General features: G+C 72.3%; 56 protein-coding genes (1 of these 56 cut by a window edge). 13 read left to right on the forward strand and 43 right to left on the reverse strand.

Annotated elements, in window-relative coordinates; all coding sequences use genetic code 11:
• The 4 genes in view from ACIRVH_RS14520 to pdhA are tightly spaced (at most 46 nt apart) and all read right to left on the reverse strand, a layout consistent with a single transcriptional unit that may run on beyond the window.
• Window positions 1-414 carry the start of an NTP transferase domain-containing protein gene (locus tag ACIRVH_RS14520; protein WP_403952385.1) on the reverse strand. It extends 477 nt beyond the left edge of the window, so 414 of the gene's 891 nt are visible here — the first part of the coding sequence; it begins with the start codon at window positions 412-414; its stop codon lies beyond the left edge, outside the window.
• Between the two features lie 46 nt (window positions 415-460).
• The gene (locus ACIRVH_RS14525; RefSeq protein ID WP_403952388.1) at window positions 461-1,780 is read right to left on the reverse strand and encodes a dihydrolipoamide acetyltransferase family protein; all 1,320 of its coding nucleotides are present in this window, start codon (window positions 1,778-1,780) and stop codon (window positions 461-463) included.
• The gene (locus ACIRVH_RS14530) at window positions 1,780-2,784 is read right to left on the reverse strand and encodes an alpha-ketoacid dehydrogenase subunit beta (protein WP_403952391.1); all 1,005 of its coding nucleotides are present in this window, start codon (window positions 2,782-2,784) and stop codon (window positions 1,780-1,782) included. The genes ACIRVH_RS14525 and ACIRVH_RS14530 overlap by 1 nt, the downstream gene beginning before the upstream one ends.
• Complete coding sequence (gene pdhA, locus ACIRVH_RS14535) at window positions 2,781-3,926, reverse strand: pyruvate dehydrogenase (acetyl-transferring) E1 component subunit alpha (protein WP_403952394.1); 1,146 nt, start codon at window positions 3,924-3,926, stop codon at window positions 2,781-2,783. The genes ACIRVH_RS14530 and pdhA overlap by 4 nt, the downstream gene beginning before the upstream one ends.
• Before the next feature lie 175 nt (window positions 3,927-4,101).
• Here pdhA and ACIRVH_RS14540 point away from each other — a divergent pair, with 175 nt between their 5' ends.
• A complete protein-coding gene (locus ACIRVH_RS14540) occupies window positions 4,102-4,596 on the forward strand; it encodes an Lrp/AsnC family transcriptional regulator (RefSeq protein WP_403952396.1) in 495 nt (164 codons plus the stop codon).
• 2 nt (window positions 4,597-4,598) lie between these two features.
• On the opposite strand, the gene ACIRVH_RS14545 is transcribed toward ACIRVH_RS14540, so the two are convergent.
• Together ACIRVH_RS14545 and ACIRVH_RS14550 are read right to left on the reverse strand one after the other, a co-directional pair.
• Entirely contained in the window at window positions 4,599-5,186 is a 588-nt protein-coding gene (locus ACIRVH_RS14545; RefSeq protein ID WP_403952399.1) for a TetR/AcrR family transcriptional regulator, read from the reverse strand.
• A complete protein-coding gene (locus ACIRVH_RS14550) occupies window positions 5,183-6,697 on the reverse strand; it encodes a 3-hydroxyacyl-CoA dehydrogenase (RefSeq protein WP_403952402.1) in 1,515 nt (504 codons plus the stop codon). The genes ACIRVH_RS14545 and ACIRVH_RS14550 overlap by 4 nt, the downstream gene beginning before the upstream one ends.
• 160 nt (window positions 6,698-6,857) lie before the next feature.
• Here ACIRVH_RS14550 and paaN point away from each other — a divergent pair, with 160 nt between their 5' ends.
• Window positions 6,858-8,549: a phenylacetic acid degradation protein PaaN gene (gene paaN / locus ACIRVH_RS14555; RefSeq protein ID WP_403952405.1), complete on the forward strand. Its 1,692-nt coding sequence runs from the start codon at window positions 6,858-6,860 to the stop codon at window positions 8,547-8,549.
• Here paaN and ACIRVH_RS14560 read toward each other — a convergent pair.
• The 3 genes from ACIRVH_RS14560 to ACIRVH_RS14570 are packed head-to-tail and all read right to left on the reverse strand — an operon-like array spanning window position 8,546 to window position 11,321.
• Window positions 8,546-9,301 carry a TrmH family RNA methyltransferase gene (locus ACIRVH_RS14560; RefSeq protein ID WP_403952408.1) on the reverse strand — a complete coding sequence of 252 codons (756 nt, stop codon included), beginning with the start codon at window positions 9,299-9,301 and terminating at the stop codon, window positions 8,546-8,548. The genes paaN and ACIRVH_RS14560 overlap by 4 nt on opposite strands.
• Window positions 9,298-10,518: an HTTM domain-containing protein gene (locus ACIRVH_RS14565; protein ID WP_403952410.1), complete on the reverse strand. Its 1,221-nt coding sequence runs from the start codon at window positions 10,516-10,518 to the stop codon at window positions 9,298-9,300. Before ACIRVH_RS14565 ends, ACIRVH_RS14560 begins: the two co-directional genes overlap by 4 nt.
• Window positions 10,515-11,321 (reverse strand): DUF5819 family protein, encoded by an 807-nt coding sequence (locus ACIRVH_RS14570; protein ID WP_403952413.1) that lies wholly within the window; start codon window positions 11,319-11,321, stop codon window positions 10,515-10,517. The genes ACIRVH_RS14565 and ACIRVH_RS14570 overlap by 4 nt, the downstream gene beginning before the upstream one ends.
• A 308-nt stretch (window positions 11,322-11,629) precedes the next feature.
• Between ACIRVH_RS14570 and paaA the strand changes: the two genes are divergently transcribed.
• The 6 genes from paaA to ACIRVH_RS14600 all read left to right on the forward strand — a co-directional run bounded on the left by paaA (window position 11,630) and on the right by ACIRVH_RS14600 (window position 16,474).
• Complete coding sequence (gene paaA, locus ACIRVH_RS14575) at window positions 11,630-12,631, forward strand: 1,2-phenylacetyl-CoA epoxidase subunit PaaA (protein ID WP_403952415.1); 1,002 nt, start codon at window positions 11,630-11,632, stop codon at window positions 12,629-12,631.
• Window positions 12,628-12,915 carry a 1,2-phenylacetyl-CoA epoxidase subunit PaaB gene (gene paaB / locus ACIRVH_RS14580; protein ID WP_094218582.1) on the forward strand — a complete coding sequence of 96 codons (288 nt, stop codon included), beginning with the start codon at window positions 12,628-12,630 and terminating at the stop codon, window positions 12,913-12,915. The genes paaA and paaB overlap by 4 nt, the downstream gene beginning before the upstream one ends.
• Entirely contained in the window at window positions 12,912-13,631 is a 720-nt protein-coding gene (paaC, locus tag ACIRVH_RS14585) for a 1,2-phenylacetyl-CoA epoxidase subunit PaaC (RefSeq protein WP_403952418.1), read from the forward strand. Before paaB ends, paaC begins: the two co-directional genes overlap by 4 nt.
• The gene (gene paaD / locus ACIRVH_RS14590; protein ID WP_403952420.1) at window positions 13,625-14,152 is read left to right on the forward strand and encodes a 1,2-phenylacetyl-CoA epoxidase subunit PaaD; all 528 of its coding nucleotides are present in this window, start codon (window positions 13,625-13,627) and stop codon (window positions 14,150-14,152) included. The genes paaC and paaD overlap by 7 nt, the downstream gene beginning before the upstream one ends.
• Window positions 14,152-15,216: a 2Fe-2S iron-sulfur cluster-binding protein gene (locus tag ACIRVH_RS14595; protein WP_403952422.1), complete on the forward strand. Its 1,065-nt coding sequence runs from the start codon at window positions 14,152-14,154 to the stop codon at window positions 15,214-15,216. The genes paaD and ACIRVH_RS14595 overlap by 1 nt, the downstream gene beginning before the upstream one ends.
• Before the next feature lie 124 nt (window positions 15,217-15,340).
• Entirely contained in the window at window positions 15,341-16,474 is a 1,134-nt protein-coding gene (locus tag ACIRVH_RS14600; protein ID WP_403952424.1) for an acyl-CoA dehydrogenase family protein, read from the forward strand.
• Window positions 16,475-16,492: 18 nt separating this feature from the next.
• Here ACIRVH_RS14600 and ACIRVH_RS14605 read toward each other — a convergent pair whose 3' ends face one another.
• From ACIRVH_RS14605 to ACIRVH_RS14630, 6 genes are all read right to left on the reverse strand, one after another.
• Window positions 16,493-16,822: a rhodanese-like domain-containing protein gene (locus tag ACIRVH_RS14605; protein ID WP_403953026.1), complete on the reverse strand. Its 330-nt coding sequence runs from the start codon at window positions 16,820-16,822 to the stop codon at window positions 16,493-16,495.
• A gap of 49 nt (window positions 16,823-16,871) precedes the next feature.
• Window positions 16,872-17,684 carry a hypothetical protein gene (locus ACIRVH_RS14610; protein WP_403952426.1) on the reverse strand — a complete coding sequence of 271 codons (813 nt, stop codon included), beginning with the start codon at window positions 17,682-17,684 and terminating at the stop codon, window positions 16,872-16,874.
• 49 nt (window positions 17,685-17,733) lie between these two features.
• A complete protein-coding gene (locus ACIRVH_RS14615) occupies window positions 17,734-18,210 on the reverse strand; it encodes a hypothetical protein (RefSeq protein ID WP_403952429.1) in 477 nt (158 codons plus the stop codon).
• Window positions 18,211-18,250: 40 nt separating this feature from the next.
• Complete coding sequence (locus tag ACIRVH_RS14620; RefSeq protein ID WP_403952431.1) at window positions 18,251-19,684, reverse strand: DUF2252 domain-containing protein; 1,434 nt, start codon at window positions 19,682-19,684, stop codon at window positions 18,251-18,253.
• Between the two features lie 253 nt (window positions 19,685-19,937).
• Complete coding sequence (locus ACIRVH_RS14625; protein ID WP_403952433.1) at window positions 19,938-21,173, reverse strand: MAB_1171c family putative transporter; 1,236 nt, start codon at window positions 21,171-21,173, stop codon at window positions 19,938-19,940.
• On the reverse strand, window positions 21,163-21,675 hold the full coding sequence (locus tag ACIRVH_RS14630) for a hypothetical protein (RefSeq protein ID WP_403952435.1): 513 nt from the start codon (window positions 21,673-21,675) through the stop codon (window positions 21,163-21,165). Before ACIRVH_RS14630 ends, ACIRVH_RS14625 begins: the two co-directional genes overlap by 11 nt.
• A 410-nt stretch (window positions 21,676-22,085) precedes the next feature.
• Between ACIRVH_RS14630 and ACIRVH_RS14635 the strand changes: the two genes are divergently transcribed.
• The 4 genes from ACIRVH_RS14635 to ACIRVH_RS14650 all read left to right on the forward strand — a co-directional run bounded on the left by ACIRVH_RS14635 (window position 22,086) and on the right by ACIRVH_RS14650 (window position 25,688).
• Window positions 22,086-22,553: a helix-turn-helix domain-containing protein gene (locus ACIRVH_RS14635; protein WP_403952438.1), complete on the forward strand. Its 468-nt coding sequence runs from the start codon at window positions 22,086-22,088 to the stop codon at window positions 22,551-22,553.
• Window positions 22,554-22,783: 230 nt separating this feature from the next.
• A complete protein-coding gene (locus ACIRVH_RS14640; RefSeq protein WP_403952440.1) occupies window positions 22,784-23,299 on the forward strand; it encodes a hypothetical protein in 516 nt (171 codons plus the stop codon).
• Window positions 23,296-24,477, forward strand: a complete 1,182-nt coding sequence (locus ACIRVH_RS14645) for an MAB_1171c family putative transporter (protein ID WP_403952442.1) — start codon at window positions 23,296-23,298, stop codon at window positions 24,475-24,477. Before ACIRVH_RS14640 ends, ACIRVH_RS14645 begins: the two co-directional genes overlap by 4 nt.
• On the forward strand, window positions 24,474-25,688 hold the full coding sequence (locus ACIRVH_RS14650; RefSeq protein WP_403952445.1) for an amidohydrolase family protein: 1,215 nt from the start codon (window positions 24,474-24,476) through the stop codon (window positions 25,686-25,688). Before ACIRVH_RS14645 ends, ACIRVH_RS14650 begins: the two co-directional genes overlap by 4 nt.
• A 161-nt stretch (window positions 25,689-25,849) precedes the next feature.
• Here ACIRVH_RS14650 and ACIRVH_RS14655 read toward each other — a convergent pair whose 3' ends face one another.
• The 13 genes from ACIRVH_RS14655 to ACIRVH_RS14715 form a co-directional block, all read right to left on the reverse strand.
• Complete coding sequence (locus ACIRVH_RS14655; protein ID WP_403952447.1) at window positions 25,850-26,896, reverse strand: ketoacyl-ACP synthase III family protein; 1,047 nt, start codon at window positions 26,894-26,896, stop codon at window positions 25,850-25,852.
• A gap of 64 nt (window positions 26,897-26,960) precedes the next feature.
• On the reverse strand, window positions 26,961-27,698 hold the full coding sequence (locus ACIRVH_RS14660; protein ID WP_403952449.1) for a 4'-phosphopantetheinyl transferase family protein: 738 nt from the start codon (window positions 27,696-27,698) through the stop codon (window positions 26,961-26,963).
• Window positions 27,699-28,844 carry an acyl-CoA dehydrogenase family protein gene (locus tag ACIRVH_RS14665; protein ID WP_403952451.1) on the reverse strand — a complete coding sequence of 382 codons (1,146 nt, stop codon included), beginning with the start codon at window positions 28,842-28,844 and terminating at the stop codon, window positions 27,699-27,701. It lies immediately after the preceding gene.
• A complete protein-coding gene (locus tag ACIRVH_RS14670) occupies window positions 28,841-29,425 on the reverse strand; it encodes an NADPH-dependent FMN reductase (protein ID WP_403952453.1) in 585 nt (194 codons plus the stop codon). The genes ACIRVH_RS14665 and ACIRVH_RS14670 overlap by 4 nt, the downstream gene beginning before the upstream one ends.
• Window positions 29,426-29,455: 30 nt before the next feature.
• The gene (locus ACIRVH_RS14675) at window positions 29,456-30,709 is read right to left on the reverse strand and encodes an activator-dependent family glycosyltransferase (RefSeq protein WP_403952455.1); all 1,254 of its coding nucleotides are present in this window, start codon (window positions 30,707-30,709) and stop codon (window positions 29,456-29,458) included.
• A 36-nt stretch (window positions 30,710-30,745) separates the two neighbouring features.
• A complete protein-coding gene (locus ACIRVH_RS14680; protein ID WP_403952458.1) occupies window positions 30,746-31,501 on the reverse strand; it encodes an NAD-dependent epimerase/dehydratase family protein in 756 nt (251 codons plus the stop codon).
• Window positions 31,502-31,533: 32 nt separating this feature from the next.
• The gene (rfbH, locus tag ACIRVH_RS14685) at window positions 31,534-32,841 is read right to left on the reverse strand and encodes a lipopolysaccharide biosynthesis protein RfbH (RefSeq protein ID WP_403952460.1); all 1,308 of its coding nucleotides are present in this window, start codon (window positions 32,839-32,841) and stop codon (window positions 31,534-31,536) included.
• A 28-nt stretch (window positions 32,842-32,869) separates the two neighbouring features.
• The gene (locus tag ACIRVH_RS14690) at window positions 32,870-33,838 is read right to left on the reverse strand and encodes an NAD-dependent epimerase/dehydratase family protein (RefSeq protein ID WP_403952463.1); all 969 of its coding nucleotides are present in this window, start codon (window positions 33,836-33,838) and stop codon (window positions 32,870-32,872) included.
• Window positions 33,835-34,815 carry a dTDP-glucose 4,6-dehydratase gene (rfbB, locus tag ACIRVH_RS14695; RefSeq protein ID WP_403952465.1) on the reverse strand — a complete coding sequence of 327 codons (981 nt, stop codon included), beginning with the start codon at window positions 34,813-34,815 and terminating at the stop codon, window positions 33,835-33,837. Before rfbB ends, ACIRVH_RS14690 begins: the two co-directional genes overlap by 4 nt.
• Entirely contained in the window at window positions 34,812-35,879 is a 1,068-nt protein-coding gene (locus tag ACIRVH_RS14700; RefSeq protein ID WP_403952468.1) for a glucose-1-phosphate thymidylyltransferase, read from the reverse strand. Before ACIRVH_RS14700 ends, rfbB begins: the two co-directional genes overlap by 4 nt.
• Before the next feature lie 64 nt (window positions 35,880-35,943).
• Entirely contained in the window at window positions 35,944-37,125 is a 1,182-nt protein-coding gene (locus tag ACIRVH_RS14705) for a nucleotide disphospho-sugar-binding domain-containing protein (protein WP_403952469.1), read from the reverse strand.
• Between the two features lie 400 nt (window positions 37,126-37,525).
• On the reverse strand, window positions 37,526-38,104 hold the full coding sequence (locus ACIRVH_RS14710) for a dTDP-4-dehydrorhamnose 3,5-epimerase family protein (RefSeq protein WP_403952471.1): 579 nt from the start codon (window positions 38,102-38,104) through the stop codon (window positions 37,526-37,528).
• A gap of 49 nt (window positions 38,105-38,153) precedes the next feature.
• Window positions 38,154-39,656: a DHA2 family efflux MFS transporter permease subunit gene (locus tag ACIRVH_RS14715; protein WP_403953028.1), complete on the reverse strand. Its 1,503-nt coding sequence runs from the start codon at window positions 39,654-39,656 to the stop codon at window positions 38,154-38,156.
• A 203-nt stretch (window positions 39,657-39,859) separates the two neighbouring features.
• Between ACIRVH_RS14715 and ACIRVH_RS14720 the strand changes: the two genes are divergently transcribed.
• The gene (locus ACIRVH_RS14720) at window positions 39,860-40,453 is read left to right on the forward strand and encodes a TetR/AcrR family transcriptional regulator (RefSeq protein ID WP_403952472.1); all 594 of its coding nucleotides are present in this window, start codon (window positions 39,860-39,862) and stop codon (window positions 40,451-40,453) included.
• A 13-nt stretch (window positions 40,454-40,466) separates the two neighbouring features.
• Here the strand turns inward: ACIRVH_RS14720 and ACIRVH_RS14725 are convergent, their stop codons facing one another.
• The 15 genes from ACIRVH_RS14725 to ACIRVH_RS14795 all read right to left on the reverse strand — a co-directional run bounded on the left by ACIRVH_RS14725 (window position 40,467) and on the right by ACIRVH_RS14795 (window position 54,817).
• Complete coding sequence (locus ACIRVH_RS14725; protein WP_403953031.1) at window positions 40,467-41,429, reverse strand: Gfo/Idh/MocA family protein; 963 nt, start codon at window positions 41,427-41,429, stop codon at window positions 40,467-40,469.
• The gene (locus ACIRVH_RS14730; RefSeq protein ID WP_403952475.1) at window positions 41,426-42,823 is read right to left on the reverse strand and encodes an NDP-hexose 2,3-dehydratase family protein; all 1,398 of its coding nucleotides are present in this window, start codon (window positions 42,821-42,823) and stop codon (window positions 41,426-41,428) included. The genes ACIRVH_RS14725 and ACIRVH_RS14730 overlap by 4 nt, the downstream gene beginning before the upstream one ends.
• 26 nt (window positions 42,824-42,849) lie before the next feature.
• The gene (locus ACIRVH_RS14735) at window positions 42,850-44,019 is read right to left on the reverse strand and encodes a nucleotide disphospho-sugar-binding domain-containing protein (protein WP_403952478.1); all 1,170 of its coding nucleotides are present in this window, start codon (window positions 44,017-44,019) and stop codon (window positions 42,850-42,852) included.
• Window positions 44,020-44,095: 76 nt separating this feature from the next.
• A complete protein-coding gene (locus tag ACIRVH_RS14740) occupies window positions 44,096-44,503 on the reverse strand; it encodes a cobalamin B12-binding domain-containing protein (protein WP_403952480.1) in 408 nt (135 codons plus the stop codon).
• 45 nt (window positions 44,504-44,548) lie between these two features.
• Window positions 44,549-45,685, reverse strand: a complete 1,137-nt coding sequence (locus tag ACIRVH_RS14745) for a glycosyltransferase (RefSeq protein ID WP_403952482.1) — start codon at window positions 45,683-45,685, stop codon at window positions 44,549-44,551.
• Between the two features lie 32 nt (window positions 45,686-45,717).
• Window positions 45,718-46,038: a VOC family protein gene (locus ACIRVH_RS14750; protein ID WP_403952485.1), complete on the reverse strand. Its 321-nt coding sequence runs from the start codon at window positions 46,036-46,038 to the stop codon at window positions 45,718-45,720.
• A gap of 35 nt (window positions 46,039-46,073) precedes the next feature.
• Window positions 46,074-46,835 (reverse strand): SDR family oxidoreductase, encoded by a 762-nt coding sequence (locus ACIRVH_RS14755; protein WP_403952487.1) that lies wholly within the window; start codon window positions 46,833-46,835, stop codon window positions 46,074-46,076.
• A gap of 33 nt (window positions 46,836-46,868) precedes the next feature.
• Window positions 46,869-48,335 carry an FAD-dependent monooxygenase gene (locus ACIRVH_RS14760; RefSeq protein ID WP_403952489.1) on the reverse strand — a complete coding sequence of 489 codons (1,467 nt, stop codon included), beginning with the start codon at window positions 48,333-48,335 and terminating at the stop codon, window positions 46,869-46,871.
• 2 nt (window positions 48,336-48,337) lie between these two features.
• A complete protein-coding gene (locus ACIRVH_RS14765; protein ID WP_403952492.1) occupies window positions 48,338-49,282 on the reverse strand; it encodes an aromatase/cyclase in 945 nt (314 codons plus the stop codon).
• A gap of 37 nt (window positions 49,283-49,319) precedes the next feature.
• A complete protein-coding gene (gene fabG / locus ACIRVH_RS14770) occupies window positions 49,320-50,105 on the reverse strand; it encodes a 3-oxoacyl-ACP reductase FabG (RefSeq protein WP_403952495.1) in 786 nt (261 codons plus the stop codon).
• Between the two features lie 93 nt (window positions 50,106-50,198).
• A complete protein-coding gene (locus ACIRVH_RS14775; RefSeq protein WP_403952497.1) occupies window positions 50,199-50,462 on the reverse strand; it encodes an acyl carrier protein in 264 nt (87 codons plus the stop codon).
• Window positions 50,463-50,508: 46 nt separating this feature from the next.
• Complete coding sequence (locus ACIRVH_RS14780; protein WP_403952500.1) at window positions 50,509-51,726, reverse strand: ketosynthase chain-length factor; 1,218 nt, start codon at window positions 51,724-51,726, stop codon at window positions 50,509-50,511.
• A complete protein-coding gene (locus tag ACIRVH_RS14785) occupies window positions 51,723-52,994 on the reverse strand; it encodes a beta-ketoacyl-[acyl-carrier-protein] synthase family protein (protein ID WP_403952503.1) in 1,272 nt (423 codons plus the stop codon). Before ACIRVH_RS14785 ends, ACIRVH_RS14780 begins: the two co-directional genes overlap by 4 nt.
• Window positions 52,991-53,320 (reverse strand): TcmI family type II polyketide cyclase, encoded by a 330-nt coding sequence (locus ACIRVH_RS14790; protein WP_403952505.1) that lies wholly within the window; start codon window positions 53,318-53,320, stop codon window positions 52,991-52,993. The genes ACIRVH_RS14785 and ACIRVH_RS14790 overlap by 4 nt, the downstream gene beginning before the upstream one ends.
• A gap of 30 nt (window positions 53,321-53,350) precedes the next feature.
• Complete coding sequence (locus ACIRVH_RS14795; protein WP_403952507.1) at window positions 53,351-54,817, reverse strand: FAD-dependent monooxygenase; 1,467 nt, start codon at window positions 54,815-54,817, stop codon at window positions 53,351-53,353.
• Window positions 54,818-54,921 lie beyond the last annotated feature (104 nt).

The following is a 54,921-nucleotide window of genomic DNA, read 5'->3' on the forward strand; positions in this document are numbered from 1 at the left end:
CTGGTCGCGGCCGTCGGCGTCGGTGAGCAGCGCGCCGTCGGCGCCCGTGTCCCGCAGGGCGGTCAACAGCCGCTCCAGCGTGCCCGCTTCGAGGAAGGGCAGGTCGGCGGAGAGGACGACGGCGTGCTCGGCGGTGCTGAGCCGCAGGCCGGCCTCCAGGGCGGCGACCGGTCCGGCGCCGGGCGGTTCCTCGCGTGCCCAGCGCACCGGGCGGGCGGTGGGCCGGGGGGCGGCGACGACGACGGTCGTGGCCGCCCCGGTGCAGGCCGCGAGCACCCGGTCGAGCAAGGCGCGCCCGCCGACCCGCAGCCCGGGCTTGTCGGCCCCGCCGAGCCGCCGGGCGGCGCCGCCGGCCAGTACGACGGCGTCGTACGGCGGGGCGGTCCCGGGGGCGGCGGGGGCGTTGTCGGTCACCCCCCGAGTATGTCCTGCCTCCTGCTCCTTCAGGCCTTCGCGTGCGTCACAGCGTGCGCAGCAGCACCGCCGGGTGCTCCACGCAGTCCGCCACGTAGCGCAGGAACCCGCCTGCCGTGCCGCCGTCGCACACCCGGTGGTCGAAGGTGAACGAGAGCTGGACGACCTGGCGCACGGCCAGCTCGCCCTCGTGCACCCAGGGCTTGGGGACGATGCGGCCGACGCCGAGCATGGCGGCCTCGGGGTGGTTGATGATCGGGGTGGAGCCGTCGACGCCGAAGACCCCGTAGTTGTTCAACGTGAAGGTCCCGCCGGTGAGTTCCCCGGGGGTCAGGGTCCCGGACCGGGCGGACTCGGTGAGCCGGGCGAACTCCGCGGTCAGCGACTCGGCGTCGCGTGCGTGGGCGTCCCGGACGACCGGCACGACCAGCCCGCGCTCGGTCTGCGCGGCGAACCCGAGGTGCACGTGGTCGAGCTGGACGACCTCGCGGGCGCCGGTGTCGACGTAGGAGTTCAGCTCGGGGAAGCGGGCGAGGGCGGCGGTGGTGATGCGGGCGAACAGTGCGAGGAGGGAGATCTTCGGCCCTCCGGCCGCGTTCATCGCAGCCCGCGCGCGCATGAGTTCCGTCGCGTCGGCGTCGACCCAGCAGGTCGCCTCGGGAATCTCCCGGCGGCTGCGGGACAGCTTGTCGGCGACGGCACCGCGGACGCCCTTGAGGGGGATGCGGATGCCGTTGCGGACGGGGGACACGGGGGCGGCCGGTTCCGCCGCCACGGGGGCGGGGGCGGGGCCGGCCTTGGCGCGCAGGGCGCCCTCGACGTCGGCCCGCAGGATCAGCCCGTCGGGACCCGAGCCGGACAGCTGCCGCAGGTCGATGTCGTTGTCCCGGGCGAGCCGGCGCACCAGCGGGGAGATCACGGGGACGGGGCCCTCGACGAGCAGCACGGGTGCCGCCGCGAGTGCGGGGGCGGGCGGTGCCGGAGCGGGCTCCTTCGCCGTCCCGTTGGCAGGGGACGCCGACCGCACCCTCCGGCGCCGCGCCGGCGCCTCGGAGGTGCCGTAGCCGACCAGCACGTTGCCCGATCCCTCGGTGTCCCCGCCGGTGACCTGGGAAGCCTCGGGGCCGACCGCCACCGTCAGCAGGGGGGCGCCGACGGGCAGTTCCGTGCCCTCCTCGCCGAAGCGGGCGGTGACCACGCCACCGTAGGGGCAGGGGACCTCGACCATCGCCTTGGCCGTCTCGACCTCCACGACCGGCTGGTCGACGGCGACGACGTCACCGACCTGCACCAGCCAGCGGACGATCTCCGCCTCGGTGAGGCCCTCGCCGAGGTCGGGGAGCTTGAACTCCAGCACCTGTGCCATCAGCCCTCGGCCTCCCACTGCAGGCGCGCCACGGCGTCCAGGATGCGGTCGACGCCGGGCAGGTGGTGCCGCTCCAGCATCGGCGGCGGGTAGGGGATGTCGAAGCCGGCCACGCGCAGCACCGGCGCCTCCAGGTGGTGGAAGCAGCGCTCGGTGATGCGGGCCGCGATCTCACCGCCCGGACCGCCGAACCCGGTCGACTCGTGCACGACCACCGCACGCCCGGTGCGGCGGACGGCGGCGCAGACCGTCTCGTCGTCGAACGGCACCAGAGAGCGCAGGTCGACCACCTCCAGGTCCCAGCCCTCCGCCTGGGCGGCCTCGGCGGCCTCCAGGCAGACCGGCACGGACGGGCCGTAGGTGATGAGCGTGGCGCTGCTGCCCGGGCGGCGCACCACCGCGCGCCCGATGGGCTCGACGTCCGTGGGGTGCTCGGGGTTCCAGGAGTCCTTCGACCAGTACAGCCGCTTGGGCTCCAGGAAGACGACCGGGTCGTCGGAGGCGATGGCCTGGCGCAGCAGCCCATAGGCGTCGGCGACGGTCGCGGGCGTGACGACGTGCAGGCCCGGGGTGGCCATGTAGTAGGCCTCGGAGGAGTCGCTGTGGTGCTCGACGCCGCCGATGCCGCCGCCGTAGGGGACGCGGACGGTGATCGGCAGGGGCATCCTGCCGCGGGTGCGGTTGCGCATCCGGGAGACATGGCTGATCAGCTGCTCGAACGCCGGGTAGGCGAAGGCGTCGAACTGCATCTCCACGACCGGGCGCAGCCCGTACATGGCCATGCCGACCGCGGTGCCGAGGATGCCCGCCTCGGCGAGCGGGGTGTCGGTGCAGCGGTCCTCGCCGAACTCCTTGGCGAGCCCGTCGGTGACCCGGAAGACACCGCCGAGGGTGCCGACGTCCTCGCCCATGACGTGCACGGTGGGGTCGGCGGCCATCGCGTCGCGCATCGCGCGCGTGAGGGCCTGCGCCATGGTGGCGGGCTTGAGGGCGACGGTGGTCATCGGTGGTCGCCTTCCTGGTCGTCCTGCTCCGCCTCCAGCTCGGCACGCAACAGGGCGCGCTGCTCGCGCAGTTGCGCGGTGGTCTCGGCGTAGACGTGGTCGAAGAGGTCCATGGGGTTGAGTTCGGGGTCCTGGTTCATGCGTTCGCGCAGGTCCGCGGCCATCTCCTCGGCGTCCTGCCGGGCGGCCTCACGGCCGGCGTCGTCGAGCAGGCCGCGCGCCGTCAGCTCGTGGTCCAGCAGCTGGATCGGGTCGTGCGCGCGCCAGGCCTCGACCTCGGAGTCGCCGCGGTAGCGGGTGGCGTCGTCGGCGTTGGTGTGGGCCTCGATGCGGTACGTCACCGCCTCGACCAGGGTCGGGCCGCCGCCCGCGCGGGCGCGCCGTACGGCGTCGCTGAGGACCTCGTGCACGGCGGCCGCGTCGTTGCCGTCGACCAGCCGGCCCGGCATGCCGTAGCCGACGGCCTTGTGGGCCAGGGAGGGCGCGGCGGTCTGCTTGGCGAGCGGGACGGAGATGGCGAAGCCGTTGTTCTGCACCAGGAAGACCACCGGTGCCTGCCAGACGGCGGCGAAGTTCAGGGCCTCGTGGAAGTCGCCCTCGCTGGTGCCGCCGTCGCCGACCATGGCGAGCGCGACCACGTCGTCGCCCTTGAGGCGGGCGGCGTGGGCGAGGCCGACGGCGTGCGGCAGCTGGGTGGCCAGCGGGGTGCTGAGCGGCGCCACACGGTGCGCGTACGGGTCGTAGCCGGTGTGCCAGTCGCCACGCAGCAGGGTGAGTGCCTCCACGGGGTCCACGCCGCGCGCGATGGCGGCGAGGGTGTCGCGGTAGCTGGGGAACAGCCAGTCGCGCTCCTCGAGGGCCAGGGCGGCGGCGACCTCGCAGGCCTCCTGGCCGGTACTGGACGGATAGACGGCGAGTCGGCCCTGCTTGGTGAGCGCGGTGGCCTGCACGTTGTACCGGCGGCCGCGCACCAGCTGTGCGTACAGCCGGCGCAGCAGGTCCGGATCGGCCTTGGCGGCCGCCTCGGTGCCGAGGACGCGGTAGGGCTCGGCGTCGGGCAGCAGCGGCGCGGGGTCCATACGGGGCTGCCAGGCGGGCGGCGGCGAAGGCCGGTACGCGCCCCGCTGCTCCATGACCGTCATGACGGCACCTCCTCGTGGGAGCGGCTACGGGAGGCGTGTCGGCTGTGACCCGCCTCACCTACCGATTGTTCGGTCGTCGGCACATTTTGGCTACAGGCCCCGTCAGGCTGTGGACAAACGGTTCTCCACAACCTGCAATGAATGCAGGACGTCCACGGCGATGAAGCGGGGGGACATGGCAGCTGAACAAATGGCCGATGGGCAGCAGGACGGCATGCTGCCGCACCCGCGTCCGCTGGACGCCATAGACCAGGACATCCTGAAGATCCTGCAGTCGGACGGCCGCGCCTCGATACGGTCCGTCGCCGAGCGTGTACACGTCTCGCGCGCCAACGCCTACGCACGCATCAACCGTCTCGTCGAGGACGGCGTGATCAGGGGGTTCAGCGCCCGCGTCGACCACGAGCGGGCCGGGCACGGCACCTCGGCCTACGTCACGCTGAAGATCGTCCAGAACACCTGGCGCACGGTTCGCGAGCAGCTCAGGCAGCTGCCCGGCGCCTCCCACATCGCTCTGGTGGGCGGTGACTTCGACGTCCTGCTCATGGTGCACACGCCCGACAACAGGGCGCTGCGCGAGCTGGTGCTCACCCGGCTCCAGGCGATCCCCGAGGTGCTCAGCACCCGCACCCTGCTGGTGTTCGAGGAGGAGGACCTGGAGCCGACCTGAGATCAGCTCTGCCGTAGGCCCGAGAAGACCAGCAGGACCACGGCGTCGGCCACCTCGCGGCCGCTGGCGCCGCGGGTGTCGGGCCGGTACCACTCCACGACGGAGTTGATCATCCCGAAGACCAGCCGGGTGGCCAGCCGCACCTCCACGTCGCCGCGTACGTCACCGTCGTCGGCTGCGGCCTTCAGCAGCTCGGCGACCCGGTGGTCGAAGTCGCGGCGCCGCTCCAGCGCCCAGCGCTCGGTCTCGGTGTTGCCGCGCACGCGCAGCAGCAGCGTGACGTGGGGCAGCTCGGATATCAGCACCTCGACCATGCGCCGCACGACGTGCTCCAGACGCTCCACGGGGCGCCCCACGCGCGCGTGCTCCTCCTCGAGGATCCCGAACAGGCCGTCCAGCGCCCGGCTGACGGCCCGCCGCAGCAGCTCCTCCTTGCCGCTGACGTGGTGGTAGATGGACGACTTGGAGATGCCGGCCGCCTTGGACAGATGCTCCATGGAGGTGCCGTCGTAGCCGCGCTCGTTGAAGACCTGGACGGCGACGGAGAGCAGCGTCTCGGGGGTGTACGTGTCGCGCTTGGCGGTCGTCATGAGGTGCCCTCCCGCTTGTCGGTGGCGTACGCGTGTCGGTAGAGCGCGAGGGACGGCGCGTACCGGCCGGAGGGGTCGCGCAGGTGCAGGTCGTCCAGCAGGTCGTAGGCCCAGCCGCGACCGAGCCTGCGGCTCCACTCGAAGGGGCCGAGCGGGTAGTTGACGCCGAGGCGCATCGCGGTGTCGATGTCCTCCTCGGTGGCCACGCCCTTGGCGACGGCGTCGTGCGCGAGGTCCACGATCCGGGCGACCGTGCGGGCGACGATCATGCCGGGGATGTCGCCGATGACGCTCACCTCCTTGCCGAGCGCCTGGAAGAGGCCGATCGCCTCGGCGAGGGTCTGCGGCGCGGTGTCCTGGGAGGAGGACAGGGCGATGCGGGTGGCCTTGCGGTAGTCGAGGGCGAGGTCGAAGTAGACGACGTCGCGGAACTCCACGGAGGTCTGGCCGTCGGCGAGGGCCAGCTGGCCGCCGCTCGGCAGGACCAGGCGGGTGCCGCTGTCCTCGTCCTCCTCGCGGACCTCGATGCCCGCCTCACGGACCAGCGTGAGCAGTTCGGCCGCCGGGCCCAGGCCGCCCTCGGCGACCACGTACGCCGGCGGCCGTTCCTTCTCGGCCGTGTGCGGCTCGGGACGCTCGGCGTCCTCGGCGTAGTCGTACCAGCCGTGCCCGCTCTTGCGGCCGAGCCGCCCGGACTCGACCAGCCGGCGCTGGGCCAGCGAGGGCGTGAAGCGGACGTCCTGGAAGAAGGCCTGCCACACCGAGTGGGTGACGGACTCGTTGACGTCCTGCCCGATCAGGTCGGTCAGCTCGAACGCGCCCATCCGGAAGCCGCCCGACTCGCGCAGGACCGCGTCGATGGTGGCCGGGTCGGCGGCCTGGGCCTCGTACACGGCGAAGGCCTCGGCGTAGAAGGGCCGGGCGATCCGGTTGACGATGAAGCCGGGGGTGTCCGCGCAGGCCACCGGGGTCTTGCCCCAGGCGCGCGCGGTCTCGTACGCGCGCGTGGCCGACGTGACGTCGGTGGCGAACCCGGAGACGACCTCGACCAGCGGCAGCAGCGGGGCCGGGTTGAAGAAGTGCAGGCCCACGAAGCGGCCGGGGTTGACGAGCGCGCCGCCGATGGCCGTCACCGACAGGGACGAGGTGTTGGTGGCGATCAGGCAGTCGTCGGCGACGACGTCCTCCAGCTCGCGCAGGAGCTTCTGCTTGACGTCCAGCCGTTCCAGGACGGCCTCGACGACCAGCGTGCAGTCGGACAGCTCGGCGAGACTGTCCGCGGGCGTGAGCCGGGCCCTGGCCGCGTCCCGGTCGGCGGCGGTGAGCCGGTCCTTCGCCACGAGCCGGTCGAGCCGGGCGCCGATCGCTTCGGCCGCCTCCCGGGCCCGCCCGGGCACGGCGTCGTAGAGCCGCACCGGGTGGCCGGCGGCCAGCGCGACCTGGGCGATGCCCTGGCCCATGGTGCCGGTGCCGACGACGGCCACGGGCCTGCTGAGGTCGAGTGCTGTCATGTGCGCGATCCTCCCGCACGACGTTGTCCACAGATGCGGCAGGCCCCCTTGTCCCGACCGATCGTTCGGTTACTCTAGCTCTGACCGCCTTTTCCCGCCTCTGTTTCCACCCAGGTCATGAACTCGACGATGAGTTCTCCAGACGAGGAGTTGGTCCCGCATGGCCGCCGAACTGACCGCGCACGAGCTGATCGCGAAGCACCGGCCCACTCTCGACCAGGCCCTGGAAGCGATCCGCACGCGCGCGTACTGGTCCCCGCATCCCGAGCATCCGAAGGCTTACGGCGAGCACGGCAGCCTGGACGCGGCCGCGGGCAAGGCCGCCTTCGACGCCCTCCTCGGCACCCGCATGGACCTCGGCCAGCCCGGCACCGACGACTGGGTCGGCGGCGAGGTCTCGCCGTACGGCATCGAGCTGGGCGTGACCTACCCGCACGCGGACATCGACGTGCTGCTGCCCGCGATGAAGGCCGGCCGGCGCGCCTGGCGGAACGCGGGCGCGGAGACCCGCGCGGTGGTCTGTCTGGAGATCCTGAAGCGAATCAGCGACCGGACGCACGAGTTCGCGCACGCGGTCATGCACACCAGCGGACAGGCCTTCATGATGGCGTTCCAGGCGGGCGGCCCGCACGCCCAGGACCGCGGTCTGGAAGCGGTGGCGTACGCGTACGTGGAGCAGGTCCGCACGCCCGAGACGGCCGAGTGGACCAAGCCGCAGGGCAAGCGCGACCCGCTGGCGCTGACCAAGCAGTTCACACCGGTCCCGCGCGGCATCGGCCTGGTCATCGGCTGCAACACCTTCCCGACCTGGAACGGCTACCCGGGCCTGTTCGCCTCCCTGGCGACCGGCAACGCGGTCCTGGTCAAGCCCCACCCGCGCGCGGTGCTGCCGCTCGCGCTGACCGTGCAGGTCGCCCGGCAGGTCCTCACCGAGGCGGGCTTCGACCCGAACCTGGTCACGCTCGCCGCCGAGCGCCCCGGCGAGGGCATCGCCAAGACGCTCGCCACCCGCCCCGAGATCCGGATCATCGACTACACCGGCTCGACGTCCTTCGGTGACTGGCTGGAGGCCAACGCCCGCCAGGCGCAGGTCTACACGGAGAAGGCCGGCGTCAACACGGTCATCGTGGAGTCGACCGACAACTACAAGGGCATGCTGTCCAACCTGGCCTTCTCGCTGTCCCTGTACAGCGGCCAGATGTGCACCACCCCGCAGAACCTGCTCGTCCCGCGCGACGGCATCCGCACCGACGAGGGCCCCAAGACCTTCGACGAGGTGACCGCCGACATGGCCCGCGCGGTCGACGGCCTGCTCGGCGACGACGCCCGTGCCAACGCCCTGCTGGGCGCGATCGTCAACCCGGACGTCAAGGCCCGCCTGGAGGCGGCGGCCGGCCTCGGTGAGGTCGCTCTGGCCTCGCGCGAGATCAGCAACCCGGAGTTCCCGGGCGCGGTCGTCCGCACCCCGGTGATCGTCAAGCTGGACGGCGCCAAGCCGGACGACGAGGCCGCCTACATGAACGAGTGCTTCGGCCCCGTCTCCTTCGCCGTCGCGGTCGACTCGGCGGCCGACGCGGTCGAGCTGCTGCGCCGCACGGTCCGCGACAAGGGCGCCATGACGGTCGGCGCGTACACCACCGACCAGGACGTCGCGCAGGCCATCGAGGAGGTCTGCCTGGAGGAGGCCGCCCAGCTGTCCCTCAACCTGATCGGCGGGGTGTACGTGAACCAGACGGCCGCCTTCTCCGACTTCCACGGCTCGGGCGGCAACCCGGCGGCGAACGCGGCCCTCACCGACGGCGCGTTCGTGGCCAACCGCTTCCGGGTGGTGGAGGTCCGCCGGGAGGCCTAGGAAGCCGTGGGTGCGCCCCCGGTTGCACTCCAGTGGTACAGCGTCATGGCCACACTGGTGGCCAGGTTGTAGCTGGAGACCTGGGGGCGCATCGGCAGCGCCAGCAGGTGGTCGGCACGCGCGCGCAGCTCGGCCGACAGACCGCTGCGCTCCGACCCGAAGGCGAGCACGGCGTCGTCCGGCAGCTTGGTGCCCCGGATGTCGTCGCCCTCGGGGTCGAGGGCGAACAGCGGCCCGGCCGGCAGCTCCTCGACCTCCAGCCGCTCCACGGCGGTCGCGAAGTGCAGCCCCGCCCCGCCGCGCACCACGGTGGGGTGCCAGGGGTCGAGGGTGCCCGTGGTGACCACTCCGGTCGCCCCGAAACCGGCGGCCAGCCGGATCACGGCCCCGGCGTTGCCGAGGTTGCGCGGATTGTCGAGGACCACGATCGGCGCCGTGCGGGGCGTGTGGGCGAGCGCCCGCAGATTGGCCTCGCGGGCCGGCCGTACGGCCAGGGCGGCCACGCCCGTCGGATGGGGGCGCGGCACGAGCGAGGCGTACGTCTCCTGCGGCACCTCCGTCAGGAGCGCCTCCAGCGTGTCCCTGACGTCCCCGGCCAGTTCCTCGGCGAGGGCGAGCGCCGCCCGCCGGTCGGTGGTGACCGCGACCGGCACCTCCGCGCCGAAGCGCAGCGCGTGCTTGAGGGCGTGGAAGCCGTCGAGCAGCACGGCACCGCCGGCGTGCTCGCGCCACCGGGTCACGGCGTCGGTCATGCCGTGAACCCTACGCGTCCCGGCGTGCTGTCCTCCGGGGTGCGCTGCGCCGGCAGCGTACGGTCGCCGCCGTCGCCGCGTCGTCCCAGCCGTCCCCACACGCGAGCCGCCCAGCCGCCGAGAAGCAGCAGGAAGGACGTCGGCAGGAAGACCGCGTCCGCGGTGATCATCGCCAGCGAGAAGAACGGCAGGCCGAGGACGACCGCGATCACGGCGTGCTCGGTCATCATCAGCACCAGCAGGACGTTCTTGACCCGCCGGTTGAACAGCGTGAACGGGAAGGCGACCTGCACCATGACCGTCCCGTAGGCCACGATCATCATCATCGTGCCGCTGGAGGACATCAGGTCGGCGAGACCCGGCCAGGGCGAGAAGTAGTCCAGGTGGAGCGGGTAGTAGACGGCGGTGCCGTCCTGCCAGCGCGAGCCCTGGATCTTGTACCAGCCGGCGGTGGCGTAGATCAGGCAGGCCTCCGCCATGATCACGACCAGGGCACCGTTGTGCAGAATGTTGGCGATCACGTCCAGCAGGATCCGCGGCTCCTGCGACCTCGCCCAGCGCTGTATCGCCCACCACAGGCCGAGCCCCACCCATGCCGTCCACAGCAGCGCGGGCACCAGCCGGCCGCTGTCGAACCGGCCGGCCAGCGTCACACCGCCGAGCGCGAGCCCGAGGACCGCCCACAGCACGGGTCCCACGCGGTCGGGGCGTACCTGCTCCCCCCGCGCACGTGCCGCCTCGTTGCGGGCCGCCCGGCGCGCGTCCAGCGACCACACCTGGGCGCAGCGCGTGAACACCAAGTAGATGCACATCAGGTGCAGGACGTTGTCGCCGCCGTCACCGACGAAGACACTGCGGTTCTGCAGCGACAGCACACCGACCATGAACAGCACGGAGGCGGTCCGGGTGCGCCAGCCCAGCAGCAGGGCCGCACTGGCGAGGATCGCCAGCAGGTAGAAGGTCTCGAACCAGGCCTGTCCGTCGGACCACATCAGGGCCGTGAAGGCGTGGTTGTCGGAGATCAGCTGCTGGGCGAGGTCCCAGCCCCAGGGGCCGTCGGGACCGTACAGCTCCTGGCGGTGGGGGAACTCGCGCAGCAGGAACAGCAGCCAGGTCGCGGCGAAGCCGATGCGGATGACGGCGCTCTGGTACGGGCCGAGCGCCGACTCGGTGACGCGGGCGATGCCGCGCGAGAGCGTCAGGGAGAGCCGGTTCACCGCACACCTCCGGCGGACTCGTCGGAGGACACCGTCCACCACGGCAGCAGCCGGTACACGGGCTTGTCGGAGATCTTCTCGCGGCTCCACTTCGGCGGCTGCACATTGGTGGTGCTGGAGCGGACCTGCACGCGCTGGATGACGCCCTCCCTGCTGATCGGGTCGGTCCGGTACATACGCATCACCACGATGCGGCGTACGTACTGCTCGGAGAGCGCGCCGCGCATGCCCACGGGCCGGTTGTCGGTGCCGTGCGTGGCGACGAAGAAGTCCCAGCCGCGGCGCAGCTCGTTCTGCTCGGTGTGGCTGGGCACCAGGCTGCCGTCGATGGCCGCGCCGTCCTGGGCGGAGAGGTCGGTCCAGCCGGTGGTGCGCAGGCTGCCGTCCTTCATCCGCACCTCGGCACGCACCTGGACGGCGATGTTCTGCTGCAGCGGGTTCGGGGCGAACAGTTTCCAGTTCTGCTCGAACTCCGGGTACACCCACTCCTCTATCGCCTTGCCGTGCTGCTTGGTCACCGTGTTCGCCGGCGCGAGGCTCAGGAACACCATGCCCAGATGCACACAGGCGGCGACGGCCACGATCGCGAGCGCCACGGCGGCGCCGACCTGGTAGCCGGGGGAGAGGGCGGCGACGCCGGTGCGGGGTGCCGGGGGCAGAGAGTCGGGATCCGGGGAGCCGTCAAGGTCGCCGGAAGCCTCCGGCGCGGGGTCCCCGTGGTGTTCGGGGTCCGGTGGGCGACGCGCCCCGGTCGACCCGTCGGGCCCGCGCAGGGCCTGCGAGTCCTCGTCGTACGCGTCCATTCCGCCCCGTCCCCCGCTTCCACTCGGCCGTCGCGGCACCGTCACAGGCGCCGCGTTGTTCCCGAGCGCCACTCCTCGGCACTCGCACGGAACGGTACTCAGCACCGGCCGTCCGGCGCAGCCCCAGGTACGGGCAGACTCAGTGGCTCTCGCCACGCCGTGCCGCCGACCCATGGTTATCCACAGGTGGCGCGCAAGGTTTTCCACAGCGGTTGACACCCGCAGCGGCCCGGCACACCATTGATTGCGCACGGACCGAACGATCGGTCGGGACATGTCCCAGGAAAACCCGAGGTCAGGGGGAACGCATGGCCACAGCAGCCGCGCACCGCGCAGACGCGGACGGCGCACGGACCACCGTCGGCGACACGACGGCGTACGAGCGCGCCTTCGACGCGGCCGTGGCCGCCGACGAACGCATCGAGCCCCGCGACTGGATGCCCGAGGCCTACCGCGCGACCCTGGTCCGGCAGATCGCCCAGCACGCGCACTCCGAGATCATCGGCATGCAGCCGGAGGCCAACTGGATCACCCGCGCGCCCAGCCTGCGCCGCAAGGCGATCCTGATGGCCAAGGTCCAGGACGAGGCCGGCCACGGCCTGTACCTGTACAGCGCGGCCGAGACCCTCGGCACCGGCCGTGACGAGCTGCTCGACAAGCTGCACAGCGGCCGCCAGAAGTACTCCTCGATCTTCAACTACCCCACCCTGACCTGGGCCGACGTCGGCGCGATCGGCTGGCTGGTGGACGGCGCCGCGATCACCAACCAGGTCCCCCTGTGCCGCTGCTCCTACGGCCCGTACGCGCGCGCCATGGTGCGGATCTGCAAGGAGGAGTCCTTCCACCAGCGCCAGGGGTACGAGCTGCTGCTGGCCCTCAGCAGGGGCACCGAGGAGCAGCACGCGATGGCGCAGGACGCGGTGGACCGCTGGTGGTGGCCCTCGCTGATGATGTTCGGCCCGCCCGACGACGAGTCGCAGCACTCCGCGCAGTCCATGGAGTGGAAGATCAAGCGCCACTCGAACGACGAGCTGCGCCAGCGCTTCGTCGACATCTGTGTCCCGCAGGCCGAATCCCTGGGCCTGACCCTCCCCGACCCGGACCTGCGGTGGAACGAGGAGCGGGGGCAGCACGACTTCGGCGCGATCGACTGGACGGAGTTCTGGGAGGTCCTCAAGGGCAACGGCCCCTGCAACGAGCAGCGGATCACCCAGCGCAGAAACGCCCACGACGAGGGCGCATGGGTAAGGGAAGCGGCCGCTGCCTACGCGGCCAAGCACACCGGTGAGACGGGAGCGAAGCAGGCATGACCAACACCGACTGGCCCCTGTGGGAGGTCTTCGTGCGCTCAAGGCGCGGCCTCTCCCACACCCACGCCGGCAGCCTGCACGCACCGGACGCGGAGCTGGCCCTGCGCAACGCCCGCGACCTGTACACCCGGCGCGGCGAGGGCGTCTCGATCTGGGTCGTCCCGGCCGCCGCCATCACCGCGTCCTCGCCCGACGAGAAGGACCCGTTCTTCGAGCCGGCCGCCGACAAGCCCTACCGGCACCCGACCTTCTACGAGATCCCGGAAGGGGTGAAGCACCTGTGACCGCGACCGTCACCACGACCGCCGCCCTCGCCCTCGGCGACGACGCCCTGGTGCTCTCCCACCGCCTGGGGGAGTGGGCCGGGCACGCCCCCGTCCTGGAGGAGGAGGTCGCCCTCGCCAACATCGCCCTCGACCTGCTCGGCCAGGCCCGCGTACTGCTCTCGATGGCCGGCGACGAGGACGAGCTGGCCTATCTGCGCGAGGAGCGTTCCTTCCGCAACCTCCAGCTGGTCGAGCAGCCCAACGGCGACTTCGCGCACACCATCGCCCGCCAGCTGTACTTCTCCACCTACCAGCAGCTGCTCTACACCGAACTGGCCGCCACCGACGGCCCCTTCGCACCGCTGGCCGCGAAGGCCGTCAAAGAGGTCGCCTACCACCGCGACCACGCCGAGCTGTGGACGCTGCGGCTCGGCGACGGCACCGAGACGAGCCGTGAGCGGATGCAGCGGGCCTGCGCGGCACTGTGGCGGTTCACCGGGGAGATGTTCCAGCCGGTGGAGGGCCTGGACGCCGACTGGGCGGGCATGGAGGCCCAGTGGCTCCGGTCCATGACGGACGTCCTCGGCCGGGCCACCCTGACCGTCCCCGAGGGGCCGCGCACCGGCGCGTGGTCGGCGGGCGCCGGCCGACAGGGCCTGCACACCGAGTCGTTCGGGCGGATGCTCGCCGAGATGCAGCACCTGCACCGCAGCCACCCGGGGGCGTCATGGTGATCGCCACCGCCCTGGAGGCGGAGCTGCTGGAGCTGGCCGGCTCGGTGCCCGACCCCGAACTGCCCGTGCTCACGCTCCACGAGCTGGGCGTGGTGCGCGCGGTGCACATCAGCGGCCCGGACTCGGTCGAGGTCGACCTGACCCCGACCTACACCGGCTGCCCCGCCATCGAGGCGATGAGCGTGGACATCGAGCAGGTGCTGCGCGCCCACGGCGTGCGCGAGGTCACCGTCCGCACGGTGCTCACCCCCGCCTGGTCGACCGACGACATCACCCCCGAAGGGCGCCGCAAACTCCGGGAGTTCGGTATCGCTCCCCCGCGCGTGCGCCACGACTCCGGACCGGTGACGCTGGCCCTGGGCGCGACCCGCACCCTCACCGAGGACACCGACCCGGTGTGCTGCCCGCACTGCGGATCCGCGGAGACCGAGCTGCTGAGCCGGTTCTCCTCCACCGCCTGCAAGGCGCTGCGCCGCTGTCTGTCCTGCCGTGAACCGTTCGACCACTTCAAGGAGCTGTGATGGCACGCTTCCACCCGCTCCCGGTGGCCGCGGTCGACCGGCTCACGGACGACTCCGTCGCGCTCACCCTCGCCGTCCCGCCCGAGCTGCGCGAGGAGTACCGGCACGCGCCCGGCCAGCACCTCGCCCTGCGGCGGCGCGCGGACGGCGTCGAGATTCGGCGGACGTACTCGATCTGCTCCCCGGCCCCCGACCCGGCCGGCGAGGGCCCGGCCACGCTGCGGGTGGGGGTGCGGCTGGTCGAGGGCGGCGCGTTCTCGGCGTACGCCCTGAAGGAGGTGAACGTCGGCGACGAGCTGGAGGTGATGACCCCGGCCGGACGCTTCACCCTCGAACCGGCGCCGGGCCTGTACGCGGCGATCGTCGGCGGCAGCGGCATCACCCCTGTGCTGTCGATCGTCTCCACGCTGCTGGCGCGTGAGCCCGAGGCCCGGTTCTGCCTGATACGCAGTGACCGTACGGCCGCGTCGACGATGTTCCTGGAGGAGGCCGCCGACCTGAAGGACCGCTACCCGGAGCGGCTGCAGCTGGTGACCGTGCTCTCCCGCGAGGAGCAGCAGGCGGGCCTGCCCTCCGGCCGGCTCGACCGGGAGCGGCTCTCGGGGCTGCTGCCGGCGCTGCTGCCGGTGGACCGTGTGACGGGATGGTTCCTGTGCGGGCCGTTCGGGCTGGTCGAGGGCGCGGAGAAGGCGCTGCGCGAGCTGGGCGTGGACCGGGCCCGCATCCACCAGGAGATCTTCCACGTGGACGCGGGGGCGGCCCCGGCGGCCGCTGTGCCGGTGCCCGCGCACAGCACCGTCACCGCCCGGCTCGACGGACGCGGCGGCAGCTGGCCGGTCCAGGACGGCGAGTCCCTGCTGGAGACGGTCCTGCGCAACCGCCCCGACGCGCCCTATGCCTGCAAGGGCGGGGTGTGCGGAACCTGCCGGGCCTTCCTGGTCTCGGGCGAGGTGCGCATGGACCGCAACTTCGCGCTGGAGGCGGAGGAGACGGACGCCGGATATGTGCTGGCCTGCCAGTCGCATCCGCTGACGGAGAAGGTGGAGCTGGACTTCGACCGCTGAGGCGTTCCTCGGAGGCGGCTCCCTCCCCGTTCCCTTCTTCTAGAACCTGTTCTATCTTGACGGCCCGTCAGACGAATGCGTCGGACGAACCGTCAGATGACCGGATCCGCCGGGAGGACAGGCCGTGGACTTCACCTTCAGCGAGGAGCAGTTGGCGGCGGCCGAGGCGGCGCACGGGGTGTTCGCCGGGGTGGCGCCGGACGCGGTGCCCAGTCCGGCGCTCACCACCGGCGCCGTGGCCGAGGGCTTCGACCGGGCACTGTGGTCCCGGCTGGCCGGCGCGGACCTGACCGGCCTGCTGCTGGACGAGCGGTACGGCGGGGCAGGGCTCGACGCCATCGCGCTGTGCCTGGTGCTGCGCGAGTCCGCCGGGGTGCTCGCGCGGGTGCCGCTGCTGGAGCACAGCGCGGCGGCCGCGGCCGTGCAGGCCTACGGCGCCGAGGAGTTGGGAGAGCGGCTGCTGGCCCGGGCGGTGCGCGGTGAGCTGGTGCTGACCGTCGCCGCGCACGGCCGTACCGGACACGACCCGGCGGGGCTCGCCGTCACCGCACGGCGGGACGGGCCGGCCTGGGTGCTGGACGGGGTGCAGACGGCGGTGCCGTGGGCGTACGACGCGGACCTCGTCCTCGTGCCGGCGCACACCGACGCCGACCGGACGGTGCTCGCGGTGGTGCCGTGCGCGCAGGACGGGCTGGTGCTCGCGGAGCAGTTCTCCACCAGCGGGGAGCGGCTGGCCGAGCTGCGGCTGCGGTCCGTGCGGATCGGGGCGGGTGACGTGATCGAGGCCGACGGTGCCTGGGAGTGGCTGCACGCGCTGCTGGCCACCGGCACCTGTGCGCTGGCCCTCGGTCTGGGCGAGCGCGTGCTGAGGATGACCGGGGAGTACACCGGCAAGCGGGAACAGTTCGGCCATCCGATCGCGACCTTCCAGGCGGTCGCCGTCCAGGCCGCCGACCGGTACATCGATCTGCGCGCCATGGAGGCCACCCTGTGGCAGGCGGCCTGGCGGATCGCCTCGGGCGCACCGGGGGCGCTGCCCGCCGCCGGAGACGTCGCCGTGGCGAAGATCTGGGCGGCGGAGGGCGTGCGCCGCGTGGTGCAGACGGCGCAGCACCTGCACGGCGGGTTCGGCGCGGACACCGACTACCCGCTGCACCGGTACCACGCCTGGGCCAAGCAGCTGGAGCTGGCGCTGGGCCCGGCGGCGGCGTACGAGGAGACGCTCGGGGACCTGCTGGCGGCCCACCCGCTCAGCTGACAGCGCCCGACGAGAAGGTCAGACGACCACGCCGGGCGCCCCGGCGTCGGTGATCACCGGGCGGCCCGTGGCCTCCCAGACCTGCATGCCGCCGGCCACGTTCACGGCGTCGACGCCCTGCCGGCCCAGGTACATCGCGACCTGGGCGGAGCGGCCGCCGGAGCGGCAGATCACGTGGACGCGGCCGTCCTGCGGGGCGGCCTCGGTCAGCTCGCCGTAGCGGGCGACGAAATCGCTCATGGGGATGTGCAGTGCCCCCGCGGCATGGCCCGCCTGCCACTCCTCGTCCTCGCGGACGTCCAGCAGGAAGTCGTCGTCCTTGAGGTCCGTGACCTCGACCGTGGGCACAACAGCTCCGAAACTCATGTCCCCGACGCTACCCGACCGACGCCGCGGTTCACTCCTGCTCCTGCAGTCCCGCCAGCGTGGTCTCCCGCTGCTCGACGTCGGCGCGGAGGCGGGCGGCGATCTCCTCGAGGAGGGCGTCGGGGTCGTCGGGGGCCAGGCGCAGCATGCCGGCGATCGCGCCGTCCTCGAGTTCGCGGGCGATCATCGTGAGCAGCTCCTTGCGCTGGGTGAGCCACTCGAGGCGGGCGTACAGCTCCTCGGCGGGGCTGGGACGCCGCTCGGGCGGTACCGGGCCCGCCGCCCACTCCGCGGCCAGTTCGGCGAGGAGGGTCTCGTCGCCGCGGGCGTAGGCGGCGTTGACGCGGGTGATGAACTCCTCGCGCCGCTGCCGTTCCCCCTCCTCCTGGGCGAGGTCGGGGTGGGCCTTGCGGGCGAGGTCGCGGTAGAGCTTGCGGGCCTCTTCGCTGGGCCGTACCCGCTCGGGGGGCCGTACCGCCTGGTCGGTGAGCATGGCGGCGGCCTCCGGGAACAGGCCGTTGCCGTCCATCCAGCCGTGCAGCAGCTCCTCGACGCCGGGGATGGGCAGCACCTGGGCGCGGGCCTCCTCGGCCCGGCGGATGTCCTCGGGGTCGCCGGTGCGGGCCGCCTTCGCCTCGGCGATCAGCGCGTCCAGCTCCTCGATGCGGGTGTAGAGCGGGCCGAGCCTCTGTTCGTGCAGCCGGGAGAAGTTCTCGACCTCGACGCGGAACGTCTCCACGGCGATCTCGTACTCGATCAACGCCTGCTCGGCGGCCCGCACGGCCCGTTCCAGCCGTTCTTCGGGCCGCGGTGCCTGGGACTGCTCAGCTTCCGGGGTCGTCACCCGACCAGCGTAGGCCACGGCCGAAACCCGTCGCCGCAGACGCCCCGGCTCAGCCGGCCGCCGGCACGTCCGGGCAGTCGGCCGGTACCCACTCGGCCTCCAGGTCCCGGCAGGCGACCACGAGCGTGCCGGGCCGGCAGGCCAGCTCGTGGGTGCAGCCGCCGGGGTGCGGCAGGATCTCGTCGAGGATCACGTCGCCGAGGGAGGCGGGGTCGCAGACGCCCAGGACGTCCGACTGGAAGCGGGAGACGCCGGTGTAGCGGACGAGGAGGTCCTCGTCGTGCTGGAAGCAGTTGTGCCGGAAGCGGATCTCGACGTCCCCGTCGCCGGTGCGGCGCACCCGCTCGGGCCGGAGGTCCTTCACACAGCGCTTGCCGCCGAAGTCGTAGTGCCCGGGGTCGGTGGCGAACGCGCGGGCGCCCGGCGGCAGTGCGGCCGCGAGTGCGGGCAGCCGGTCGAGGTAGGGCCGGGGGTCGATGAACCCCGGGTACCCGTCCTCGTCGTCGGTCAGCTCGACGTACCTCACCTCACCACCACCTCGGCCCTCACCTTCCCCGTCCCCGCCGTCACACGCCCGTCTCGGCCGCGATCCGCCCGGACCGCACCGCCGCCACAAGTTCGGCGTGGTCCGCCTCGGTGCGGTCGGCGTAGGCGACGGCGAAGTCGGCCATCGCCTCGTCCAGTTCCTCGTTCTTGCCGCAGTAGCCGGCGATCAGACGCGGGTCGGCGCTGTGGGCGTGGGCGCGGGCCAGCAGGGCGCCGGTCATCCGGCCGTAGTCGTCGACCTGGTCGGCGGAGAGCGCGGCCGGGTCGACGCTGCCCTTGCGGTTGCGGAACTGGCGCACCTGGTAGGGCCGCCCGTCGACCGTCGTCCAGCCGAGCAGGATGTCGCTGACCACCTGCATCCGCTTCTGGCCGAGGACCACCCGGCGTCCCTCGTGCTCCACCGGCGCCGCCTCGAAGCCGGCCGTGGCCAGGTGCGGGACCAGTGCGGACGGGCGGGCCTCCTTCACCTGGAGCACCAGCGGCTGCCCGCGGTGGTCCAGGAGGAGCACCACGTAGGACCGGGTGCCCACGCTGCCGGTGCCGACGACCCGGAAGGCGACGTCGTGCACCGCGTGCCGGGCCAGCAGGGGCAGCCGGTCCTCGGAGAGCGTCGCCACGTACGGCTCCAGGGCCGCGGCCACCGCGGCCGCCTCGGCGTCCGGGATCCGGCGCAGCACCGGCGGCGCGTCGACGAAGCGGCGTCCGCCGTCGGCCACCTCCTCGGTCGACTTCGCCGCGAACCGGCCGCTGGTGTTGGCCCGTGCCTTCTCGGAGACCCGCTCCAGGGTGCCGAGCAGGTCGTGGGCGTCGGTGTGGGAGACCAGTTCCTCGTCCGCGATGGCGTTCCAGGCGTCGAGCACCGACAGCTTGGCCAGCAGCCGCATGGTGCGCCGGTAGGCGCCGGCCGCGTCGTTGGCCGCCTTGCGGCAGGTGTCCTCGTCGGCGCCCGCCTCGCGCCCGGCCAGCACCAGCGAGGCGGCGAGCCGCTTCAGGTCCCACTCCCAGGGGCCGTGCACGGTCTCGTCGAAGTCGTTGAGGTCGATGACCAGGCCGCCGCGGGCGTCGCCGTACAGGCCGAAGTTGGCCGCGTGCGCGTCGCCGCATATCTGGGCGCCGATCCTGGTCATGGGGGTGCGCGCCAGGTCGTGGGCCATGAGTCCGGCCGAGCCGCGCAGGAAGGCGAACGGCGTGGCCGCCATCCGGCCCACGCGTATCGGCGTCAGCTCGGGGATGCGGCCGGCGTTGGACTCCTCGACCGCGGTGACCGCGTCCGGGCGGGCACCGTCCAGGTCGAGGGTGCGGTGTGCGCCGCGCGGCACGCTCGCCCGCAGTGCCTTGCCCTCCTCCTTGGGCGAGCCCTGGGGCGGCCACTCGGCGAACCCGCGCATCCGGGGCAGCCGGGGTGCCGCCGCCTGCTCGGCCGATTCCGCCACTCCCGCACCGCTCTCGGTCACCGCGACCGCCTCCCCCGAAGACACCACACGCGTGCTCGCACGCGGATCAGCTCGAACATCAACTCGTGCAGACGGTACAACCGGTGGCCGAAACGCGTCACACCCTGTGGACAACTCGGCGCCTGTGGAGAACCCCGTAACCCTCCGGCACCCCGGCATCCACCGTCCCGCTCACAGCCCCCGCCTCACACCCGCTGCATCCGCCGTCATGCCCGCCGCGTCCGCGCTCATGCCCGCAGGAACGCGAGCCCGGTCACCCCTGCGACGCGAGTTCTTCCGGCGGAATCCGATCCGCCCCGTGCGGGGACTCCGCGGCACGGTCTTCGGCGTCTCGGCTACGGGTGAAGTCCGCCACGAGGGCCGAGTGGTATGCCCTGGCGACCTTGATCAGGAACGCCGTTTCGGCCTCCAGGTCGGTGCCGCCGGACTCGAAGAACGCCGTCTGACGGGTCGGGGACGGCGCGGGATCGGCGGGCGGCACGGCACCGATGACCCGCAGCACGCAGGCGAGCACGGCTGCGTCGGCCTGGTCCGCCGGTACCGTGGCGGCCGCGACGTGCCGCTCGGCGGCCCCGAGCAGCTCCGGGGGAGTGCGGTCGCGCAGCACCAGGATGGCGTCCCGGATCTCAATGATCTTGCGGTAGGCGAGCAGGTTCCACGAGCCGTCCGGCCGGAGCACTTCGCGGATCCGGGCGCGCGGGACGAGCAGGGCCACGTGCGGCACCACGGTGATCAGGTCGCACCACAGCGGCCAGAGCCGCCAGACCGTCGCCAGGTCGTGGATCTTGCGGCGCAGGCCCAGGAGCGCGGGTACGGCGAGCGCGACGGCGCGCAGGATGCCGTGCAGGCCCATCAGCATCGGCTGCACCGCGAGGATGCCGGCGCTCCGGGTGGGCAGGTAGACCAGGTAGCCCAGCCAGAACAGGCCCGCGCAGGCGGTTCCCCCGCCGAACAGCAGCAGACAGAGCCGCAGCGTCCGGTTCTCGCCGCGCCGGCCGTAGCGCCAGCACACCACGCAGCAGGCGATGTTGGCGGTGAGCTGGATGCCGATCAGCAGGATCCAGTAGGCGGTCGAGGGAACCGGCGCTCCGGCCGGCCGAATGCCGTGCTCGGCGTGGGGCGGGGCGGTGCGGTCGAGCGCCAGCAGGGCGGCCATGGCGAGCAGGGTCGCGCCGTACAGCCGGACCCGCAGTCGCGGGTTGCCGGTTGTGAACAGCACGAAGTCGAGCACCGCCGCCGCCGAGACGACGCCGGTCAGGTTGCGGACCAGGGCCACGAGGTCGGCCGAGCCGATCAGTTGGTGCAGCGGGTGCTGGACGGCCGGCATGTTCAGGGTCATCGCGAAGGCGGCGGCCGCGATCGCGAGCCAGAGGCTGCGCTGCCAGTGCGAGCGCGCGGCGGACGGGGCCCGGAGCAGCACGGTGAACCACAGCGCGACCAGGCTCACGTTCTCCACCAGGCGTCCGCTGTACGTCAGTTCAGCGAGCACGCGCATCACTGACGCCCAGCGCGGCCTCGAGCTTGCTCAGCACGCTGAGCGGCCGTTCGAGGGCGGACTCCTCGGCGGTGGTACGGATCAGGCTGGCCAGCATCTCGGCCTCCCGCTCATGCCGGGTGCTGTAGTTGGTGCGGGCCAGGAAGCGTCGGAGCACATCGGGGCCGAGGTCGCTGAAGATCTCGCTCATGCTCGCCGGGTCGGCCGGGGAGAGCGTGCGGTGCTCGAAGAGCATGTGGCCGATCTCGTGCAGGATGATGTGTTCCTGATGCGGCTGCGATGTGTTGCGCTCCACGAAGATGAAATCGCTGGTGCTGGTCGAGAGCCACAGCCCGCATGCGCCGATCGCCCCGGCCTCCGGTGGTAACGGCATGAGACGCAGCGGCCGTCTGCGTTGTTCGGCCAGCTGGTGGCAGAGCGCCTCCACGGAGAACGGTCTCGGCAGGCCGAGGCGGTCGACGATCAGCTGGCATTGACGGCGCAGGTTCCGGTGCAACAACTGCTTTCCCCCAAGCAGACTTCGACGGCGCGGGATCAGCGGACAGGGCACTCGGGCACGGCTGTCCGGCCGATCGAGCGAGTAAGCGCGTACTCAGCGCGCTGCACGTACCGGGTGGGTGGCGTGCTCAGTGCTGTGTCCGGTCGGCGGTGGCCGAAGCCTCGCCTGCCCGTCCCTCGCCGGTGGGACGGGGTGAGCACGTCGTGGTTGTCGCTCGTCTCGATCGATGCCCTGTCGGGCATGCACCTGATGCCATCACTCCCCCATTAACTTCAGTTGACGACTACTGTGGATAGTAGAGGCGAGATCCGCTTCATGGCCAGCTTCTTCCGGGAAGATGGCGGCAGTTGAGGGCCCGGTCAGTAGACTGGGTGTCAGGTATCCATAAACCAGTGAGGAGTCGGAGGATGGTCGACGCGGCCGAGCACGGGGCTTCCGACGACCCGAGCCGCACTCTCGCACAGAAGATCGAGCACCTCTTCGCGACCACGACTCCGAACGGTCAGAAAGCGCCGTCGCACGAGGACGTCGCCACTGCCATCAACATCGCGGCGGGGGAGCGAGCGATCAGCGCCACCTACATCTGGCAGCTGCGCACCGGCAGGAAGACGAATCCGACCAAGAAGCACCTCGAGGCTCTGGCCCGCTACTTCGGTGTCAGCCCCGCCTACTTCCTCGACAACGAGGAGGCGCAGCGCATCGACGAGCAACTCGCGCTGCTGCAGGCCCTGAAGGAAAGGGATGTGCGCAGCATCGCACTTCGAGCTCACGGCCTTTCCGCTTCCAGCCGTCAGACCCTGGCCGACGTCGTGAGCCATCTGTGCAAGCTGGAAGGGCTGGGAGAAGGCCAGGGCCCGCAGAACGGCGATGCCTGAGCGCCGCATCCGGAACGGCAGCACGCGTAGACCCAAGACGACGGAGACCTTTGCAGAACCGTTGCAACCCTTCGCTAATGTTCTGTCATAGACGGTTTCCAAACGAATCGCGCCCTGTCCTGACCAGACTCGGCACGATCCGGTCTGTAGTGGCCAGCCACCACGGATGCCCCCTACAGGACGAGTCGCCGTCACACGAAGGACGCTTGACCTTGATCTAGGGGGAACGGTTGAAGGAGCGCACACTTCGTCGCCGCTGCAAACGGGAGCTCCAAGCCCTGGACGTCCAACCGCCCTTACAGGTGGACGCCCTGTGCCGCGCACTGGGCGAGCGCCGGGGCCGGCCGATTCACCTGGTGCCGTACTCCCTGCCCGTACCGGGCCCGTTCGGAGTCTGGATCGCCACGGGCACCCGCGACTACATCATCTACCAGCGGGAGACGACGAAGTCCCACCAGGACCACATCATCCTGCACGAGGTGGGCCACATCCTGGCCGGCCACGACAGCGACGACGGCGACGAGGATCTGTGGAGCCTCATGATGCCGGACATCGCACCTGAAGCGATCCGGCGCGCCCTGCGGCGCACGTCCTACGACCAGGAACACGAGCGCGAGGCGGAGCTTGTCGCGACCATCATCCTGGAATGGGCCTCCGTGCTGAACCAGGTGGCACCACCACCGGCAACAGACGTGTCGGTCAGGCGAGTTCAGACGGCATTAGGGGACAGGCAGGGGTGGCTGTGATCACCTACGCAGCCATGTCCGGCCTCGGCCTGCTGTTCGTCGGAGCGCTGGGCTGGAAGGTGTTCCAGCTGGTCAAGGCCCCCCGTGACACGGCTCTGCGCGCGGTCACCCTGTGCCTGATCAGTGCCGCCTGCTCGCTCGTGCTGGCCACGCCGCCCTTCGCCCACCGGATCGATTCCCTGGGCGGGCCCGGAGCCCCTCGGCTGGTGCAGAACCTGTTCGTGCTCAGCATGGTCTATTGGCTGATGTGCTTCTACCTGTACTCGGCCGCCGCTGCCACGGCCGACGGCAACAGACGCGCGCGCAGGGAGGCACTCCTGCTGGCTCTGGCCGCGATCGGCCTCGTCGTCGCGACCGTCGCAGCGGGCGGCCACGACGACGGTGGCGGCTTCCGTGGGTCCGACCTGCGCGATCCGGCTCTCGTGAGCTTCTACCTCATCGCGGATCTGTATCTCTGCTACGCCCTGAGCATGGCCCTGCGGTGGACCTGCGCGTACGCGCGGGCATCACAGCGACCGCTGGCGACCGGCCTCTGGCTGACGGCGGCCGGTATCGGCGCCATGGCCGCGTCCTGTGCGATCCGCACCGTGCTGACCGTGGTGCGCTGGCAAGGGGGCACCGTCCCCCTGGCCGTCACCCGGGCCACCGGCCTGACCGTCGCGATCGCGGTCCCGCTGTTCCTCGTCGGTGTCAGCTACCCCGGGGTCGCCACCCGGATCGCGGCAGTGCGGCTGCGCAGGCAGCACCGCCGGATGTACCGCCGACTGGGGCCGCTGTGGGAGCTGCTGCACGAGGCCTACCCCGAGCACAGCCTCGACCGGATGCCGTCCGGACGGTGGCACGACCACCTGCGCCCGTTCGGTGGGCATCGACGCTACTACCGGAGAGTCATCGAGTGCCGTGACGGCCTGGTACGGATCAGCCCCCAGCTGGCTCCGGCAGAAGGAGCTGCCCAGGGCCGCCCGGGGTGGGCCGACGACACGGCCGACCGGCTCTGGGCCGCCTTGCACGGCGAACGGCACCCGGCGGCCTCGGCCCAGGCCGTCGCCGTCGCGATGCCGCTCACGCACAGCCTGGAGGACGACGTGCGGCAGCTCGCGGAGCTGTCGGACGCGGTGAGACGACGGCGCGTCGTCGCCGGGGCCGAGCAGACCGACCGAGGAAGCGTGACGTCATGAGCCGGACACTCATCACCGCAGGACAGATCCTGCTCGGTCCCGGCGGCACACGCGTGGAGGACGGCGCCGTCCTCATCGCGGACGGAGTCATCGTCGCGGCCGGGGCGCGCGAGGACGTGCTGGCCCATGCGGAACCGGGCTGCCCGACGGTGGAGTTCCCGGACGCCACCGTGCTGCCCGGGCTGATCGACTGCCATGTCCACCTGGCCTTCGACGCGGGTCCGGACCCGGTCACCACGGTGGCCGAGAGCGACGATGCGGCGCTGCTGCTCGGGATGGCGGGCCGAGCACGGCAGTTGCTCGACGCCGGCATCACCACCGCCCGTGACCTGGGTGACCGTGGCGGGCTGACCGTCCGGCTCCGGCAGGCGATCGACGAGGGCTTGGTGGCCGGACCGCGGATACTGGCCGCGACCGTGCCGCTGACAGCCCGCAAGGGGCACTGCTGGTTCCTCGGTGGCGAGGTCGAGGGCGAGGCCGAGATCAGGGAGAAGGTGCGTCACAACGCCGCGGACGGCGCGGACGTCATCAAGGTGATGGCGACAGGCGGCGGCCTGACCCGCGGCGGCCCCGCGATCTGGCAGCCCCAGTTCACCGCCGAGGAGGTCGGCGCCGTGGTGGAGGAGGCTCACCGGCTCGGTCTGCCGGTAGCCGCCCACGCGCACGGCGTGCAGGGCATCGCCGCCGCGATCGCCGCCGGGGTCGACACGATCGAGCACTGCAGTTGGATGACCGAGGACGGCAGCTCCGAGCTGCGCGAGGACCTCCTCGCGCAGCTCGTCGCCAAGGAGATTCCCGTCTGTCTCGCCAACCATCCGAACTGGCGGTCCTTCGCCGACCGGGTCGGTCCCGAAAAGGCCGCTGAGCTGTTCGCCCCGATGCGCCGGATGGCGGAGAGCGGGGTGCGTCTGGTGGCGGGGACGGATGCCGGCGTTCCGAGAGCCGTATTCGGCGGTCTGGTCTCCAGCCTGGAGTTCTTCGAGTACTTGGGACTCCCCCGGGAACGCGTCATCGACATGGCCACCGGCGAGGCCGCTGCCGCGCTGGGGCTGGACGGTCGGGTCGGCCGGCTGGCCGAGGGCCACCGGGCGGACGTCCTTGTCGTCGACGGCGACCCCCTCGCCGACCTGGACGCGCTGCGTTCGGTGCGCCTCGTGGCGACGGGCGGCCGCTTCCACATCCCCCGGCAGGCCGTCCTGCGAGGGGCATGACGGACCTCCGGCCGTCCTCGTCACCCTCGATCCACAGCCGAAGGCGGCCCATCGGGTGGCGGGGACGCCGGACAGCCGGGTGCGCGCGGAATCGGCCGGCACCGAGGACTCCCCCGTGCGGCCGGGGCCGGGCACGACGAAGAACTCCGGTTGCCGTGCGGTCACAGCTGCTCCTCCGCCCAGGCGGGCCGCTCCTGGATCTCCAGCACCGCACTGGCGAAGGTGAGTCCGGATCCGAGACCGGTCAGCATGACCAGGTCACCCGGGGCGACCTGGCGGGTCTCCACCAGGTGGGTGAGGCCGGCGATCTGGTCGCCGGCACCGATGTGGCCCACCGTCATGCCCCAGTCCATGGTGGTGCGGTCGTCCGCGATGCCGAACTGGTCCATGGCGAAGGCCCACCGGGCGACATGCCGTCCGGCGTGCGGGAACGCGAAGCGGGCGATGTCGTCCACGCCGACCCCGGCGTCCTCGAGCGCGGTCCGCATGGCGTGCTGGATCCCGTTCTGGATGACCCCGCCGATCTCGGCGGGCTCGTGCCCGGCGAGGAAGTATGCGCGCCGGCGGCTGCGCAGGTCCACCGGCCAGCCGCGCTCGCCGGGCGCCTTGGCCCAGGGCTCGCCGCCGCGGTGCGCCTCCTCGTGGGTGGAGTCGCCGACCAGACAGGTGGACAACAGCCGGGCCAGACCCGGCTCCCGGCCGAGCACCAGGGCCGTGGCGCCGTCGCCGCGCAACCAGCCCTGGTCCGAGCGGTAGCGGTCGAAGACGGGCAGCCGGTAGGTGTCGGCGGTGGTGAGCAGCGCCGCTGCGGGGGCCGGCCGGGCCGCCAGGTAGGCGGCGGCCAGGTCCAGTGCGGCCAGCCCGCCGTTGGACGCCTGCTTGATCTCCACCGCGGCCGCCAGACCGGCGACGGTGTGCCGCTGGATGTAGGCAGCAGGCGACCAGTGGTCGATTCCCTGGAAGCCCACGCTGGAGTGGACGACCAGATCCACCGCCCAGGAGGCGACGCCGGAGCGCTCCAGGGCGTGGCGGGCCGCTCCGATCGCCAGGTCGGCGGGGGGTTCGTCGTCGATCACGCTGACGCTCAGATAGCCGTCCTCGGCGCACTCCTCCGGGCAGTAACGCCCTTGCGCCACCGCCTCCTGAACGTCCTCGGCCCGTCCCAGCCGGGAGGCCGACGCCTGCAGGTGAATGTCATCCCAACGCATCTGTGAGCTCTTCTCGGGGCGAGGTGGTGGCAGGGCGGGTGGGGCGGCCGGCGACCGCGGAGGGTCAGGCGGCGCGGCGCGCCACCGGGCGGCAGGGCTCCAGCCACCGGACGGTCAGCGGGCCGGGATCGGGGCTTCGGAGCGCGACGGCGGCGCGATGGCCGAGGCCGCACGGGATGTCACGGACGGTCCAGCCCACGGGGCCGGCCGGTGCGGCCGGGCCGCCGGAGCCGAGGTAGTGCGCGGCGAGCTCGGCCCGCAGCAGCCCGGTGCCGACCCCCTTGAGGTGGGCCTCCTTGCGGGCCCACAGCCGGGTGAAGGCCGCCCGGCGGGCCGGGGGGTCCAGCCGGGCCAGCTCCGCCTGCTCCGTGGGGTGGAGGGCCGGTGCACAGGCCACCACCCGACTGTCGCTCGCCAGGACCTGGACGTCGCCCCCCAACGGCACGGCGGCCAGGCCCACCAGCACCAGGCCGTCGGTGTGCGAGAGCGAGAAGTGCAGGGGGAACGGCGCGCCCAGCACCACCGGACGACCGTGCGGCCCGCCGCAGCCGGGGCACGGGTCCCGGCCGAGCCGTACCAGCCCGGGCGCGGTGCCCAGCCGCTCGGCCAGCAACCGGCGGAGCGCGATGTGCGCCGAGGCGTACAGCACCCGGTCGGCGGCGCGGACGAAGCGGGTGGCCCGGCGCCGCTCCGCCTCGTCCAGCTCCGCCAGGCACGCTGCACTCGGCCCCGCCGCTGTCGGCGGCAGCAGCCACAGGTCCGCCCCCGCCCGGGCCGGGTCGCCGTCCGGCACCGCGGCCACCTACTGCTCCGTGGCCGGCACGGCGTACCCGAGGGCAGCCGGCTCGAACTGGAGGCCGACATGGGTGACGGCGCTGTTGACGTCGCGCCAGAAGCGCTGCAGGGGGCCGGTCGTGGACTGGCCGCCGGTGCCCGCCGCGCTGAACATCCGGTTGACCGAGGTCACCAGCAGTTCGGCGGCCAGCGCGCAGTCGCGGGCGTTGCGCGCCACCTCCAGCGGGCTCGGCCCGGCGGCCTGCTCGGCGGTAGCCGCGGCACGCTCCAGCAGCAGCTCGGCGCTGTCGAGCTCCCCTGCGGAGCGGGCCAGCGTGGTGGCGTAGAACGTGCGGCTGGGGCCCGGGCCCAACGGCTTCGCCGGCAGATTGTGGATCTTGTCGCCGGCGTAGCCCGACCAGTGGGCGTAGGCGCCCCGGGCGGCGCCCAGCGCGGGGGCGGCGAACAGCAGGCCGTTGACCGCCTGGAGGGGCATCCGGTGGTACGCCTGGTCCGCGTCGGGGCGGCCGTCGAACAGGTCGTCGCCGAGGAAGCTCAGCTCGTGCGGGACCAGGACGTCGTCGACCACCACGGTGTTGCTGCCGGTGCCGCCCATGCCGATGGTGGTCCAGGTGTCCTTGACCAGGAAGTCGGTACGGGGCACGGCGAACACCCGGGCCTGCTTCGGGCCACCGCCGACCACGGCCCGGAACAGGGCCCAGTCGCAGTGGTCGACCACGCTGATGGACGGCCAGGTACCCGACAGCCGCCAGCCGTCGGCGCTCTCCACGGCCCGGCCGATCGGCGCGAGCGAGCCGACCACGAGGGCGTCCGGGCCGTGCTGCCAGATCCGGTCCCGTCCCGCGGCGGGCAGGAAACCCGCCATCCGGCCCAGGCCGGCGACGATCGAGGCGCTCCAGGCGGCGGAGGCGCACTGTCGGCCGATGACGACCAGGGCCCGGACCAGGTCGAGCGTGCCGCCGCCGGTACCCCCGTACTCGTTGGGCACGAAGTGCCGGGCGAAACCGGCCGCGCGGATCGCGTCGACCACCGCGGGGTGCAGCCTGCGGGCCTGCTCGGAGGCGACGGCGTGCTCGCCGGCCAGCCGGGCGACCCGCTCGGCCGCCTCGGCCAGCGCGGTCGGCGCGGCGGCGGCCCGCTTCCCGGCCGTCACGCGCTGTAAGGCCGCTTGGCGCGGGCCTCGTTGAGCGCCTGGGCCCACCAGTCGAGCTGGTCGAGCATGGTCTTGGCAGCCTGGTTGCAGCCCGCCGGGTCCACCGGCCGGCCGTCCGCGCCGAACCGCTCCCAGGCATGGTGGAAGCTGACGCTGTCCCGCACGGTGACCGCGTGGACCTCGGCGAAGACCGGGCGCAGCTGCTCCACCGCGCGCAGGCCGCCGGAGATCCCGCCGTAGGAGACGAAGCCGACCGGCTTGGCGTGCCACTCGCCGCGGTACCAGTCGATGGCGTTCTTCAGCGGCGCGGGGAAACTGTGGTTGTACTCGGGTGTCACCACGACGAACGCCTCGGCGGCGGCGAGCCGGGCCGAGAGCGCCTCGACCGCCGCGGGGCGCGAGGTCGCCGCGAAGTCCTGCATCACCACGGGCAGGTCGGCCTCGGCGAGGTCGACGACGTCGACGTCCCGGTAGCCGGACTCGGTCGCCTGGTCGAGGAACCAGCGGGCGACCGTGTGGCCCAGCCGGCCGGTCCGGGTGCTGCCCACGATGAGGGCGAGGCGGGGGGAGGGTTCGGACATGACGGATCTCTCCTTTCGATGGTCAGCTGATCAGCTGCGGTGCTTGGCGGTCAGGTCCTCCAGGACCGGGACCAGTTCGGCCGGGCTCGGGACCTCGCGCATCTCCCGGTACAGGGCAGCCGCGCCCTCGCCGAAGGCGGGCTCCGTCAGCAGCCGGGCCAGCTGGTCGCGCAGCTTCTCGGCCGTCAGTTCGGCGCTGGGGACGAGCAGTCCGGCACCGCGGTCGGCGGCGTACCGCGCGGTGACGTGCTCGCCCCAGAACGGCATGGGCGTGATCAGCTGCGGCACCTGGTGGGCCACCGCCGCCGCGAAGGTGCCACCGCCGCCGTGGTGGATGATCGCCGAGCAGGTGGGCAGCAGCTGGCTGAGCGGGACGTAGTCGACCAGCCGGACGTTGTCGGGCACGGTGGTGACCCGGTCGCGCTGCTTGGCGTCGATGGTGGCGACCAGCTCGATGTCGAGCTCGGCGAGCGCGGTGACGATCTCCGGGAATCCGACGCCGCTCTCCCGGAAGAGCTGCCGGCCCCGGCCGCCGACGCCGAGGGTGAGGCAGACCCGTGGGCGGTCCGTCCGGTCCAGCAGCCAGTCGGGGACGACGGCCGCCCCGTTGTACGGCACCCGGCGCATCGACTGGTAGGGCAGGTCGAGCGGGAGTCGCATACCCGGCGGCATCGGGTCGACGGTCCACTGGCCGAGCAGCAGCTCGTCGTCGTAGTCCAGGCCGTACGGGTTCAGCATCGGGCGCATCAGGGCGTTGACCGGGTCCTGACCCGGCCCGGCGCCGCGGGAGGCCAGCTGCTGCTTGGACTGGGCGCGCAGCCAGGCGATGTTGTCCTGGCCCCACAGGATGCGGGCCTGGGCGGCGCCGCCGATCCGGGCGGCCACCGCGGCGGCCGGGCAGAACGGATCCCAGAGCACCAGGTCGGGCCGCCAGCGCTCGACGAGGGAGACCAGGTCCGGCAGCACCGGGGTGAACATGGCCAGCACCTGGGTCAGGCCGTACCACTGCTCCTCCCAGCGCGGGGTCTCCCGGCCGGTGTCCAGGGCGAAGCTGTCGTCCAGCCCGTCGAGCAGGTCGAGGTTCGAGTTGAACTCGACCACGCTGGAGAGGGTCTCCCGGTTGCCGAGCGGGACCGCGGTCAGGCCCGCGTCCGTCACCAGGTCGACGGCGTCCGGGTGGATGGCCACCCGCACGTCGTGGCCGGCGTTCTGCAGGGCCCAGGCCAGCGGCACGATCGGATGGACGTGGGCCGTGGCGGGAAACACGGTGAACAGGACGCGCATCAGGATTCTCCAGGGGCAGGCGGTGGGGCCCGGTCGTCAGGACGGGGTCGCGGCGACGACCGTGGCGGCGAAGTCGTCGACGATCCGCTCGTAGTAGTGCGGGCCGAAGCCCAGCCGGTCGGTCTCCGGGACCAGGGAGCGCAGCTTGTCGATGGCGATGACGTGATGGCTGCCGGCGTCCTGGTAATGGCGGCGCGCGGTGCGGCCCAGCCGCAGTTCCAGCCGGTCGACGATCCACTCCACCGGCACGGCGACCCCGGAGGCCACGTTGACGATCTCGCCGTGGAGCTTCTGGGCCAGCAGCCGGTCGATCAGGGTGACCACGTCGGCCACGTCGATCAGGTCACGTGCCGCGCCACGGTGGATCCGCACGTCGCCGCCCCGGATCTGCGTGACCAGGGCGGGCAGCAGCTGGTGGGCCGGCTGTCCGGGGCCGACCAGGTGCCCGAGCCGGAGCACCAGGTGGTCCGCGCCCGAGGCGCGCAGCTGCTCCTCCAGCGCCAGCTTGTGCACACCGTAGGGGGTACAGGGGACGACCGCGAGGTCCTCCCGGCCCGGCCCGTCCACCAGCCCGTACATGCCGGTGGCGGCCGTGGAGAAGAACAGCAGGCGCCGGCCCGTGCTCCGGCAGGAGGCGGCCGCCTCCTGCAGCAGCCGGGCCTCCCGCTCGAAGTCGGCGGCGGCGGTGCCGCTGGCCCAGGACACCCCGGCCGCCAGGACGACGGTGTCCGGGTACTTTCCGGCGATCGGCCGGAGACTGCGTGCGATGAAGCCGTTTCCGATGATCTCCATGGGTGACTCCCTTCGAGGTGGCCGTCAGCGGCTCAGGCGACGGACGCGCCGACGTATTCCTTGATCGAGGAGACGACGTAGTCGAGCATCTCTTCGGTCAGGGCCGGGTAGACGCCCACCCAGAAGGTCTGTTCCGTGATGATGTCGCTGTTCGTCAGATCGCCTACGACGCGGTGCGGTTGACCGATGTAGGCCGGGTGCCGGGTGAGGTTGCCGGCGAACAGCCGGCGGGTGCCGATACGCCGCGACTCCAGGAAGTCGACCAGCCCGGCCCGGGTGAAGGCGGCTTCCGGATCGACCGTGATCGCGAAACCGAACCAGCTGGGGTCGCTGCGCCGGGTCGGCTCGGGCAGCAGCAGGCCGGGCACCCCGTCCAGACCCTCGCGCAGCCGGCGCCAGTTGCGCCGCCGGGCCGCGCAGAACTCGTCGAGCCTGGCGAGCTGGGTCAGCCCGAGCGCGGCCTGCAGGTCGGTCGCCTTCAGGTTGTAACCGACGTGCGAGAAGATGTACTTGTGGTCGTAGCCGGCCGGCAGTGTGCCCATCTGGTACTTGAACCGCTTCAGGCACTTGTCGTTCTCGCCCGGCTCGCACCAGCAGTCCCGGCCCCAGTCGCGCAGCGACTCCACGATGCGGGCCAGCGCCAGGTTGGAGGTCAGCACGCAGCCGCCCTCGCCCATGGTCAGGTGGTGCGCCGGATAGAAGCTGACGGTGGCCAGGTCGCCGAACGAGCCGGTGAGCTGCCCGTCATAGGTCGAGCCGACCGCGTCGCAGTTGTCCTCGATCAGGAACAGGCCGTGCTCATCGGCCAGTTGGGCGATCTCGGCGACCTCGAACGGGTTGCCGAGGGCATGCGCGATGATGATCGCCCTGGTCTTCGGGCCGATCGCCCGGGCGACCCGGTCGGCGGTGGTGTTGTAGGTCCTGAGGTCGACGTCGACGAAGACCGGGACGAGGCCGTTCTGCAGGATCGGATTGACCGTGGTCGGGAACCCCGCGGCGACCGTGATCACCTCGTCGCCCGGGCGCAGCCTGCGGTCCTCCAGCAGGTGGGAGGTCAACGCCGAGACCGCGAGCAGATTCGCCGAGGAACCCGAGTTGGTCAGGTGCGCCTTGCGGCGCTTCAGCCTGCGGGCGAACGCCGACTCGAACTTGCGGGAGTTCGGTCCGGCGGCGATCCGCATCTCGAGGGCGGCCCGGACCAGCGCGACCCGGTCCTCCTCGTCCAGCACCGCCCCGGAGGGCCAGATCTCGGTCACGCCGGGCTCGAACGCGCCGGTGCCCGGCTGTGCCCGGTGGTAGTCCCGCACCTGCTCGAGCACCTGTTCCTGAAGGTCACTCATGTCCATTCCGTCCTTCTCGTGTCGGTGCTCATGCGGTGGCGGCCAGCGCGCCGAGCGAGCTGTCCAGGTCCCGGCGGGGCTGCCAGCCCAGCAGTTGTCCGGCCTTGGCGATGTCCAGCTGCTGCCATTCGGTGTCGGTACGGGCGGTGTCGGCCTTCCGCTCGACCAGTCGCACGGCCAGCCCGCTGTGGGCGATCAGCCGCTCGACGGCGTGCCGGACCGGCGTGGCCCGGCCGCTGCCGATGTTGATGACCTGCCCGCAGACCAGGTCGGCCGGTGCGGCGGCCGCGGCCAGCACCGCGTCGACCACGTCCCGGACGTCGACGAAGTCACGGCTGGCGCGCAGCGGCGCGAGTTCCAGCACCGGGTCCGGGTCGGCCGCCTCGCGCAGCCGGGCGAGGCGCTCGGCGAGACCGCCCAGCAGGCTGCCGGGCGGGGTGCCGGGGCCGGTGATGTTCGCGATCCGCAGCACCACGCCGTCCAGGGCACCGGACCGGGCCGCGGCCAGCACCCGGTCCGCGGCCAGCAGCTTGGCCCGGCCGTACGGCGTGACCGGAGCCGGGGTGTGCGACTCGGTGGTCCCGCCCCCGGCCCTGCCCGGGCCGTACTCGTGCACGCTGCCGAGCTGGATCAGCCTCGGCCGACGCGGGAGTGCGGCCATCGCCTCGACCAGGTCGCCGACCAGCTCGGCGTTGGCCCGGTGCATCTCCTCCGGGGTGACACCCCACACCGCGCCCGCGGCGTTGACCACCAGCTCGGCCCCGGCACCGGCGAAGAGCGCCGCCAGCCGATCGGGACCCGCGCCGGTGAGGTCCATCGCCAGCGCGCGCACACCGGGGGAAGGGTGGCGCGACGCGGACGCGGTGCGGGAGACGGTGAGGACGTCGGCTCCCGCCTGCCGGAAGGCAGGGCCCAGGTGACGCCCCAGGAAGCCGGTGCCGCCCAGGACGACCACCCGGCGGCCGGCCACCGACCGGCCGGCGGCGGGCGCCGTCATGCCGCCTGCTCGGGGTGCTTGACCGGGAGCCACCAGTCCGGGTTGTCCCGGTACCAGGCGACGGTGGCGGCCAGCCCGTCCTCGAAGGAGACCTGCGGGGCGTAGCCCAGCTCCTCACGGATCTTGCTCTCGTCGACCGAGTAGCGCAGGTCGTGGCCCTTGCGGTCGGCCACCCGGCGGATCAGCGACTCGTCCTGGCCGCACAGTTCGAGCAGCTGCCGGGTGATGGCGAGGTTGGTGCGCTCGTTGCCGCCGCCGATGTTGTAGACCTCGCCGGCCCGGCCACGGGTCAGCACCAGCTGGATGCCCCGGCAGTGGTCGTCCACGTGCAGCCACTCGCGGATGTTGCGGCCGTCGCCGTAGAGCGGCACCTGCTCGCCCTTGAGCAGGTTGGTGATGAACAGCGGGATGAGCTTCTCGGGGTGCTGGTACGGCCCGTAGTTGTTCGAGCAGCGGGTGATCGACAGGTCCAGGCCGTGGGTCCGCCAGTACGAGCGGGCTATCAGGTCGGAGCCCGCCTTGGAGGCGGCGTAGGGGGTGTTGGGCAGCAGCGGCCAGTCCTCGGTCCAGGACCCCTGCTCGATGGAGCCGTACACCTCGTCCGTGGAGATGTGCACCACCCGCTGGACGCCGGTGCGCAGGCAGGCCTCCAGGACGTTCTGGGTGCCGGCCACGTTGGTGTGCACGAAGTCGGCGGCGGCCTCGATGGAACGGTCCACGTGCGACTCGGCGGCGAAGTGCACCACCGCGTCGTGGCCGGGCAGCAGGTCGAGCAGCAACGGCAGGTCGCAGATGTCGCCCTGGACGAACTCCAGCCGGGGGTGGTGCGCGGGCAGGTTGGCCCGGTTGCCCGCGTACGTGAGCTTGTCGAGCACGGTGACCCGGGCGTCCTCGTAACCGGGGTACCGGCCGTCCAGCAGGGCGCGGACGTAGGTCGATCCGATGAAACCGGCCGCGCCGGTGACCAGGAGCCTCATGCCGCCACCTCCACGTGGGTGTGATCGCCGACGATCAGACGGTGGTGCGCGCTGCCCCGGTCGCCGGAGTTGACGGTGGCCGCACGGCCGATCAGCGAGGCGTTCAGCCGGCCTGCCCCGGAGACCTCGGCGCCGTCGAGGATGATCGAGTCGTCGACGTGCGTCGCGTGCAGCAGGCAGTCGCGGCCCAGCGAGGTGTACGGGCCGATGTGCGCGGCGTCGACCACGGTGCCCGCGCCGATGATCGCCGGGCCCTCGATCAGGGAAGCGGTGACTTTGGCGCCTGCCTCCACGACCACCGGGCCGATCAGCTCGGTCGCCTCGTCCACCTCACCGGCGATCTCGTGGCGCAGGTCGTCGAGCAGGCGGCGGTTGCAGGCCAGCACGTCCTCGACCCGGCCGGTGTCCTTCCAGTAGCCGCGGTACTCGCGCGCCCGCACGTCGGACCCCGACTCCACCAGCCACTGGATGGCGTCGGTGATCTCCAGCTCGCCGCGGGCGCTGGGCCGGATCGCGGCGACCGCCTCGTGGATGGCGGGGGTGAAGAAGTACACGCCGATCAGCGCGAGGTCGCTGCGCGGTTCGGCGGGCTTCTCCACCAGGCGCAGCACCTCGCCGTCCGGGCCGAGTTCGGCCACGCCGAAGGCACGCGGGTCGGCGACCCTGTGCACCACGACCTGGGCGGCGGGCCGGCCGGTCCGGAAGTCGGCGGCGATGTCCGCGACCCCCTCGGGGAGCATGTTGTCGCCCAGGTACATCACGAAGTCGTCGTCGCCCAGGAAGTCACGGGCGATGGCGACCGTGTGCGCGAGCCCGCGCGGGGCGTCCTGGCGCAGATAGGTCAGGCGCACCCCGAGCCGGCCGCCGTCACCGAGCACCGCGGCGATCTGCGGCTCGTGGTCTCCGACGATGAGCCCGATCTCGGTGACGCCGAGGTCGCGGACGGACTCCAGTACGTGCTCCAGGACCGGGCGGTTGGCCACCGGGATGAGCTGCTTGGGCATGGAGTAGCTGAAAGGCCGCAGACGGGTGCCCGTCCCGCCTGCCAGGACCAGAGCTTTCATGGAAGAACTCTCCTCACGGGTGTGGAGTGCGGTGCGCGATCCGGTCGGCGATGCTGACGGTGCGTCAGACCAGCAGCTCCAGGTCGCGGACGACCTGGGCGGGTGTGGGCATCCGCGTCATCTCGTGGCGCAGTTCGCCGGCCGCCTTGGTGAATCCGGGCTCGGCCAGCAGCTCGGCGAGTGCCGCGCTGATCCGCGCGGGGTCGTTCTGCTGGTGTGCCTCGTCCAGGGCGAGGCCGGCGCCCAGCTCGGCCAGCCGCCGACCGTGGGCGAACTGGTCGGCCAGCTGGGGCAGGACGAGCTGCGGCAGGCCGCGCCAGGTGGCGGTCATGGTGGTCCCGGCCCCGCCGTGGTGTACGACCACGTCGTCGTCGGTGAGCAGCAGGCTCAGCGGGGTGGGATCGACCAGCCGGACGTTCTCCGGCACCGGGCCGATCTCCTCCCAGTAGGCGTTGCCGATGGCGGCGACCGCGTCGGCCTCGGGCAGGTCGGCGAAGGCGCGCAGGATCCCACGGGCCAGCGGGACGCCGTTGAGGGCCAGCACGTTGCGGCCCAGCGAGACGACCACGCGCCGACGGCGTTCGGGGCCCGGCCGTGCGGTGGTCCACTCCTGGTGGAGCCAGTCGGGCATTGCGTCGTTGCCGTGCGAGTCCACGTGCCGGACGGGCGTGCCCGGTTCGGCCTCCGGCAGCTGCAGCGACGGCGGGCACGGGTCCAGGAGCACGGCCGGCTCGGGCAGCGCGGAGAGCCCGTGTGCGTCGAGCAGCTCGCGGTGGGTCTCGCGCGCCTGGCGGCGGGTGGGGCCGGTCAGCGGATCGACCCCCCAACGGTGGTGCACGACCGGGACGTCGAGTAGCCCGCCGATGATGAGGGAGCAGTACTCCAGGCCGTCGGCGACGATCAGGTCCGGGCGGAAGGCCCGGGCGAGATCGAGGTAGCCGTCCAGGACGGTCTCGTTGTGGGCCGCCCAGGAACGGGCGAAGTCGCCGGGGTCCCCGCTGCGCGACGGGTGGCCCCAGCTCTCGATCGGGCGGCCGCCGTGCGGCAGCCAGCCGCGGATCAGGTCGTTCATCCCGAACCGGTCGCCGACGCTCGCGGCACTCAGCCCGGCGCCCGCGGCCGCGGCCAGCACGTCGGGCTGACCGGCCACCAGCACCTCGTGCCCTGCGCCGCGCAGCGCCCAGGCCAGTGGCGCAAGTGGCGTCAGATGACCACCGTCGGGCGTGACGACGAAGAGAACACGCATCGGTTTCCCCAGTCCTGGATAGGTTCCGAATTCTCGCGGAACGGGCGGCGGTGAGTATGCCGAAGAATTTCTCGGACCGGCACGAATGGGGAACGCGTTTTCCCCGTGCAACCGCCTCGATGTAACACGGATATCCTCTGCGCCGCCTTCTCCGGCGTCAAGCGAACCTATTTCGTGTCAGGTCACGCAAAAGCCAGGCCCGAGTCAATTCGAAAACACCCGGCAAGCGGAATGTCAGCGCCGTGCAAAGTGTGGCGCACATCACGCGCCAGGTTTTTCGAAGGACGGCACGAACGCCCCGTGCCCCGGTCGGGTCCGCCCCTTCACAGGGGTCGGCCCGACCGGGGCACGGGGGGGGCGCCGGAAGCGCCGGGAGAGCGACTTCGGACCACCCGCGGGCTCAGGACGCCGGCGCCCGCCACTCGGCCAGGATGCCGGCGGTCAGGGCGTCGGCCAGCGAGGAAGCGGAGCGGTCCTTGTCCGAGATGATCGGCGGCTCGGTGAATCCCCACGGGACGGCGAGGTCCGGGTCCAGCGGATCGATGTCGATCTGGGTACCGGGGACATGGGCGCTGGACAGCACGTAACAGATGCAGCTGTCGTCGGCGAGTGCGAGGAATCCGTGCGCGACGCCCTCGGGAACGTAGACGGCTCGCCCGGAGGTGTCGTCCAGCAGGTTGCTTTCGTACGTGCCGAAGGTCGGCGAACCGACCCGGAGGTCGACCACGAAGTCCCGCAGCGCACCGCGCACACAGGAGACGAACTTCGCCTGGCCCGGCGGAATGGTCACGCTGTGCAGCCCGCGCAGCGTGTTGCGACGGGACACCGAATAGTTGATCTGGCGTGGCACGAATGACTCGCCGACAATCCGGCCGAGTTCCTCCGTGCGCAGCGACTCGAAGAATGTGCCGCGCTCGTCGACGAGCTGCTTCGGCTCCACCACATACACGCCGGGAATACTGGTCTCAGCCATCTGCATGGCAATTCCCCCTTTTTCCTTTCGCTGGGTTCCGTCGCACGGCGGCCGGTCAGCGGGCCGCCCCGGCCCGCCGGTCGGTGGCCGATGTCTTCGCCGCGGTGGCGGCCGCGGCGGCAGTCGCCACCTGGCCGCGCGTGCGGATGAACCAGGCGCTCAGAAAGGCCAGCACACCGACCACCGTGGCGTACACGAAGACCTCGTGGGTGCCGGCGGCGACGGCGTGCTCGTAGGCACGGCGGGCGGCCGGCGGGAGCGCGCGCAGGCTCTCGGCGCTCAGGTGCGCGGCGGCGGTGGGCGCGGCGTGGCCGCCGTGGTGGGCGCCGGCGCTGATGTGATCGGCGAAGACGATGCCGGTCAGCGAGACGCCGAACGAGCCGCCGAGGGTGCGGGAAAGGGTGACGGTGGAGGAGGCCACCCCGAGGTGGCGGCGCTCCACGCTCTCCATGCCGACAGAGAGGGTCACCTGCAGCGCGAAGCCCAGACCGGCGCCGAAGACGACCATGTAGGCGCCGGTGGCGACCGAACCGGTCCCGGTGTCCATCAGTGAGAGCAGGAAGACCCCGGCGGCGATCAGCCCGGCGCCGATCACCGCGTAGAGGGTGAAGTTGCCCTTGCCGGCGATGAGCTGGCCGGCGAACAGGTTGACGGCCACCATCGACAGCAGCAGCGGCAGCATCAGGATGCCGGCGCTGGTGGCCGAGGCGCCCTGCACGGTCTGCTGGAACATCGGCAGGAACGTCATCGCGGCGACCATCACGAAGCCGACCAGGAACGCCAGGATGTTCGCCCAGCAGAAGTTGCGGCTGCGGAAGACGCCGAGCGGCAGCACCGGTTCGGCGGCCCGGCGCTCGACCGCGATCAGCGCGGCGGTGGCGCCGACGGCGACCACCGCGAGGCCGATGATCTGCGCGGAGGCCCAGGGGTACTTGCTGCCGCCCCAGGTGGTGATCAGCACCAGAGCGACGATCGCCGTCGCCAGCAGGGCGGCTCCCGGGTAGTCGATCCGCCCGGCGGCGCGACGGGCGGGCATCCGCAGCGCGACGGCGATCATCACCAGGGAGACCAGCCCGATCGGCACGTTGACGTAGAAGCACGAGCGCCAGCCGAGGTGGTCGGTGAGGAAGCCGCCGACCAGTGGTCCCGCGACCATGGCGGCCCCCATGACGGTCGAGGCCATGGCCTGGAACCTGCCGCGGGCCTGCGGCGTGACCAGCTCGCCGATCAGCGACAGCGCGCCGACCATCAGGCCCCCGCCGCCCAGGCCCTGCAGCACCCGCAGGCCGATCAACTGGTTCATCGACTGGGCGAGGCCGCAGAGGGCCGAGCCGAGCAGGAAGAGCCCGATCGAGGTGAGGAAGCAGCCCTTGCGCCCGTACATGTCGCCGAGCTTGCCCCAGATGGGGGTGGAGGCGGCGGTGGCCAGCATGTAGCCGGAGGCCACCCAGGACAGGTGCTCGAGGCCGCCGAGGTCGCCGACGATGGTGGGCATCGCGGTGCCCAGGATCAGGCTGTCGAGGGAGGCGAGCAGCATCGCCAGCACCGCCGCGGCCATCACGACGTAGGTGGCGCGGGTCGGTGGCGGCGAGACCGGTGCGCCGGCCGGCGTCGGGTTCTGCGAGATGGCGTCCACACCCCTTCCGGGCTGTCGGGTCGTCGCCCCGCACAGCCACTTACTTACCGGTTGGTTAGTTGAGTACAGTGGAGAACGTAGGCGCTTTACTTACCAACCGTCAAGTAAGAGAGGTGGCAACGGCGTTGGCCACGCGAGAGACCGCGGCGAAGACCCGCACCCCCAGGAGAGATACGCGCCGGGAGATCCAGGAGATCGCGCTGCGGCACTTCATCGACCGCGGCTACGAGACCGCCTCACTGCGCGAGATCGCCGAGGAGCTGGGCGTCACCCACGCCGCGCTCTACTACCACTTCCGATCAAAGGAGGACATCCTGGTCGGCGTCGCCGAGGGCATGGGCCGGCCGATCGACGAGCTGATCGCCTGGGGCGAGCAGCAGCCCCGGACGCTGCGGACCCGGCAGGAGCTGCTCACCCGGTACAGCGAGGCACTCACCGCAGCCGCCCCGCTCTTCCAGCTGATGCAGGAGAACCAGCCGGCCCTGCGGAAGCTGAGCATCGGTCGGACCCTGAACGACCGGGTGGCCGCGCTGTCGCGGCTGATCCACCTGCCGGAAGCGCCACTGGAGGCCCAGGTCCGGGCCTCCAGCGCGCTGATGACGGTGCATTTCGGTGCCTTCTCGCTCTACGCCCTGCCCGGCGACGCGGAGGAGAAGCGCAAGGCCCTGCTGGATCTCGGGCTGGAACTGCTGGCCGCCGCGGACACAAGCTGCCGGTGAACCGGCGAGGGCCTCAGCGGTGCGCCGCGCGGCGCACCGCGTCCAGCAGGCCGGCCTGCGCCAGGCAGTCCCCGGCCGCAGGACCGGTGCCGGCGCGCACCGCCGCGGTGAACGCCGCGAGGGTGCGAGCCACCTGGTCCGCGGCCGGCAGTTCGATCTCCTGGGTGCCCGAGGACCCGGTCAACCGGAGCACCGGCCGGTGGTCGGCGGGCGGGGTGAAGGCGCGCTCCACGCTGATCCGGCCGGTACTGCCGACCAGCTCGTAGGCGGACCGGTAGGCGTGCTCCATCCCGAACTCGAGCTGCACGGTGACACCTTCGGGCGTGCGCAGCAGCACCGCGCCGCCGGTGTCCACCTGCCGCCCGGCAACGGTCTCCAGGGTGGCGCCCACCACCCGTAGCCGGTCCCCCAGGAAGTGCAGGGCCGCCCGCAGCGGATAGACGCCGACATCCCACAGCGCACCGCCGCCGAGGTCGGGCCGGTGCCGGATGTCGCTCGCCGGCAGCGCCGGGACGGTGAACACCGCGTGGAAGGAGCGCGGTTCACCGATGGCACCGTCGGACACCAGCCGCCGGACGGCCGCGTGCTGGGGATGATGCACGAACATCACGTTCTCCATCAGCACCAGGCCGCGCCGCTCGGCCGACTCGACCAGCTCCCGGGTCCGGTCGGCCTCGGTGGTGAGCGGCTTCTCGGCCAGCACGTGCTTCCCGGCGCGCAGCGCCGCCTCCACCCACTCGGCGTGCAGCGCGGCGGGCAGCGGGATGTAGACCGCGTCCACCTCGGCCAGACCGAGGAGTTCGGCGTAGCCGGTGACCGGTCGGCAGCCGTAGGGGCGGGCCGTCTCGGCGGCGGTACGGCCGTCCCGGCTGGCCACCGCGACGAGCTCGATCCGCTCGTCGGCGGCCATCGCGGGCAGCATCCGGCGCCGGGCGATCTCGGCGCAGCCCATGACCCCGAGACGCAGCGGTGTCATCGGGCCGGTACCGCCGTGGCGTTGAGGCACGCCAACAGGGTGCGAGCCTGCACGTTGACGTAGTGGCCGTGCCGGACCAGCGAGGTGAGCTGGCCGGGCGTGACCCAGCGAAAGCCCTCCGGCGGCTCCGAGGCGGCGGTCCGCTCGTCCGCCTCGACGATCAGATAGCGGCTCTCGGCGTTCAGGAACCGGCCGCCCTCCTCCGAGTGGACGGCCTGGTAGTGGATCCGCTCCGGCCCGGCGCGGAGCACCGTGTCCAGGAAGGGCGGGCGGTCCCCGGCCGGCAGGTGCGCGTAGTTGCCCTCGGTGGCCTGGACCGTGGGACCGAGCTCGACCGTGTCGAGGAAGCCGCCCTCGACCCGCGCGTGGACCAGGACGTGCCGCACGCCGTCGACGGTCCGGGTCAGGAAGGCGGTCACCCCACGCCCGACCGGCTCGAACAGCGGCTGGGTCCAGCTGCCGACCTCCCGGCTGCCGGCCCGCACCCGGACCGCGACGGTGCGGAAGTAGCGGCCGTCCTCGTGGTCGATGGACCACTCACCGCGCTGCCAGTCCCGCACCGAGGCCAGCGGGATCCGCTCCGCCGACACGTCGTGGCGGGAGCGCTCGGTGGTGAACCAGGACAGCACCTCGGTGTCCGAGGACAGCGCCCGCGACCGGGGGTCCGCCAGCGGCATGCAGGACAGCACGGTGCGCGAGTCCATGTTGACCACGTTGTCGCGGAGCAGGAGCTCGTTGACCTGGCCGAGCGTGAGCCAGCAGAAGTCCTCGTGCTCGGGGACCTCGCCGACCGCCTCGACCACCATGTTGCGGTTGGACTTCCGGAAGAACCAGGAGCCGTGCTCGGACTGCAGCACGTCGGCCAGCACACGGCCGCGGGCCGGGTCGGTGAAGTACTCGATGTACTGCACGTCGCTGCCCCTGTGCACCTTGGTGTAGTTGCTGCGGGTGGCCTGCACCGTCGGCGACAGTTGCAGCAGGTTCGGGTTGCCCGGCTCCATCTTGGCCTGCATCAGCAGGTGCAGCACCCCGTCGAACTCCTTGACCAGGATGCCGAGGATGCCCACCTCGGGCTGCTTGATGACCGGCTGCTGCCAGTGCTGGACCAGCCCGTCCCCGACCGTGACCCGCAGGCCCTCGACGCTGAAGAAGCGTCCGCTGTGGTGCCCCAGGTTGCCGGTGGCCTCGTCGAAGGACCAGCCCTCCAACTCGGCGAACGGGATCCGCTCGACCTCGAACCGGTGCGCCCGGCCGCGGGCGGCGAGCCAGTCGGCGAAGTCCTCGGTGGCCAGGTGCGCGCCGCGGCCGGCGGCGGCGGACAGAGCGAGCCGATCGGCCAGCGCGGCGTCGTCGCGGGGGCGCAGCTGGACGGGCTCGGCGGGACTGGGCCCCATGGGCGGGTTCCTCCTGAGGTGGTGGGTCATCGGGTCAGCAGCTCGAGGTCACGGACCACACGGGCGGGCGAGGGCATGCCGGCCATCTCGGCCCGCAGCCCCTCGGCCGCCTTGGCGTGGCGCGGTTCGGCGAGCAGCTCTTGCAGGGCCGCGCGGACCCGGGCCGGATCGTCCTGCTCGGCCGGGTCGTGCAGGCTGAGGCCGGCGCCGGCTTCGGTCACCCGCTCGCCGAACCAGAACTGGTCGGCCAGTTGCGGCAGCACGAGCTGCGGCAGGCCGAAGAGGGTCGCGGTCATGGCGGTCCCCGCGCCGCCGTGGTGGACCACCGCAGCGCACGAGTCGAGCAGCAGGTTCAGCGGGACCGGCTCGACCACCCGCACATGGGCGGGGACCGGCCCCAACGCGTCGTGGTACGTGCGCGGCACCGTCACCACGGCCTCCACACCGGGCATCTGGGCGAAGGCCTCGACGACGTGACGGAACAGCCCCTCACCGTGGTAGTCGAGGGTGCGCGCGCCGAGCGAGACCGCCACCCGCGTGCGGTCGGCCGTGGCGTCCCGGCTGTCGCGCAGCCACTCGGGCATCGCGCCGTTGCCGTTGAACGGCACGAAGCGGATCGGGGCACCCGGCGTGATCCCCGGCAGCTGGAGGCTGGGCGGGCACGGGTCGAGCAGCAGGGCCGGGTCCGGCAGATCGGTCAGGCCGAGGCGCTCGTAGGCCTCCCGGAGGCCGTCCCGGCCAGCGGCGCGCGCCTGGTCGGAGATCGGGTCGACCCCCCAGCGGTGGTGGACCACCGGCACTCCGAGCTCCTCGCCCAGCAGCAGCGAGAGGTACTCCAGCGTGTCGCCGATGATCAGGTCGGGGCCGAACCGCCGTGCCGTCTCCAGATACCGCGGGAGCACCTCCAGGGTCTGCGGCATCCACAGCCGCCCGATGTTGGACAGCTGCTCGAGCTCCGGTCGCCCCCAGGACTCCAGCGGCCGCTGCCCCGGAGCGAGCCGCTTGACCAGCATCTCGTCGACGTCGATCGGGCCGCCGAGCTCGACGGCGTTCAGGCCCGCCGAGGCGGCGGCGGCCATCACGTCCGAGCGTCCGGCGACCAGCAGTTCGTGGCCGGCCGCCCGGATCGCCCAGGCCAGGGGGACGAGGGGAGTGAGGTGGGTGGACACCGGAGTGGTGATCAAGAGGACGCGCATCTGGCTCTCCTGCCGGGATTGGGGTCGGTGGAGTGCGGTGGGCCGACGGGGGGCTCGGCCCACCGCACGAGGGGCGCTACTGGGCGCCCGCGCCCTGCCGGACGTTCTCCTTGACCCAGCGGGCCACCGTCGGCAGGGGGGTTCCGGCGGAGAAGACCTCCGCGACGCCGAGCTTCTTGAGCGGCACCACGTCCGCCGTCGGGATGATGCCGCCGCCGAACACGGTGATCTCCCGGGCCTCCCGCTCGCGGAGGATCTCGAAGAGCCGGGCGAACAGCGTGTGGTGCTCGCCCTGCACGCTGGAGAGGCAGATCGCGTCGGCGTCCTTGTCGATCGCGGCCTCCACCGCCTGCTCCACGGTGTCCAGCGGTCCGGTGACCGTCTCGATGCCGGCCTCGCTCAGCGCCTTGACCACGGGCTGCGGCGCCTCGCCGCCCGCCCCCGGCATGGCCAGCACGACGCGGATCGGAGTGTTCTGCTGCATGGGTGCCTCCAGGGCTCGATGGGGGTTCAGGGGTACGGGTTCGGGTCAGCGGTCGACGGTCAGCCGCTCGAGCGCGCCGACCACCTCGGCGGCCGAGGGCAGCGCGGCGATCTCCCGCGCCAGATCACCGGCCCGCTCGCGGTAGGACGGCGCGGTGAGGAGCGCCTCGGTGGCCTTCCGCACGTCCTCGGGTGTGTCCTGACCGGGCATCAGGGTGATCGCGGCGCCGTAGTCGGCGATCCGCTGCGCGGCCTCGATGAAGTTGCCGCCCTGCGGAACGACCAGCTGCGGGACCCCGGCGTTCATCGCGGTCAACGCCGTGACCCCGCCGCTGTGGTGGATGACCAGGTCGCTGGTGGGCAGGACGACGTCGAGCGGCACCCAGCCGGCGCGTACGCCGGGCAGCTGCGTGCGCAGTTCCTCGGCGACCTCGTCCAGGGTGGCGATCACGACCTCCGCGTCCAGCGGAGCCAGGTCTGCCACCAGGTTGCGCAGGAAACCGGTCTTCTGCGCGAACACCAGCCGGCTGCCGGAGGTGATGACCACCCGCGGCCGCTCGCCGCGGGTGTACATCCACGGCTCCAGCGGACGCTGCCCGTTGGCCGGAACCCACCGCATCAGCTGGGCGGGCGGCGCGTCCGACGGGCGCAGGCCGGGCGGGCAGATGTCGACGAACAGGTCCGGCTCGGGCAGTCGGTCCAGGTCCAACTCGGCCAGTTCCGGCTGGAGTTCGAGGCCGGCGGCCGGGTCGGTGCGCCAGGCGTCGCCGGTGTCCCAGGCCTGCCGGACGTAGGGCACGCCGAGCCGGGCGGCGAGCAGGGCGGCCGCGAACGACATCGAGCCGCCGACCACGACGTCCGGGCGCCAGCGCTCGGCCAGTTCCAGCAGCGCGGGCATGCTCGCCGCGGCCATCCGGCCGAACCAGCGGCCGGCGAAGTCCAGCTCCTCGAGCGGGGTTCGGGGCGGCTGCACCGGGTTGCCGGCGCGGTCCATGGTGGCGAAGCGGCGCACCGAGGCCGGCGCGACCGACACGCCGGGCAGGCCGGCCCCTGTGATGTAGGGGACCATGTCCTCCAGCGCGCCCATGAACACCTGGTGGCCGGCGTTGCGGGCGGCGGTGGCGAGCGGTGCCAGCGCGAACACGGTCGCCGGGCTGCCGCTGGCGATGAACAGAATCTTCATGAACTCTCCGGGTGCAGGGCAGGTTGCCGGGATCAGTCGATGATCAGAACGGTGTTTCCGTCGGGGTCCCGGACGAAGAAGCGGCGCATGGTGTCGTGCTGCTCGATCTCGCTGGGACCGGCGAACGCCAGTGCCTCCCGGGCATCCGCGAGGTCCGCCCCGGTGAAGGCGAGGGCCATGGTGTCCCCGCCGGTGTCCCCGCCCAGCACGAGCTCGCGGCCCTCGCCGGTGTCCAGCACGATCCAGTTCTCGCCCTCCTTCACGGTGGGCAGGCCGAGCCGGTCACGGTAGAAGGCGCGCATCGCCTCGAAGTCGGTGCACTTGATCAGGGTGGCGGTGAGTTCGCCGAACATGCGTGAGGGTCCTTTCGAGGGCGGCCGGCCCGTGCTCAGCCGAGCAGCGTGCCGCCGCTGGTGTCGACGAAGGAGCCGGTGATCCAGCGCGCGTCCGCGGAGGCCAGGAAGGCCACCACATCGGCGATCGCCGCCGGCTCGGCGACCTCCCCGAAGGCGCTGAGCTGCGACATCGCCGCCCGGGCCGCGGGGATCTGGAACAGCGCGCTGCCGTTGTCGGTGCTGCCGGGCGCCACCGTGTTGACGGTGATCCGGCGCTCGCCCAGGTGCCGGGCGAGGTGCAGGGTGATCTGCTCCAGCGCTCCCTTGGTCATCGCGTAGGTCACCTGCTCGGGGGCGGCGAACCGGGTGAGACCGGAGGAGATGTTGATGATGCGGCCGTGGTCGGGGATCAGGCTCAGGGCCCGCTGGACGACGAAGAGCGGCGCCTTGGCGTTGACCGCCATCATCCGGTCGAACCACTCGCCGGTGATCTCCCCCGGCAGGGCGGTCCCCATCAGGCCGGCGTTGTTCACCAGGATGTCCAGCCGGGTGCTGCCGGTGTGCTCCTCGAGCTGGGCCTCCAGGCTCTCGAAGAGCGTGTCGACGCCGTCGGCCGGGCCCAGCTCGGCCTGCACGGCGAAGGCCCGGCCGCCCGCGGCGCGGATACCGTCGACCACCTGCCCGGCGGCCTCTCCACCGGTTCCGTAGTGCACCGCGACCAGCGCACCCTCCCGGGCCAGCCGTTCGGCGATGGCCCGGCCGATGCCCCGGCTCGCGCCGGTGACCAGAGCGGTCTTGTCGGTGAGGTTGGGCATGATGGTCCTCTTCTCGTGGGTGTACGGATGTGGTCAGTGGCCGAGGGGCGCGCCGAACCACCGGCGCAGCGCGGGCCGCGGGTCGCCCTGTACGTCGGCCCAGACCACGTGTCCGTCCGGGCGGACCAGCAGGTCGTGGCCCGCCAGGTCGGCTCCGGTGGCGGGCCGGCCCGCCACCAGGTCCACCCGGTCGGCCCAGGGCGCCAGTTCGGCGGCCGGCCGAGCGGTGCGGGCCTCGTCGCCGCCGAGCGCGAGCAGCAGACCGCGGCCGGTCCGGAGCAGGCGCATGACGTCCTGTGTGCGCTGACCGGCAGTCAGCTCGAAGGCCGGCAGCCGGGACCCGAGCAGCGGGTGGTCCCCCGGACCGACCGGATAACGGACATCCAGGCCGGCGATGCCGCGCGCCAGGTGGTGCGCCACGCCGTCCAGCGTGAGCAGTTCGGCGAAGACGGCGCGCAGCCCGTCCACCTCCGGGCCACCCAGCAGCAGCTGGGACTGCGCGGTGATGCCCGCCAGCACCCGCTCGGTGACCGGGTGCCGCTCGTCGTGGTAGCTGTCGAGTAGATCGGCCGGCGCCCAGCCGCGGACCTGAGCGGCCAGCTTCCAGCCGAGGTTGGCGGCATCCTGCAGCCCCAGGTTCAGCGCCTGTCCACCGACCGGCATCTGCCGGTGGGCGGCGTCACCGGCCAGCAGGACACGACCTTGGCGGTACCGGGCGGCCTGCCGGCAGGCGTTGTCGAAGGCGTTGACCCACAGCGGGGTGCCGTGGCCGATGTCCTCGCCGGTGACCCGCGCCCAGGCGGCCGCCACCTCGGCGAACGCGGGTGGCCCGGTGCGTGGCACCGGCCGGACCGCGAACTCGTGCACCATGACCCGGGTGACGCCGTCCGGACGCCGGGCGGCTACGGCCATCCCGGTGGGGAAGCGTTCGAAGCGGCGCCCCGGGATGTCGATGCCGTCGACGTCGGCGCGCAGCAGTTCCTTGTTCGCCGCTGCGCCGGGGAAGTCGATGGCGGCCAGCCGCCGCACCGTGCTGTCCTCGCCGTCGCACCCGACCACGTAGGCGGCCCGCAGCCGCACCGGCCCGGTCGGGCCCTGCGCCACCACCTCGACATGGTCGGGGTGCTGACGCAGCCCGGTGACCAGGTGACCGCGCCGGATCCGGGCGCCCAGGGCGTCGGCCCGTGCGGCCAGCAGCTCCTCGGTGCGGGCCTGGAGCACCTTCCACTGGCCCGGATGACGGGTGTCCAGCCCGCCCAGGTCCAGCGGCAGACCGCCGAAGTGTCCGGCGCCGTCGTTGGGGGGTGTGCCCAGCTCGTCCAGCAGGCCGCGCTGGTCGAAGAACTCCATGGTGCGCGCGTGCAGGGTCGACGCCCGGGAGGCGGTCGCGGGCGCGGCCAGCCCTTCCAGCACGACCGTCGCCACACCGCCGAGCCGTAGCTCCGCGGCGAGCAGGAGCCCGACCGGGCCCGCGCCCACCACGATCACCTGGGTGTCCACCGTCAGCGCCGGCCCTCGGCGTAGGACTTGGCGTACCCCAGGGTGGCGCGGCTGTTGGCGCTGAGCGCGGTCCGGATGTGCGTGCGGGCCTGCTCGACCCCGGCGTCGTCGCCGAGGACGGCGGTGATGTTGCCGGGGTTGACGACCACCGTGTGCTGGGAGGTGACGGCCACCCCGTCCGTGTTCGGCACCAGCCGCCACTGGCCGGTGTGCAGGCTCATCAGCGCCGGCAGCGTGGTCTGCTTGTAGACGATCAGCTCGTCCGGGAAACACACCCGGATCGACTCGGTGGTGTGCGTGTGGCCGTCCACCGTGCGGGTGTCCATCCGCAGCGTCTGCACGCCGGGGGTGTCCTCGGTGAGCCGGACCGTCGCCACGTGCGGCAGTCGCTCGGACCACAGCTGGGCCTCGTTGAGGAAGTCGTAGACGTCCTTGGCCGAGCCATCGACCTGCACGGTGTCCTCGAAGGAGAACAGCAGGTCGTCCGCGGCGGTGGCGAGTTCGACGTTGTGCTTCAGGGCGGCCAGCTCCGAGCGGCTGTTGCGGTCGACCGCCTCGTCGATCCACGCCAGCGACCGCGGGTCGTCGTCGACGGCTCGGTAGTCGTGCAGCAGTCGGACGCGGGACTCGGTGGTGGAGAGCGGCTCGACGATCCAGGCACCGCCCATCGCGGCGACCGGCGGCGCGGAGACCTCCTGGCGGAACTCGATCCGCAGCGCCTTCGGGTCCAGCGTGCGGCGCGAGGACCAGCTCTTGACCGCGCCGTTGGCAGTGGCCCAGATCCGGATCCGCTCCTGCTCCGGGCCGCGCTCCACGTGGTCGACGTGGACGGTCGGCGGGAAGATCCGGGGCCAGTTCTCGACCTCGGCGATCAGCCGGTAGACGACGTCGGCCGGGGCAGCGACCGTGATCTCGTGCTCGACCTCGCGGTGAGCCTGCTGGGTCATTGCTGTTCTCCTTGGGTCGATCGCGGTGGGCTGCCGGTCAGAAATTGCCGAGGCCGCCGCAGACGTTGAGCGCCTGGGAGGTGATCGAGGCGGCGGTGTCCGAGGCCAGGTAGCCGACGAGGCCGGCCACCTCCTCCGGGGTCGAGTAGCGGCCGAGCGGGATCTTCGCCTGGAACTTCTCCAGAATCGCGTCGGTGGTCGTGGCGTAGGCGGCGGCGTAGCCCTGGCGGACCCGCTGTGCCATCGGGGTCTCCACATAGCCGGGGCAGACCGCGTTGACGGTGATCCCGGTCGGGGCGAGTTCGTTGCCGAGCGCCTTGGTGAAGCCGACCACGCCGTGCTTCGAGGCCGAGTAGGGCGCGCCCAGCACCACGCCCTGCTTGCCCGCGGTGGAGGCTATGTTGATGATCCGGCCGCGGTCCTTGTCCCGCATGCCGCCGGTGTTGAGCACCTCACGGGTCATCATGAAGACGCTGGTGAGGTTGGTCGCGACGACGTCCAGCCAGAGGGCGTCGTCGATGTCGGCGGTGACCCCGCCGCCGCTGCGGCCGGCGTTGTTGACCAGCACGTCGATGGTGCCCAGCCGGTCCACCGCCGCCTGTACGACCGCGCGGATGTCCTGCGGGTCACGGACGTCGCAGGCCGCGCCGTCGACGGTCAGGCCCTCGGCCCGCAGCCCCTTGACCGTGGTGGACACGTTCTCGGCGGTGCGGGCGCAGATGAACACCGCGTGTCCCTGGCCGGCCAGGGTGCGCGTCACCGCCAGCCCGATTCCGCTCGTGGCTCCGGTGACCAGAGCCACCCTCCGTCCGTGGTCCGGCATGTCCCCTCCTGATGGTGCGTCGGCTGATGTGATGGGTGGCGCCGGGCCCGGATCACTCGGGCGCGGCGGCACGGGGCTGGCAGAGCGCCGGGCTCAGGCGGCGGCCGGCAGGTGCGCGTTCACGAGCTCGAGCAGTGCGCGCGGGGTCTTGGCGTCGGTCACCACGGAGTCGTCCAGGGTGATGTCGTACTCGCGCTCGATCCGGCCCGCGGTCTCCAGCAGCGCGAGGGACTCGTAGCCGAGCGCCTCCAGTTCGATGTCGAGGATCTCGCCCTCGAGGTCGACGCCCTCCTCGGTGCCGGCCGCGTCGCGCAGGATCCGCTTGAGGTCCTCCAGGGTGAATTCCCGGGCAGTCATATCGCTCCTTGCGTGTGGGGTTTCTCAGGTTGGTGACGGGACCGGGTCAGCGCCCCGTGCGCACGACCAGGGCGGAGTTGAAGCCACCGTGGCCACGGGCCAGCACGAGCGCCGTGCGAAGCCGTGCCTCGCGCGGGCTGCCGGTCACCAGGTCGAGCTGGTAGCCGGAGTCGGGACGGGTGCCGGTGGTGGGCGGGATCACGCCCTCACGCAGGGCCAGCAGGGCGCAGGCCACGTCCAGCGGCGCAGCCCCCGAGTACAGCCGCCCGGTCATCGTCTTGGGCGCGGTGACCGGCACGCCGTGCGGGCCGAACACCGCGGTGATCGCCTCCGCCTCGATCCGGTCCAGGTCGGGCAGCGCGGCCGCGTCCGCGAACACCACGTCGATCTCCTCCGGCCCCATCTCCGCGTCGGCCAGGGCGAGTTCGATCGCCCGGCGGAGCGCGGGCTCGCGCCCGCTGCCCGGCCGCGGGTCGAAGGTGGCGGCGTATCCGGCGATCTCGCCGTAGACCTCCGCGCCGCGCTCGCGCGCCGTGTCGGCGGACTCCAGGACGAGCAGCGCTCCCCCTTCGCCCGGCACATGGCCGACCGCGGCGTCGTCGAAGGGGACGTAGGCCCGCTCGACGTCCTCGCTGGTGCTCAGCCGCTCGCCGGCGAGCTGGGCCACCCAGCCCCACGGGCAGATCGAGGCGTCGACTCCGCCGGTGACGATCAGCCGGCTGCCCTTGCGGATCTGCCGCCGGGCGACGGCGATCGCGTCGAGGCCGCCGGCCTGGTCGCTGACCAGGACGCCGCTCGGCCCCTTCATGCCCTGCCGGATGGAGATCTGACCGGTGTTGACCGCGTAGAACCAGGCGAAGGACTGGTACGCGCTGACGTGCCGGCTCCCGCGGGCCCACAGGTTCTGCAGTTCCTTCTGGCCGAACTCGAAGCCGCCGGAGGAACTGGCCGTCACCACGCCCATGTCATAGGCGGGCAGGTCACGGGGATCCACGCCGGCGTCGGCGAGGGCCCAGTCGGCGGCCGCGAGCGCGAGCCGGGTCATCCGGTCGGTCTGCGGCAGAAGTCGGCTGGGCAGGTGATCCGCCGCGACGAAGTCGTCGATCTGGCCGGCCAGTCTGGCCGGGTAGTCGCTCGGGTCGAAGGCGGTGATCCGGCCGATGCCGCTGCGGCCCTCCCGGGTGGCGGCCCAGTACTCCTCGGCACCCAGCCCGTTGGGAGCGGTCACACCCAGCCCGGTGACCACGACGGATGCGCTCCTCATGCCCTGCTCCTGTCGGCGTCGGTCAGCACCATCGCGCTCTGGAATCCACCGAATCCGCTGCCCACGGTCAGCACCGCGTCGGTGCGCCAGTCCCGGGCGGTGAGCGGCACGTAGTCCAGGTCGCACTCCGGGTCCGGGGTGTGCAGGTTCGCGGTCGGCGGTACGACGTTGTTGCGGATCGCCAGCACCGAGGCGGCGATCTCGATCGAACCGATCGCGCCCAGCGAGTGGCCGACCATCGACTTGATGGAGCTCACCGGCACCCGGCGGGCGTGCTCGCCGAGGCTCCGCTTGAACGCCGCGGTCTCGTGTCGGTCGTTCTGCACGGTGCCCGAGCCGTGCGCGTTGATGTAGTCGATGGCCTCGGCGTCGAGCCGGGCCTCGTCCAGCGCGGTACGGATCGCCTCGGCCATCTCCCGGCCGTCGGGGCGCAGCCCGGTCATGTGGAAGGCGTTGCAGCGGGTGGCGAAGCCGGCGATCTCGGCGTAGACCGTGGCGCCGCGCTGCCGCGCGTGCTCCAGCGTCTCCAGGACGAACACGGCCGCCCCCTCACCGAGGACGAACCCGTTGCGGGTGGCGTCGAAGGGCCGGGAGGCGTGCTCGGGGTCGTCGTTGCGCGGGGTGGTCGCCTTGATCGCGTCGAAGCAGGCCATGGTGATCGGTGAGATCGGCGCGTCGGTCGCGCCGGCGATCATCACGTCGGCCGATCCGTCGCGGATCAGCTCGACGGCGTGCCCGACCGAGTCCAGGCCGGAGGTGCACCCGGTGGAGACCACGGTCACCGGGCCCTCGGCGCCCACCGACCAGGCGACCTCCGTGGCGAAGGAGCTGGGCACGAAGTAGTTGTAGAGATGCTTGGGGGCATAGCGGTGGTCGACCAGGTCGAGCCGGCCGCTGTCGCTCACCACCCGGTACTCCTCGTCGAGACCGGTGGTGGCGCCGACCGCGCTGCCGATGGTGACGCCCACCCGGAACGGATCCAGCTGGTCCGGCTCCAGGCCGCTGTCGGCCATCGCCTCGCGGGCGGCGACCACCGCGAACTGGCCGGCGCGGTCGGTCCGGCGGATCTCCTGCGGCCGCAGACCGTGCTCGTAGGGGTCGAAGTCGACCTCGGCGGCGACCCGGGAGCGGAACGGGGTGGGGTCGAAGAAGGTGATCCCGCGGGTGGCGGTCCGGCCCTCGCTGAGCAGCGCCCAGAAGTTCTTGGTCCCGATGCCGCCCGGGGCGAGCACGCCGACTCCGGTGATCACGACACGACGTCCGGTCATCGCTGCGCCTGCCAGTGGTAGAAGCGCGTGGCCATGGCGTCGGAGGGCGAGCGCCAGGTATCGGGGTCGTAGGCCTGTATGTACGGCTTGAGGTCCTGACTGATCCCCACGAAGAGCGGGTCCTCCTTGGCCTGCTCGATGTGCTCGCCTCCGTGCTCCCCGTCGAAGTCCTGGAGGTGGAAGTAGAGGCCGCGGTAGGCGAACAGCTGGCGGCGCCGGGTGCCCATGCGGTGCGGCATGTCGGTCTCGTCGAACGCGCCGAAGAGACGGGCCACCTCGTTGCTGGAACCGACGTCCATCCGGGCGACGATCAGGTTGCTGTGCACAGAGAATCTCCTTCGGTCGAGCTGGGCCTTCTATCGAGCGGGACCGAACCACCGGTTCAGGGCGGCCGGCAGCTCCAGGTGGCTTTCCGGGGTCCAGGCGACGTGCCCGTCCGGGCGGACCAGAACAGCCGCGGTGGCCTTGAGCGGGCTGTCGTCCGCGAGGCCGTGCACCGTGGCGGTGCGGACGTCGACGCGGTCGGACCAGGGTTCGGCCGCCTCGCGCAGCGCGGGGTCGTCGGCGAGGTCCAGCAGCACGCCGCGGGCCGGGTGCAGCAGCTCGGTGGCGGAGGTGGGGCCCGCCGCGGTGTCGAGTCCGAGCGGCGGCAGCCTGCGCCCCAGCAGGGGATGGTCGCCCGCGCCGACCTCGTAGCGGATCTCCAGCCCGCTGACCATCTCGGCCAGATGCCGGTTGACCCCGTCGAACCCGAGCAGTTCGCCGAGCACGTCGCGCAACGGCTGGACCTCGTCGCCGCCGAGAATGAGCAGCCCCTGGGCGCGGGTGTTCATCAGCAGGCGCTGTCCCACCGGGTGGCGCTCGCTGTGGTAGGTGTCCAGCAGGTCCGCCGCGGCGGACCCGCGGACCACGGCGGCGAGCTTCCAGCCCAGGTTCACCGCGTCCTGGACACTGGTGTTCATGCCCTGGCCGCCGGCCGGCAGGTGGATGTGCGCGGCGTCGCCGGCCAGCAGCACCCGGCCCCGGCGGTACTCGGACACCTGGCGGGCCGCATCGGAGAACGAGCTGACCCACACCGGTTCGCCGTGCGCTATGTCGGTGCCCATGAGGCGCTGCCAGGCCGCGGCGACCTCCGCGTAGGCGGGCGGCTCGGCGCGCCGGTGGGGCGGTGCGTCGCGCTCGCCCACGATGATCCGGTGGATCCCGTCGCCGAAGGACCCGACCATCACCATGCCGCCGGGTACGGTCTCGCCGATCATCCTCGGCTCGAGGTCCAGGCCGCGGACATCGGCGAGGAACAGCTCACGGCTCGCCGCCGTACCGGGGAAGTCGAAGCCCGCGGCCTTGCGGACCACACTGCGCCCGCCGTCGCAGCCGACCAGGTAGCCGGCCCTCAGCCGGAGCACACCGGCCGGGCCGGCGACCTCGACCTCGACGCCCGCACCGTCGTCGTGCAGCGAGAGCACCTCGTGGCCGCGGCGGATGTCGGCGCCCAGCGCCACGGCCCAGGCTTCCAGCACCTCCTCGGTGCGCGACTGGGGGACCGTCTTGGCCGCCAGGTGCCCGCTGTCCAGCTCGTGGAAATCGACCGGTACACCGCCGAAATGGCCCTGCCCGCTCGTCTCGACATTTCCGAAACGGGTCAGCAGACCTCGCTGGTCGAATACTTCCATCGTGCGGATGGTGAATCCCAGACCACGGGATTCGCCGGTGCGCCGGGGATGCCTTTCCAGAACAATCACATCGACGCCGCCCAGGCGCAGCTCAGCGGCCAGCATCAATCCAGCCGGGCCGGCCCCCACCACAATGACTGACCCATCCACGTGTTCCCCCTGGCTGCTGTTGAAATACCTGGCCAGGAAGAGATTGTTCGTTGACCCAGGCGAAGTCAATCGCCGTTTCCACGGCCACGAAAGGCTTTCGTCAG

The organism is Streptomyces sp. NPDC101165, from assembly GCF_044768135.1.
In the GTDB taxonomy this organism is placed as follows: domain Bacteria; phylum Actinomycetota; class Actinomycetes; order Streptomycetales; family Streptomycetaceae; genus Streptomyces.

What these genes read in the sequence shown, in the direction of transcription:
- ACIRVH_RS14525 (WP_403952388.1), bottom strand. Translation starts at nt 1,780, where the DNA reads ATGGCACAGGTGCTGGAGTTCAAGCTCCCCGACCTCGGCGAGGGCCTC.
- ACIRVH_RS14530 (WP_403952391.1), bottom strand. Translation starts at nt 2,784, where the DNA reads ATGACCACCGTCGCCCTCAAGCCCGCCACCATGGCGCAGGCCCTCACG.
- pdhA (WP_403952394.1), bottom strand. Translation starts at nt 3,926, where the DNA reads ATGACGGTCATGGAGCAGCGGGGCGCGTACCGGCCTTCGCCGCCGCCC.
- ACIRVH_RS14540 (WP_403952396.1), top strand. Translation starts at nt 4,102, where the DNA reads ATGGCAGCTGAACAAATGGCCGATGGGCAGCAGGACGGCATGCTGCCG.
- ACIRVH_RS14545 (WP_403952399.1), bottom strand. Translation starts at nt 5,186, where the DNA reads ATGACGACCGCCAAGCGCGACACGTACACCCCCGAGACGCTGCTCTCC.
- ACIRVH_RS14550 (WP_403952402.1), bottom strand. Translation starts at nt 6,697, where the DNA reads ATGACAGCACTCGACCTCAGCAGGCCCGTGGCCGTCGTCGGCACCGGC.
- paaN (WP_403952405.1), top strand. Translation starts at nt 6,858, where the DNA reads ATGGCCGCCGAACTGACCGCGCACGAGCTGATCGCGAAGCACCGGCCC.
- ACIRVH_RS14560 (WP_403952408.1), bottom strand. Translation starts at nt 9,301, where the DNA reads ATGACCGACGCCGTGACCCGGTGGCGCGAGCACGCCGGCGGTGCCGTG.
- ACIRVH_RS14570 (WP_403952413.1), bottom strand. Translation starts at nt 11,321, where the DNA reads ATGGACGCGTACGACGAGGACTCGCAGGCCCTGCGCGGGCCCGACGGG.
- paaA (WP_403952415.1), top strand. Translation starts at nt 11,630, where the DNA reads ATGGCCACAGCAGCCGCGCACCGCGCAGACGCGGACGGCGCACGGACC.
- paaB (WP_094218582.1), top strand. Translation starts at nt 12,628, where the DNA reads ATGACCAACACCGACTGGCCCCTGTGGGAGGTCTTCGTGCGCTCAAGG.
- paaD (WP_403952420.1), top strand. Translation starts at nt 13,625, where the DNA reads ATGGTGATCGCCACCGCCCTGGAGGCGGAGCTGCTGGAGCTGGCCGGC.
- ACIRVH_RS14595 (WP_403952422.1), top strand. Translation starts at nt 14,152, where the DNA reads ATGGCACGCTTCCACCCGCTCCCGGTGGCCGCGGTCGACCGGCTCACG.
- ACIRVH_RS14635 (WP_403952438.1), top strand. Translation starts at nt 22,086, where the DNA reads ATGGTCGACGCGGCCGAGCACGGGGCTTCCGACGACCCGAGCCGCACT.
- ACIRVH_RS14650 (WP_403952445.1), top strand. Translation starts at nt 24,474, where the DNA reads ATGAGCCGGACACTCATCACCGCAGGACAGATCCTGCTCGGTCCCGGC.
- ACIRVH_RS14655 (WP_403952447.1), bottom strand. Translation starts at nt 26,896, where the DNA reads ATGCGTTGGGATGACATTCACCTGCAGGCGTCGGCCTCCCGGCTGGGA.
- ACIRVH_RS14670 (WP_403952453.1), bottom strand. Translation starts at nt 29,425, where the DNA reads ATGTCCGAACCCTCCCCCCGCCTCGCCCTCATCGTGGGCAGCACCCGG.
- ACIRVH_RS14675 (WP_403952455.1), bottom strand. Translation starts at nt 30,709, where the DNA reads ATGCGCGTCCTGTTCACCGTGTTTCCCGCCACGGCCCACGTCCATCCG.
- ACIRVH_RS14680 (WP_403952458.1), bottom strand. Translation starts at nt 31,501, where the DNA reads ATGGAGATCATCGGAAACGGCTTCATCGCACGCAGTCTCCGGCCGATC.
- rfbH (WP_403952460.1), bottom strand. Translation starts at nt 32,841, where the DNA reads ATGAGTGACCTTCAGGAACAGGTGCTCGAGCAGGTGCGGGACTACCAC.
- ACIRVH_RS14690 (WP_403952463.1), bottom strand. Translation starts at nt 33,838, where the DNA reads ATGACGGCGCCCGCCGCCGGCCGGTCGGTGGCCGGCCGCCGGGTGGTC.
- rfbB (WP_403952465.1), bottom strand. Translation starts at nt 34,815, where the DNA reads ATGAGGCTCCTGGTCACCGGCGCGGCCGGTTTCATCGGATCGACCTAC.
- ACIRVH_RS14700 (WP_403952468.1), bottom strand. Translation starts at nt 35,879, where the DNA reads ATGAAAGCTCTGGTCCTGGCAGGCGGGACGGGCACCCGTCTGCGGCCT.
- ACIRVH_RS14705 (WP_403952469.1), bottom strand. Translation starts at nt 37,125, where the DNA reads ATGCGTGTTCTCTTCGTCGTCACGCCCGACGGTGGTCATCTGACGCCA.
- ACIRVH_RS14710 (WP_403952471.1), bottom strand. Translation starts at nt 38,104, where the DNA reads ATGCAGATGGCTGAGACCAGTATTCCCGGCGTGTATGTGGTGGAGCCG.
- ACIRVH_RS14715 (WP_403953028.1), bottom strand. Translation starts at nt 39,656, where the DNA reads ATGGCCGCGGCGGTGCTGGCGATGCTGCTCGCCTCCCTCGACAGCCTG.
- ACIRVH_RS14725 (WP_403953031.1), bottom strand. Translation starts at nt 41,429, where the DNA reads ATGACACCGCTGCGTCTCGGGGTCATGGGCTGCGCCGAGATCGCCCGG.
- ACIRVH_RS14730 (WP_403952475.1), bottom strand. Translation starts at nt 42,823, where the DNA reads ATGGGGCCCAGTCCCGCCGAGCCCGTCCAGCTGCGCCCCCGCGACGAC.
- ACIRVH_RS14735 (WP_403952478.1), bottom strand. Translation starts at nt 44,019, where the DNA reads ATGCGCGTCCTCTTGATCACCACTCCGGTGTCCACCCACCTCACTCCC.
- ACIRVH_RS14740 (WP_403952480.1), bottom strand. Translation starts at nt 44,503, where the DNA reads ATGCAGCAGAACACTCCGATCCGCGTCGTGCTGGCCATGCCGGGGGCG.
- ACIRVH_RS14745 (WP_403952482.1), bottom strand. Translation starts at nt 45,685, where the DNA reads ATGAAGATTCTGTTCATCGCCAGCGGCAGCCCGGCGACCGTGTTCGCG.
- ACIRVH_RS14750 (WP_403952485.1), bottom strand. Translation starts at nt 46,038, where the DNA reads ATGTTCGGCGAACTCACCGCCACCCTGATCAAGTGCACCGACTTCGAG.
- ACIRVH_RS14755 (WP_403952487.1), bottom strand. Translation starts at nt 46,835, where the DNA reads ATGCCCAACCTCACCGACAAGACCGCTCTGGTCACCGGCGCGAGCCGG.
- ACIRVH_RS14765 (WP_403952492.1), bottom strand. Translation starts at nt 49,282, where the DNA reads ATGACCCAGCAGGCTCACCGCGAGGTCGAGCACGAGATCACGGTCGCT.
- fabG (WP_403952495.1), bottom strand. Translation starts at nt 50,105, where the DNA reads ATGCCGGACCACGGACGGAGGGTGGCTCTGGTCACCGGAGCCACGAGC.
- ACIRVH_RS14775 (WP_403952497.1), bottom strand. Translation starts at nt 50,462, where the DNA reads ATGACTGCCCGGGAATTCACCCTGGAGGACCTCAAGCGGATCCTGCGC.
- ACIRVH_RS14780 (WP_403952500.1), bottom strand. Translation starts at nt 51,726, where the DNA reads ATGAGGAGCGCATCCGTCGTGGTCACCGGGCTGGGTGTGACCGCTCCC.
- ACIRVH_RS14785 (WP_403952503.1), bottom strand. Translation starts at nt 52,994, where the DNA reads ATGACCGGACGTCGTGTCGTGATCACCGGAGTCGGCGTGCTCGCCCCG.